Here is a 57,671-nt window from a genome sequence, read left to right as displayed (position 1 = left end):
ACACGAGCGGTTTTTTCATTATCTACACAAGTAATCTCGCAAACATCGCGGTCTTTCAAACTGCTCACCTTCTTCATTCAAACGTTCGTTTGACTATATCATATTCAAACAGCCGTTTGAATGTCAAACATTTTTGTGTTTTTTTAGAAAAAATAAAAAGACATCACCAGTTCCCTTTTACAGGGGGTAGTGATGTCTTTTTATTTTGGATTTACACTCTGTGCATCATTGGTAATGAGAATAAGTAAATGTTAGCCACAGCTAATGAAATCATCAGTACATAGTATGGCAACATTGCCTTAAAGGATGTTCTTTTCCCCATTCTGTACACTACATAAATGGTGCCGACTAACCCGATGAGAATGACAACATATTGAATCATTTGGACTGTCGGTGTTGAGGCAAGGCTTAAGCTTGCTGGATTAAAGTCGACACCAAATAATCTAATAGAGTTAAACCATACCGCCTTCCCTTCGGTAAAGATATGGAAAAGGTTATGTGCCAAGTGTCCGGCTAAGTCCAACGGAATAATCGCATAGCCAAAACGTGTAAAGTTCTTTTTTATTGTACCTTCCATTCCTAATAAGGATGCTGTCTTTGCTGTGCCTAATAATAGAAGAATCGGTAATGCCATTGCAATGATAAAAGCAATAGTAAAGTTCAAGTTATAGTTAGTTGTTCGAGTCATTGAGCCTATTACATCTAAAATTTTCTGCCATGGCTCAAGCATAGTAATATTCTGTACGAACACGATCCCCATAATAACGGCTGCTAAAGAAGCATGCTCAAGTTTCGGATTTTTCAAACCCCATAATTCTATTGTTGGAATTCTCGTTGTAATTTTAATCGAATTGTTAGGACAGTTTTTCACACAGTTTCCACAAATATTACATTCTGCACTAGACTCCATAGTTTTAGGAAATTGGAACATAGGGCATCCTTCCACACTTTCCGTTCCTTTATAACAGGATTGCGCCTTACATGTTTTACAAATATCCGGTGTTGCCTGAACTTTCAATGCACCTGAACGAGAATAATTTCCCGCAAGACCACCAAGGAAGCAAAGCGTTTTACAGAAGGTTCTTCTTTCGTAAAAAACAGACGTGGCTACCACCATGGTTACTAGCAAAAGCAATAAGTACCCAGAACCCCTTGGTGACTCTACGATTCCCCATACATGGTCACTATAAGTAATGGCAATAAAAAATAAATCAATGAGCCATATTCCATATTTTCTTAGGAACTTTGGCATTGGACGCTTGCGGCCAACGAACTGACGAACATTATCGCTTAATTTACCAAATGGACAAATGGCACACCAAAAACGACCGGCAACTAAAAATAGAACTGGGATAACTGGCCACCATAGCACCCATGTCATCGTTGTACCGAAGTTCTTACTAGGATCCACCGTTCCCATTACAAGTTCATAAACAATAATAGAAAATACGAAAATAACAATCCATTGAAAAATTCCTGGATACCACTTACTTTTCACAAAATTTTTCACAATTGGTATGGTCAGGAGATCAAAATCCTCCTTTTTAGGCAATTTCTTCTCAGGCATGGCCATTGTTGACATCCCCCTTCCTTTTAAACCACTTATTCCAAATACCTATTAAGATAAATAACAAATTAACTGCACCATAGGTTCCTAGCACTTTATAATTTGGAGGTGATTCAAAAACTCGTCCATGAAGATCCTGGTTTCCTCCATCCATGTCCATCCCTTCCATATCACTTCCACTACTATGCTCCATATCCATTCCTTTTTGATCCATTTTCATCTCATCATGGTTCATAGTTTCATGATCCATTTCTTCATCATGTGAATGACCTTTATCCGCAAACACCCTTAGGTCAAAAGAAAAAACAAATGCAACTGTAAATAAAAATAGAATAATCCTTTTCAAACTTTCCACCTCCATAAAGTTTAGTAACGATTAAATGTTTATAAGCTCAATATAGAGAGGGAATGTGCAGATTTAATGCAGAATTCTTGCATTTTCTATGAAGTGCACCCCTTTAAATCATTTGTTCATTTATTTGTAAAATATTCGCCTTTAAAAACCTTGATGGCCCTTTCCATCACCATTCCCGATATTTTTTGCTGAATTTTTTTAATATTTCTATTATTAATCAACCTATATACGACATTCCGATAATATGGTAGTGTAATAGCATGGTAACGCACTAAAGCAAAATAACAAAAATAATAAGGTGGTATTTTAATATGAAACGCTTAGCATCGATTGTTCTAGTGATAGCAGCCTTATTCTCTATCCTTACAGGCTGTTCTACTAAGTCCGCAGAGGGAAAAGAAGATAATACGCTACTGATCGGAATTGACGATAAATTTGCACCAATGGGCTTCAGAGATGAAAATAACAAAATTGTTGGTTTTGATATCGACCTCGCAACGGCAGCGGCTGATAAGATGGGAAAAAAAGTGAAGTTCCAACCTATCGATTGGAGCACAAAAGAAGCAGAGTTAAGCAGTGGACGCATTGACCTCATTTGGAACGGTTACACTATCACTGATGAACGTAAAAAGAAGGTTCTCTTCACAAAGCCATACTTAAAAAATGCGCAAGTAGTTGTTACACGAGCTGACTCAAACCTTACTAAATTAGGTGATCTAGAAGGCAAAGTGGTTGGTTTACAATCTCTTTCTTCTGCAGCAGATGCGTTAGACGCAGCTCCTATCAAGTCTAAAATTAAAACTGTTACTGAGTTTGCTGACAATGTACAAGCTCTAACTGATCTTAAGAGCGGCCGTTTAGACGCCGTCGTTATTGATGAAATTGTCATCGATTACTATATGACAAAAGAGCAAGAGGCATTTAAAGTATTAGATGAATCTCTCGCTCCAGAAGAATATGGTATTGGTGTTAAAAAAGGAAATGAAGCACTACTTAAAAAGCTACAAAAAGCACTTGATGATATGAATGCAGACGGCACTGCCGCTCAAATTTCTAAAAAATGGTTTGGCGAGGATAAAGTATTAAAATAATCTTTAACGAATAATGAACAGAACAGGATTTCCTATGGGAATCCCTGTTTTGTTTTTGGAGGAGCTTAACATGTCTTTGGATTATATCATTTCCATTCTTAAGCCGATGTTAGAAGGGGCACAGATGACCGTGCTTTTATTCTTCATCGCCATAGTGGTGTCCATTCCACTTGGATTTATCTTAACACTCGCTGTTGGCAGCCGGTTTAAGCCTCTATCCTTGATCGCAGAGGCCTATATCTATATCATGCGCGGTACTCCGCTCTTGCTTCAGCTCCTATTTATTTGCTTCGGGCTGCCTATGATTCCCGTGATCGGTGAATACCTAGTATTAGACCGTTTCGTCGCAGCATGCTTAGGATTTATATTAAACTATGCCGCCTATTTTGCTGAAATCTTCCGCGGTGGTCTTCTCGCTATTGAAAAAGGTCAATATGAGGCTTCCCAAGTCCTTGGACTAAATAAATGGCAGACATTGACGAGAGTGATCCTGCCACAAATGTTTCGTATTGCCCTACCCGCAGTAGCAAATGAATCTGTAACATTAGTAAAAGATACTGCGTTACTCTATGCTGTCGCCGTACCTGAATTACTTCATTTTGCTCAAACTGCGGTTAACCGTGATTTTACGATTGTTCCTTTCTTTGTAGCAGGTATCATTTATTTGATAATGACATTGATTTTAACGATATTTTTTAAATGGCTTGAGAAACGGTTCAAATTTGTATAGGAAGGAGTGGATACCATGGCAATCATTGAAATAACTAATCTTAAAAAATCATATGGCAACTTAGATGTGTTAAAACAGATTTCCTTTACCGTGGAAAAAAATAATGTAGTAGCGGTGATCGGTCCTTCCGGTTCTGGAAAAAGCACAATGCTCCGCAGTTTAGTCAATCTTGAACAAATTGATGGTGGGAGTATTGTGGTCGCTGGCAGTTATCTGGTCAAGGACGGTATCTATGCTAAACCAAATGAAGTGAAACAAATAAACACCAAGATGGGAATGGTCTTTCAACATTTTAACCTCTTTCCGCATCTAACGGTTAAGGAAAATTTAGAGCTAGCTCCAAGAATGTTGAAAAAGGAATCACCCTCAGCTATTCAGAAAAGAAGCCGTGAACTGCTTGAGAAAATTGGTCTTTCTGACCGAGCAACTGCTTATCCGGCGAATCTTTCTGGCGGACAAAAGCAACGAGTAGCTATCGCTAGAGCCTTGATGATGAATCCAGAAATCCTCCTATTTGATGAACCGACTTCCGCTTTAGACCCTGAGTTGACCGGAGAGGTGCTACAAGTCATGAAGGATTTAGCTCAAGAGCACATGACCATGATTGTGGTGACACACGAAATGGGATTCGCCAAAGAAGTGGCCAACCGAGTCATTTTTATGGATAACGGGGAGATTGTAGAATCTGGAGCTCCTGATGATTTGTTTACAAACCCACAAAATGAACGGACAAAAGCTTTTTTAAATCGAAGCTTAAAATAAAGAAAATGTAAAAAACGGCTGAGATTTCAGCCGTTTTTTTCTTTAATCTGCTTAACACAGGGTATTAGTTTCTATTGCAACTACAGGTTGAGCTCATTGATTTTTCTTATTCCAGTTGCGTGAGTCTATGAGTAAAAATAGTTTGGGTAACGTAGAAGTAGGCTACGGGCCCGAACTCTCTTGCAAATGATATTTGGGGTTCGTAGACGCTCTCTACGCGACCGAACTTCCGGGTAAATGATGATTTCGGGTTCATAGACGCTCCTACGCGACCGAACTCTATAAAAAATTTATAACAGAACCGCCCACCGCTCCTAAAATTACTACTACCCACGGAGGCAACTTCCAATAGACCAACATACTAAAAAGAATCGCTGCGAAGGCAAAGTCGATCGGAGTAAAAATGGAACTTGTCCAGATGGGCTGGTAAAAGGCGGCAATGAGTATTCCAACAACGGCTGCATTAACACCCATTAACATCCCTTTGATCTTCGGATTTTGACGGAGCATATTCCAAAATGGCAATGAACCTAACACTAGAAGGAAGGCGGGTAGAAAAATTGCTGCTGTTGCCAGGATTCCTCCCTGCCAGCCATTGATAACCGCACCTATGTAGGCAGCAAAGGTAAATAGTGGGCCTGGGACCGCTTGTGCTGCACCATAACCGCTTAGAAATTCTTCTTTCGATAGCCACCCAGTCGGTACAAACTCACGTTCAAGTAAAGGAAGGACGACATGCCCGCCACCAAACACGAGTGAACCCGAGCGATAAAAACTGTCAAACAACGCCACCCAGTGAAAAGAGGTTACTTGCCTTGCAATAGGTAATAGAATCAGCAGACCGAAAAACAACACTAGACACATGACTGCAAACCGCTTAGAAATAGGAAAATCCAACGTAGCATCCGCTTGCTCGATTTCGTGTTTCTTGTAAATCAGCAATCCTGCCACACCAGCTAAGATAATTACACCTACCTGTGTGTAGGCCGTTTGCCAGATTAACGTACCTACCAGGGCAAACAAAGCAATGGCTTTCCGATTAAGATCGGGTGTTAGCTTTTGAGCCATCCCTAAAACCGCATGGGCCACTACGGCCACGGCTACAATTTTTAACCCATGAATCCAGCCGCTATCATGTATTTGCAGTCCTTGAAGTATGATGGCAAAAAGAACTAAAGCAATGACTGATGGCGCAGTGAATCCAAGAAATGCTACTAGCCCTCCGAGAAAGCCGCCGCGTAGGACACCGATTCCAATCCCAACCTGACTGCTCGCTGGTCCAGGCAAGAATTGACACAGCGCCACTAAATCTGCATAGCTTTTTTCATCAATCCATTTCCTCTTTTGAACATATTCCTCATAAAAATATCCTAAGTGGGCAACCGGGCCTCCAAATGAGGTGAGACCCAGCCTTGTTGAGACTAACAGTATCTCAAGCAAAGAATTTCCCTTGTTATTTGACACAACGTACAACCTCCAATTTTCCATACGAACAACAGAAACGAACTATGTTTAGTATACATTTTTTCATACTAAAAAAAGAAGAACCGGTGGCCCTTCTTAACCAAAAATTAATAGAACAAAGTTCAGTTGGATTCTTATCCCGTGAAATATATTACTAGAAGCCTAAATGTTAGAAAAACCAACCGTTCCCTATTGAATGGGATTGGTTGGTTCTTCAGTTAGAAGTTCCTGCAGAGAGTGTTTTCGAATAGCTAAAACAAGGTCTGCCAGGAAATATAACCCAACTGCAGACCAGATCCAGCCCCAATAAAAAGCGATACTCTCATATAAAAAAACGATATGCGGGTGAACCCAATGTATACAAATGAACGCTAAGATTCCCCAACATATCGAAAAAGGTATACAAATATGTCCGTGAAGCTGTAGTGGAGTATCCGAGTAATCCCACCATTGCTTATGAAAAAGCTTTTGCAGTAATGCACCACTTACATATTCCACTAATGTTGGAATCGCAACACAGAGGAACAAAACAATTGACCAATGTGTTTTTGGTGAAACCAAATAAACCAAAAGGATTGGCGCGAAACCGTACATCGGTTTAAACGGTCCATATAAAAAATTCTCTTTGAAAAAAATTTTTTTCGTGAAGAAGCTGTAGCTATTTTCAAGCAGCCAGCCAATAAATGAATATGCCGTGAAATAAAACAAGATTCTCGCAGCTCCTTCTACACTAAACCACTCCAAATAGCTGAAATCAATACTAGTTAAAATGCTCGGGCTCATGGCTAAACCACCTTTCTTGCTGAAAAATTTCCACCTATAGGATTAACCCCTCCGTTTCCAAATATACACAAAAACACCCAAGTATTTACTCCAGCAGATCTACTGTAGAAAAATTAGCCAAACCATTGTTCCACAACAGATAATCAACACATTGTCGTTTATTGTTTATTGCTTCTATCTCTCCACGTTGTAAAATAAAGACATACACGGTCAACATCCGAGGAGGAATGATGGATGGAATCAACTATACAAGTAAATCAAGTCAGTAAAAGCTTTGGAAAAAAAACAGTATTGAGCAATGTAACCCTTACGATTGAAAAAGGACAATTGTTTGGATTTATCGGTCCTTCAGGAGCTGGCAAAACTACTCTCGTTAAAATGATTGTTGGGATGGAAAAAGCAGATACGGGGTCCATCCATGTGCTAGAGCAAAAGATGCCTAACCTCTCCCTGTTGCAAGACATCGGTTATATGGCACAATCTGATGCCTTATATGTGGATTTAACGGGGGAAGAAAATTTAAAGCTATTTGCTTCTCTTTATAAGCTAAAAAAGGCTGACCAGAAACAGAGGATTGCTTATGTGGCAGACTTAGTCAATTTAACAGACGACCTAAAGAAACGAGTAGCTGCCTATTCAGGGGGAATGAAACGGCGCTTGTCCCTTGCCATCGCCTTAATCCAGGACCCGAAAATCTTAATCTTGGATGAACCGACTGTAGGAATTGATCCTGAATTAAAACTGTCGATTTGGAAGGAGTTCTTACGATTAATAGAGGAAGAGCAAAAAACGATTATCGTGACCACACATGTCATGGATGAAGCGGAAAGGTGCGATTATGTCGCAATGGTTCGGGATGGTCGTATATTAACAAGCGGTTCTCCAATGGAATTAAAGGCGGCATATGGGACAGATAATTTTGATGAAGTCTTCTTAAGAGCGGGGGTAAAGCAATCATGAGAGTCGGAGCATTAATTAAAAGAATCTGTCAGCAAATGTTACGGGACAAACGAACGTTGGCTCTATTATTAGTTGCTCCCTTATTAATCTTAACCTTGATGTATTTTTTATTTAATGGGAGCACCGTTAAACCTAAATTAGGTGTAACTAATGTAGATCATCAGCTTGTCAACGTTCTAAAAGAGGCAAACATAACAGTTACATCTTATGATAATGTAACAGGAAAAACTGTCGTTACTGATGATCTTGATGGCTTACTGGAACAGAAAAATGGCCAGTATACATTAACCTTATTAAATGATGATCCTTCCGCAGCGAAGGGATTACAAATGAAGGTGAACCAGGCGATTGCTGGACAGTCACAGGCTAAATTAATACAGCAAAATCCAGCCGCAGCAAAAATGATGCAGACTGCTGTAAAAACAAAATTTGTGTATGGTGATAAAAATACGATTTTCTTTGATGTCCTAAGTCCTATTTTAGTTGGATTTTTCGTTTTCTTTTTTGTCTTTATTATTTCTGGTATTGGACTGTTGCGTGAACGAACCACCGGCACATTAGAAAGACTGATGTCCACTCCAATTCGTCGGTGGGAAATTGTCACCGCCTACTTAATCGGTTATGGTATATTCGCCGTCATTCAAACCATTATTGTTGTCTTTTATTCTATCAATATCTTAGACATTGTACTTGTCGGATCGGTATGGAATGTATTACTGACTAATTTATTGCTGGCATTGGTAGCTTTGTCGCTGGGCATCCTATTATCCACCTTCGCAGCATCGGAATTTCAAATGATGCAATTCATTCCGATCGCCGTTATTCCACAGGTGTTTTTTGCAGGGATTTTTCCTATTGAAGGGATGGCAAATTGGCTTCAAGTTGTAGCCAAAATTATGCCGATGTATTATGCCGGAGATGCCTTAAAAGGTGTGATGTATAGAGGAGCCAGTATAAGCGATATCGGTGGTGACCTGCTGGCATTGGTCATCTTTGCAGCTATTTTCGTTGTCTTAAATATCTTTTCCTTAAAGAAGTATCGAAAATTATAAGCTAACAAAAGCCAAAGGAGCACATCCTTTGGCTTTCGTTAGCTTATTTTCTTCGAGACCAAATCACAACTGGAATCAGCAGAAGCGAAAGGAAACCACCGGCCAATGAAAGGGTTCCAAAGCTCGTTTGTGCCATGACCATGCCGGATAGAGCGCCTCCTGATGCTCCAGATAATGCAATTAACACATCTACTGTTCCCTGTGTTTTTGCTCGTGTAGAATGTGTGGTTGCATCTATGACGATCGCTGTACCACTAATCAAGCCAAAGTTCCAACCAAGACCTAGTAGGGCAAGTGCGATGACTAATCCAACCATTGAATCAGCAGGTGCAACAGCACCCATAATACCTGCAGCAAGTAGAGTAGCCGCAGAAATAATAGCCATTAACGTACGGCCAATCTTATCTACAAGAATTCCAGTTAGAAGCGAAGGTAAATACATCGCGGCAACATGAATGCCAATAACCATTCCAACTTGCCCCAAGCCATGTCCATGATGTCTCATATGCACCGGTGTCATCGTCATAATGGCAATCATCACCATCTGTGTTAAGACCATAATCGTTGCACCAATCATTATTCCCCGATTATTGATACTTTTCGTATTCGGGTTGTTAACTACCGATGTTCCCGCTTCGTTTCTTTTTCCTTCTGCAATTGCCTGAGCCACTAGTAGTGGATCAGGTCGTAGGAAAAGGAGCAACACCAGCCCCGCGAGAATAAAGGCAGTAGCAGCTAGAATAAATGGCCCTGCTAAAGCTGGCACTCCAATGGCTAGTGCAAATCTTCCCATGACCTCCACCATGTTTGGTCCAGCAACGGCACCGAATGTGGTAGATACCATGGCGATACTCACAGCAGTTGCCCGTTGGGTTGAATTCGCTAAATCAGTCCCGGCATATCGTGCCTGAAGATTGGTTGCCGTACCTGCCCCATAGATAAATAGCGATACAAACAGCAGAAAAACATTGCTTGTCAACGCGGAAATGACAACTCCGATTGCACCCAGTCCCCCCGTCAAAAATCCTGCCGCTAAACCAAACCTGCGTCCATAGCGCTGTGAGAGTCTTCCTACAAGTAAGGCAGCAAGAGCAGAACCCAATGTAAATAAACCAGCAGGAAGACCTGCAAAACTATCTGTACCAAGCATATCCTGCGCAAGAAGTGCTCCAACAGTGATCCCTGCTGCAAGGCCAGCTCCACCAAAGATTTGTGAAAGGACAACAATCATTAATGTCCGTTTAAATAATTGTTGTTGTTTTTTGGGAGAATCAAGATATGTTTGTAACCAAGCATTTCTACCTTCTAATGCTTTTCCTAGACCCTGATTTTGCGACATTTTGTCAGCCGCCTTTCTTATTATAAATCAACGCTCATCTACCTTATAAAGTATATATATACAACATATACAATCTTATATTATTCTAATCTTTTAGCAAATCTGTGTATTATTTCTACAAATTGAATAGAAAGGCCAAAGGATTTCTTCCTTTGGCCTTTAAAAACTATTATTTTTCTTTATCCAATTTTCGCATCATACTTATGCTCGTCTGGTACAAAGAGGATGCCAAGTTCGTGATGGTCGCCTTCGAATAACGCACGTTGAACGAAGCGAACTTCACCATTTGTATCAAGAATATCCAGCTTACAATGGGCGCGATTCTTTTGCAATGCTTCATAGAAGGTGGTTTCATCTCGAACTTGAGATCCATTTACTCTTGAAATAATCTCGCCAACTTTTAGCCCCATTTTACTTGCAGGCGATTCTGGAATAATTCCGATAATCATCAAGCCATGATTCTTTTTTGAAAAGTAAAACGGAAGATTATCATCCTTCAGTACAGACATTAAGGTAATGAATTCCCGGCCAATCACAGCAATCGCGGCGATAACGATGGATGATAACGGGTACCAATAGCCCGCAACCGATAAAATGGAAATGAAAACGCCAAGAACCAAAACTCTTCGACCGTGAAGCTGTATCGCTTCTCTTGGGAGCATTCCCTTAATCTGTTGGTGAAAGCCAATGGCAAACGGTACAAGGATAAATGTGTATTCTTTTGCACCCAGGTGAAATACTGGCCACCATTCAAAAGGAAACTGTAGAGCATCACCAGGAATAAGCAGGAACACAGGCAGCATCCAAAGCCGCTTTACTTCATGAACGCCTACACTTTGGCCGCGTTTGCTGATGGCTAACTTAGGAGATGTTCCCTTACTACCATTTTTTAAGATTAGAATTCCTTCAGCTATTAGCAATAGTCCCATTAGAATCACAACAGATGGATATATCCTGTCACTAATAGAATGAAAAGCCTTCGAAAAAAGCGGGATTGACCAATTATTTTCAGCCATTAAGATAATGGTGAAAAATGCTGCTCCAACCGTATAAACGGGCGACATCAGTCGAACATTGGTTGTTAGTGACCAAATGAACGTAAAACCAGCAATAAGAAGGATAGCTGCGAATGGTACTGTGATCCCTGCTGCTATAACGAGCACGGATAGGATAAGACCGACAAAGATTCCAGGCGGAAATAGCTGCCGCAGTTCATAATAGGCATCATGCGCCCGAATATGGAAGTTTTTCCGCTCACGTTTCACCCTCATTACGCCTAGTATTCCTGATAGGAAAATGAGATAGTATAAAACAGGATGAAGAAATAACTTGCCTGTTCCTTTGAGTAATTCCACAAGCCATATTTGCACCAATTCCTGTCACCTGCCTCTATTAAAGTTTCTAGTAAATAAAAATCTCTTAACGATTATTTTACCAAATTACACTCATAAAACATATTGCTAGTTTATTAAAAAAGTAAAAATGTCGTAACATTCTAGATTTTCGTAAATATGGGCAGGACTATTGACGGATTCCGCCAATTTGTGATGAAATTCCGCGTCATTTTGGCATATTTCCGCGCATCAAACGACTATTTCCGCAGTAATCCTCCTTTATTCCGCCAACTTTGTCATTTTTTCCGCCAGTAGAAAGGCACCAACAAAAAAAACAGAGGCTATACGCCCCTGTCCCCATTATTTGGTAATCAATCGCAATGCCATTTGCAGCTGTAGATCATTTTTCTCTTTTTTCATGGCTTTAACTGCTGCCTCTTCCAGCTTGGCTGCTGTTTTTTCATCAATCTTACCGGTTGCCGGTAAGTCATTTTGCTTCTGGAAGCCCTTGATTGCTACTACCGTTTCATCACTAAAGTAGCCATCCTTTCGACCCGGAGCAAAACCTAATCCAGCTAAAATTTCTTGTGCATTCTTAACCTGCTCATTGTTCATATCCTCTTCTAACGGCTTAGCCACCTGAATAGGATGAGTTTCAAAAATCGCTGGCTGCTTGATTTCCACATCCGGCTTAATTCCTTTTTTATGAATCCAATTTCCATCAGGAGTCAGCCACTTAAATAATGTTAATTTAATGTTGCTGCCGTCTCCCATTGGTACTGCCTGCTGAACGGTTCCCTTTCCAAAGGTGGTTTCTCCAACTAGCTTATACCCAGCAGCCTCTTGTAAGGAACCTGCTAAAATTTCAGATGCGGAGGCACTTCCCTTGTTCACAAGGACAATGACAGGGTAATCCTTTTTCTTAGACGTATTGGAGAAGTAGCGTTTTTTCTCTCCGTTACGCTGCTGAATTTGAACATATGGCTGATCCTTTGGAACAAATTCCTGAAGAATTTCACCCACACTATCGAGCAGTCCGCCAGGATTTCCTCGTACATCTATAATTAACCCTTTGATATGATCATTCTCTAATGCTTTTAATTCCTTTTTAAAATCCTGTGCGGTATTTTCAGAGAAGGACGTGACTTGGATATAACCAACTTTCTTCCCATCCTGCTTCTTAACGGAGGAATGGACCGTTTCCAGTGGAATCTCATCACGTTTGACATCAATGGATAACGGTTCCTTTAAACCTTTTCTAGCAATCTCTAACGTTACTTTGGTCCCTTTTTTTCCACGAATCTTTAATGTTGCCTTATTCAGATCCAGCCCTTCTACACTCTTTCCATCTACCTTTAAAATTTGATCATTCGGTTTGATTCCAGCTTTCTCCGCTGGTGAATCTTTGAATGGCGAAACGATCACAATCTTCCCATCTACCATCCCCACTTCCGCACCAATGCCTTCAAAGGAGGATTCTAGCGTTTGGGTGAATTGCTTTGCCGTTTCTTTATCCATATAAACGGAATATGGATCCTTTAGGACGGATAGCATTCCTTGAATAGCACCTTCCACTAGCTTTTCCTGGTCTACTTTTTCAACGTAGCGGCTTAAAATCAAATCATAGGCCTGTTGTACTTTTTCAAGATCCTCTTTATTTACAGTAGGATTTTGTTCTGTATTTTTGCTAGGTACCGCTTGATCGTGTACAGGTATTTCATTCTTTTTTTCTATAAGCTGCATTCCCGCGTACGTACCGCCTGCTCCTGTTAACAGCGAGCCTGTCATCAATAAGGCAATCCATTTACGATTCATTCCAATCCTCCTCAAGTAAGTATGCCTGTCCTTTCTATTTGTCTATGTAGGCACAAAAATCCTGCCCGATAATTAACATATATGTTTGAGGTGGACAGGATATGTGTAATAAAAAAGGAGAAGCTAATTAAGCTTCTCCAAGATTTATTATGGTAGTGGCACGATACCGACTGGATTAATTGCATAACGCTTGTCCTGTGTCCACGGTCCTTTATGAAGTTCGAAATGTAAGTGTTGTCCCCTTGACGCACCCGTATTCCCCATCACACCGATTTGTTGGCCTTTCTTTACAACAGCACCATTTCCAGCAATCCTTTGTGACATATGTGCGTACACAGTTGTATATACTTGTCCATTAATCGAGTGAGAAACGAAAATACAGTTACCATAACTGCTAGAATAGTAGGATTTAATTACTACACCATCTGCCGCAGCTAAAATCGGTACCTTAGTTCTGTTGGCGATGTCTACACCAAAATGCGTCTCTGAACCACGACCACCAAATCCAGAGCTTAATACACCAACTGCAGGCTGTGTCCAGTAGCCACTAGATACACCAGGTGTTGCTCCTGAACTAGCTCCGCCCCCGCTGTTGCTTGAGCCTGCCGATGAGCTACTACCTGTACTTGCAGCCTTTTTCCTTGCTTCTTCTGCTGCTTTAGCTTGAGCCTCCTGCTCCATCTTGATGGCTTTTTGGATGGCAGCCTCTTGTGCTGCTAGAATTTGCTCTTGCTCCTTCAGATCCATCATGTGCTCTTGTTCTTCTTGCTCTTGTGTTACAAGAGAGGCTAATAGTTTATCTTTTTCTGCTTTCTGAGCAGCCAGTTGTTTATTCAATGTTTGTAGTTCTGCCAGCATTGTTTGTAAACTAGCAAGATCATTTTTAACTTGAGTTTGCTTCTCCTCAAGCTCCTTCTTGTCTGCCTCTTGTTTTCTAATAATTTCTTGGTCAGCTTGCATGATCGTTGCAACCGCATTGGCACGATCAATAAAATCACTGAAACTTGAAGCACCCATGATGACATCAAGATAATTGACTAACCCGCCTGTTTCTTGGTAGCTGCGAGCACGTTCCTTCAATATTTCATTACGGGCTTTAATCCGTTCCTTTAGCACTTCTACTTCTTCTTGAAGCTTTGCGATTTCAGCTTTAGTTTCCTCAATTTTTGCCGTTTTTTCATTAATTTTATTCGTCGCGTCTTCAATCGCGTAATCAATGCGTTTCATTTCACTTTTGACGTCTGCCTGCTGGTCTTTTATCGTATTAATTTTATCGTTCACTGAATTCAAATTTGACTTTACATCAGAACGTTGGTTTTGAATTTTACTTTGTTCACCTTTCAATTTGGAGATTGATTCTGCTTCTGTTTTTGCAGCGTAGCCTCCAAAGGTTGTTCCAAATCCAACCAGCCCTGCAACAGTCAGTGTCATTATTGACTTCTTCATGTCCGCTTTCTCTCCTCCATCTCTCTTATCAGGTAATAATTTCCATATAAAAACTCTATTAAATAGGAAGGACCAAGCGTGCGGCCCTTCCTGATAAAAACTACACTTTTAAAAACTTTCTTACGGACATAACACTGCCCCATACGCCAATTAAAGCACCCATTAAAATTAAAATACCTGAAACCTGGTAGACGAACGGATCAAACGGCAGGATTTTAATAAAGGTTCCTTGCAGCTTAGGCCCAATGTAATCATAGGCACGGTAGTACGCAATCGAAATCAAGATGATCGGCAAAATAGAGCCAAGAATACCGAGCCATAAACCTTCTAAGAAGAACGGCCAGCGAATAAAGGAGTTCGTTGCTCCAACCAATCTCATAATCTTAATTTCTCTTCTTCTTGCAATAATAGTAATTTTGATAGTGTTAGAGATTAAGAAAATCGCCGTAAAGAACAAACCAACAATTAATACAATCCCTACATTACGGCTCGCCTTGATAAACTTAAATAACTTTTCAACCTTACCTTGACCGTATTTTACCTTTGCCACAAAATTGTCTTTCTCAATTTTCTTTGCGACTTTCATTGTATCTGTCGGTTTTTTCGTTTTTACGATAAATACATCGTTTAGTGGATTATCCTGTTCAAAAAGTTTAAAAGCTTTACCGTCTTCACCTAAACTTTTCACTAAGTTATCAAGTTCCTTCTTTTTAGGTGAGAATGTAACACTTTTTACTTCTGGTATTCTTTCAATCTCACTTTTTAATGCTTGCTGATCTTTTTCATTTGCAGCAAAATCGATGTGAACGCGAATTTCCACGTCCTCTTCAATGGTTTGTGCCACTCTATTTAGATTCATCATAATAACGAAAAAGACACCGACTAAAATTAAGGTAACCGTAACGGCACTAACAGATGCAAATGTCATCCAGCCGTTTCTGCTAATACTCTTTAAACTCTCACGGGCATGACGGCCAACTGTTCTAATTTTCATAACCGTACTCACCTCTTTGCTCATCACGTACAATTTTTCCGCCTTCAATGGCAATAACGCGATGCTTTATTGTATTGACGATTTCTCTATTATGAGTTGCCATGACAATCGTTGTTCCTCTGGCATTAATCTCCTCAAAAATGTTCATGATTTCCCATGATGTTTCAGGGTCGAGGTTCCCTGTAGGCTCGTCCGCTATCACTATTTTTGGTGAGTTAACGATCGATCGAGCAATAGAAACACGTTGCTGCTCTCCACCAGAAAGTTCACTTGGAAGCATCTTAATTTTGTGTTTTAGACCTACAAGATCAAGAACTTCCATTACACGTTTTTTAATAACCTTTGGTTGCGCCTCAATAACCTCAAGTGCAAAGGCCACATTCTCATAGACTGTTAGATTCTGGAGAAGTTTAAAGTCTTGGAAAACAACTCCAAGATTTCTTCTGAATAAAGGAACCTTTTTCATCTTCAGCTTGGCGAGATTAACTCCATTTATCATAATCGCACCAGTAGTTGGCACTTCTTCTCGATACATCATTTTAATAAAAGTGGATTTTCCTGCACCACTTGGTCCAACAACATAAACAAATTCGCCCTGGTTAATCCGGACGTCTATCCCGTTGATGGCAGTAACACCATTCGGGTACTTCTTATATACATCTTGTAATTCAATCATTGTTATCACCTATAGTTAAAGTTCTTATCATATAAAATATTCGACAAGAATCTTTATTTATTTGCAAAACAAACCAAAATCCCCAACAATATGTGCATAATTTCGCATAGACTTATTATAACATCATAAATAGCTAAAAAAAGCGGTAAAAATATTACAGTTTCTTTTCAAAGAATACAAAACCTGACAAATTTAGACAAGGTTTGAGTTTTGCTCTTTATTTTAACATAAATAAAAAACGTTCTGCTTGATAAGCAGAACGTTTTTTGACTTTTACTTTTTAGCAGCTAACCATTCAGCCACTTGATTGGCTTCATCACCTGACACTAAACCTGCAGGCATTCCTCCAGATTTACCGTTTTTCAGGATATCTAAAATTTCATCTTTAGAATACTTCGATCCCACTTTTGTTAAGTTAGGACCCATTCCACCCTTCATGTCTCCGCCATGACAGCTGGAGCATTTTTGATCGAAAATCTTTTGTGCATCTCCTGCTTGAGCGGTATCAGTAGTGCCATTTCCAGTGTCTTTCGTTTTGTCATTGCCGCCCCCGCAAGCAGCAAGACCCATGACAAGGGAAGTTCCCAACAGCAATGTAAGTAGCTTTTTCTTCATCACAATACCCCCTTAAGAAATTAATACCATCAATGTGTTATTATACCAATGACTATTCGCGTTTGAAACCCTCTCCAAGTACCTCTGCAGCATCCATTACAACGACAAATGCAGATGGGTCAAGGGTTTTAACCAATTGTTTCAATTTTGTGAACTCACTTTGGTCAACAACACACATAAGAACAGGCCGTTCATGGTCGGTAAAACCACCATATGCTGATAGTTTTGTCACCCCACGGTCAATTTTATTCAAAATTCCTTCTCGAACTTCTTCCTGCTTGTTCGTAATGATCATAGCCATTTTAGAACGTCCGAAACCGACTTGAATTAAATCAATGGTTTTGCTGGTAACATATAAGGCAATTAAGGCATACAATCCCTTTTCAATGTCAAATACAATGGCTGCTGTAAGGACGATTAGGCCATCGATCATTACGACACATCTTCCAAGCGTGAATCCTGTGTATTTATTGATTATTTGAGCTGCAAGGTCTGTCCCTCCTGTGGAGGCATTCCCTCTAAATACAATGCCAAGTCCCAAACCTACACCGATACCCCCAAATAACGCAGCAAGAAGTGCATTGTTTGTCCAAGGGTCTAAATTTTTTGTCAAAAAAACGACAAACGGTAGAACAATGGTGCCTACCAGTGTTTTTACTCCAAACTGCTTCCCTAATAGAATCACACCTGCAATAAAAAGTGGAATATTAAAGGCCCACTGAACGTATGCAGGTTCCAGTCCAAGGACAGTTTTTAGGATCGTACTAATTCCGCTTACTCCACCTGAAGCTACCTGGTTGGGTAGTAAAAACACGTTAAATGCTAAAGCAATGATAGCTGAACCAATCAGTACTAAAATATAATCTACTGCTGCACGTGTTCTAGGATACGATTGTGTCAAATTGCTTAATATATTCATAATAATTTTCCCCTCTAGCTTTCCTTCTACGTTGTTAGTTCAAGTAACCGAAAGTGAGTATAGCACGGGTAAATTATGGTGTAAATGCCAATAAAGTGACGTGTTAAAGGGTTAAAATTACTATTAGGATGTACTGTCTAGATAGTTTTATTAGTTATTAAGATAATTCCTAATAAAGAAGCCTTTGCCGAACAGTCGACAAAGGCTTTATTTCTCTTATGAAATTCTTGAGCGCAAATACGCATTAATAAATTGATCTAAATCTCCATCCATGACCGCCTGAACATTTCCACTCTCTGTGCTCGTTCTATGGTCTTTTACCATAGAATAAGGATGGAAGACGTAAGAACGAATTTGACTTCCCCAGCCGATTTCCTTCTGCTCGCCGCGGATTTCTAAAAGTTCTTGTTCCTGGCGTTCTATTTCCCGTTGGTATAACTTAGCTTTTAGCATTTTCATGGCAGCTTCACGGTTTTTAATCTGTGATCGTTCGGATTGGCAAGTTACGACAACCCCTGTCGGAATGTGCGTGATTCGGACAGCCGAATCAGTCGTGTTAATATGCTGACCACCCGCACCGGTAGCACGGTACGTATCAATTTTTAAATCCTCTGTTCGTACTTCAACTTGGATTTCTTCATTAAATTCCGGCATAACCTCACAGGAAACAAATGATGTATGTCGACGACCTGAGGCATCAAATGGTGAAATCCGTACTAATCGATGTACACCCTTTTCTGCCTTTAGGTATCCGTAAGCATTATGACCTTTAATAGCCAACGTCACACTCTTAATCCCCGCTTCATCTCCAGGAAGATAATCGAGTGTTTCTACTTTAAAGCCTTTCTTTTCTGCCCAACGTGTATACATTCGTAGAAGCATGGAGCCCCAATCCTGTGATTCCGTTCCACCTGCACCAGGATGAAGCTCTAAAATAGCGTTATTTTTATCATACTCTTCACTTAAGAGAAGCTGCAGTTCAAACTGACCCAAACGTCCGCTTAACTGTTGAAGCTCTTCTTCCAATTCAGCCCTTAGCTCTTGATCATCTTCCTCTTTCACGAGCTCATAACTTATTTCCAAGTTTTCATATGACTCATTTAGCTCATTAAACTCATTCACTTGGTCCTTTAAGGCATTTGCTTCACTAATGACAGTCTGCGCCTTCTCTTGGTCATTCCAAAAGTCAGGCTGAAGCATTTCATCATCTAATTCTGCAATTCTTGCTTCCTTATTTTCTAGGTCAAAGAGACCCCCTAAAGTCCGCTAATTTTTTAGCTGTTTTCTCAAGTTCATTTCGGATTTCTGCTAATTCCATTTTCGTCACCTCTATAAAAAATAATTGCGTTATTATCCATTAGTTTATTCCTACTATGCTGGTAAGTTCTCATTCATTATAGCGTGATACCCATAAAAAATTCAAAGTTTGATCATAATTATTAAATTAAAGGTGAAAAACGGGAAGTTTTCATAAAGTATTTTTATATTCCAATCTGTCAAAAATGGTACTATTAAATAAGATAGAATGGTTTAAACCAAGGTAATAGGAGTGGAGTGAGATGGAGAGAATAAACAGAAATGAGCCTTGCCCGTGCGGAAGCGGCAAAAAGTATAAACGATGCTGCGGGGCAGGGGATGCTGTTCCCATCACTACAATCATCGAAGAGGAAATTGATGATCTGCAAAAACAAATACTACATTTTGCATATAATCACTTTGGCCACTATATTCAAGATGATTTTGAGAGCTTTGAAGAGATGGTTGATTTAACGGATGAGCAGGAACGTGAATTTTTTGAGTTGATTCATACCATTTGGTTCTCTCTCTTTGAAGCGCTAGATAACGGAGAAACAATTATTGAAAAGTTTATCCATACCCAAGCAGCAAAAATTAAACGTCATAAGGTTAAGCAAATTCTACAAACCTGGGCATTTGCAAGAACCATTGTGGGGAAAGTGCTAAGTTTAAATGATCATAAACTTCTGGTTGAAGATGGACTTAATGCCGAACAACTTGATACCCTCGTTACAAGTATTTCACCGACCGTTAAAGAGGGGTCCTTCATAATTGGCATTTTGGTTCCATTCGATGAGGGTTATGTCTTTTTTCCTTCGGCCTTTGATTTACCAGAGCTTAGTCCTGAACTGGCCGTTTCCTATATCAAGAACTCTAGCGTGAGTGCTGAATATGACTCTCCTCAAGAATATTTAACTGACTTCTTTTTAGAAGTGTTAAGTGAGCTCCCGATGCTTGGTGGGATATTTGAAATTGATAATTTGGAATGGCCAGCACCCGTTTATAAAGAAGTAGTTGACATCTTTAGGGCAAGAGTGGAAAGCCTAGTCCCCCCACCTATTGTAGACATGGGCGCGATTCTTTGGATGAATTACGTTCAAAGAAAGCAAAAGCGAATTCAAAATCCAAACCTATATGCCGCTGCCATGCATTATTTACTATCGATGATTACTCCAATGAATGTCATGTACACACAGAAAGAACTGGCAGAACAGTATGGAGTAAATGCACGCAGTATTTCTTCAATCGTTTCAGAATTGGATCAAGTTTTAGCGGATGATATCGAAAAACTAATGGGTATTATGGATATTACAGAGGATGTGCCATCACCTCCCCTTTTATCAAAAGATGAACGGTCATCAGTGGTTACATTCCCTAAAAACGGCGACTTAGAAGAGAGTCATCCCGGATTTTCTCGATCGATGAACTCAAGTGACAAACCTGCTAAACAAAAGACCAAAGGACCTGTTCGGAAAGTTTCTAAACGGGATGAAGAAAGAGCAAGAAACTTGATCTACGATGCTCTCCAGTTGGAGGGAAAAAACCGATATAAATTGGCTGAAGAAGCACTCGCATTGAATCCCAATTGTGTCGATGCCTACGTCATTCTTGCGGAAAAAACAAGTAGTCTTGAAGATGCTATTCTTATGTACGAAAAAGGAATTATTGCTGGTGAACGAGAACTCGGCAAGGCGTTTTTCAGCGAAAACAAAGGGTACTTTTGGGGATTAATCGAGACAAGACCTTACATGCGGGCAAAGTTGCATTATGCTGAGGCCCTTTCTCTTCTAGGAAAAAGGAACGAGGCTGTCAGTCAATATGAGGAACTTCTTGAATTAAATCCTATGGACAACCAAGGCGTACGCTATTCCTTATTTGTGGCTTATATCGATGCAGGTGAATATAAAAAAGCGGCAAATCTGCTCCAGCAATTTGATGAAACTACTGCACAAGGGTCATACAACAAGCTCTTACTCGAACTCTGTGAAAAGGGCTTTACAAAGAAAGCTCATTTACTGCTAAAAGCCGCTAAAAAGGAAAATAAATTCGTTATTCCTTATTTAATCGGTAAAAAACGTCTTCCAGCCTACCCGCCCGACTACTATGGTTTTGGTGATGAAAACGAAGCGATTGTTTATGCGGATATGCATTTACACCTTTGGAAGAAAATTGATGGATTAAACGAATGGTTGAAAAAATAGATACCAAAAACGAGAGGACCATTCCTCTCGTTTTTTATGGGTTGATGATTTTCTTAGGCGCATGTGCGGCTTCAATAAACGAATTGTTGCTACTATGGCATCCAGCACAAGCTTGAATACTATCCTTATTATGACCGGCTTTTGCCTGATCATTTGTACTATTAATCGCCGTTCCTGTTTCATCATAAATGGCTTTACCCGTTACCCCATAAATCACCGTTTTACCATTGTGACAGGATAGACAGAATTGACGCTCAGCAGGCGAATCCCAATTTCCACTTGTTTTACTAAACGGATTAGACTCTTGAACATTCCCAAGGTTTGTTCGTAACATCTTCATGTTTTTTGAACCGTGTGTTTCATGACATTCTGCGCAAGGAAGCTGGCCATTTAAGAAACTGCCGCTATCAACTGTTGCAACTAATTTATGGCCAGATTGACCAATCAGCGTATCATTCTTGTAGTACTGCTCGATGTTTGCTGCCTTGCCACCGTTATGGCAGCTTAAGCATAGTGAAAAGTCTTCAGCAGCACCAGTGGACTCACTTGCTTTTTTATAGGTTAGTATTTGAGATAACCCATTGTAAACGGCTTTATATAAGCTATTTGGATTTGTTTTTGTTCCTGGATTATGCGGATCATGGCAAGTTGAGCATGCTGCACCAGAATCTTTATGATGCTTATTATTAGCGTAATTTGACTCTAAACTTGGCGAACCGTTTGTTCCATCATGACAAGCCATACATAATTCATCACCATCTGTTCCGTTTTTACCACTCTCTAGAAACTCATTATTTCCGTTATGAGTACTGTGGCAAAATGAACAAGTATTAGTGACAATTGAGAATGGACCATGTATATAATCGTGGTCTCTAATTGGGTTACCTTTATCAGCTTCGAATTGATAACTTTCATAAGTCGAATTAGTTGTAAATTTAAGGAACCTAGGAACAAGTTTCTCTCCTACGCTATTTTTAAAGTTTGGATTTAAATATACATAATAAGTGGTTCCGGCTTCCAACTGCTTATCAGGAGTAAAGGTATACGTATATGCGTTGATTTCATTATTTAACTTAGTTGTTTTGATCAACTTCTCTGTCCCTGTAATATCTCCAAAAAACGTTATTAATGGTTGAGTATCCGTCAATGGATCCGTACTTCTAATATCAATCAATAGTTTATAATCAATTGGCACTCGAGTCATATCTTCAGCAGGTAAAAAGCTGCTTGGAGCCGCTTCTCCAGGTTGATAATCATCTACAGCATCTTTAGGCACTAAAAACATCTTAGACATGTATGGTCTATTTCCACTTTCTTCAACTGTTGCCTGGCTCACATCTGCAAAATCCGTGTTGTTTTGGATTGGAGCGGCCTTGACTGCATCGGGTATCTTTACTGTAAAAGGAAAATCCAGCTTGTTACTTACACCGTCTTCATCAGTAACAACAAAGGTTATGGTGTGTTGCCCCTGACTAAATTCCTTTGAATAAGTAAAATCTGCATATGTATCTTGTCGTGTTAAAGTTAGCTTACCCTCACCAGTAATATCGACAGGCTGCTGTGTCTCACTAACCTGTTCAAATACTTTTAATTGTAATTTGTCAGATGTAGTCAGATCATCGGAAACTCTTCCTATAAATTCAACCGTTGAAACATCAAATACCGTTCCTGTAACCGGGGTAGTTATTTCTAGCACTGGTACACCGGATGCTGAAAAGGCAATGTTATTAGGAGAATATAAAAGGAGGGAACTAATAAAAACGCTCCATGTCAGAATATATGAAATTAGTTTTCTATTGTAGTTCATCCTTTTCATGATATTCATCCTTTTCTTTTTAAGTAATAAAGGTTCTTTTATTTTGGCTTTGTTAAAGTTGCCTGTTGATTTCCGCTCCAGGCACGAGCGGTTCGTGGGTGTTTCGGCGAGCCTCCTCGGCGAACCGCGCCTGCGGGGTCTCCCCTGAACCATACTCCCACAGGACATTGAATAAGCTCCATTGAATTATCACCGCACGAAGGAAATGCGGTAGCATTTTCAAGGATCTTCGTGCCTTCCGCTCCAATCAACAGGGTTTAAATAATAAGCAGTGTTCATTAACAGAGTCTTTATTTAAAGTATATCAAATGAATTTACATTAATTATCGTTGGTAAGTTAAGGTTTTTTGACAATTTTCAGAGCGGATGCAATAATAAAAAACAAGGTAACAATAGTGAAATTGTCACCTTGTTCAACGTTAATTTCTTGGGCTAACAAATAGTGGGGCTATTTGTTAGCTTTTTTATTTGATGATGTTTTTTCCAGAGTAATCTCCACCAGGTACTAGGTAGTTTTTATAGTCTGTCGTATTTGGATAGTTGGTTGTTCCAGGTGTATTAGCAATTTGGTGTGTAGATTGGTGACATGCCCAACATACAGCCATGTTTGTGAATCTCTTTAATGCAGAGCCTTTTTTACTTACATCTTTCATGTACGCTTTTGCTTGGTCTTCAGACCAACCTTTTTTCGTCTGTAAATCAGCAATCGTGTTTCCAGCTGTATCTCTTAATGTAGTAATATCCGTACCGTGTGCATAGTGACATGCTGTACAGCTTCTTCCCTGCTTCGTACTGTTTGTTGTATGAGTATAGTGTACGCCGTCCGCTCTTGGTCCATTTTCTCTGTTCTTTAAGTAATCGTCATGGCAGCTTGCACAGAATTCAGAGTAATTCAATTTGTAATCATAAACCTGTGCCTGTGTTAATCCATCAGCAGGTTTATTATAGATACCATTTGATTTATAAATTTTTAATCCTGACATTGTTGTGCTGTTGTTGATGTCTGCATATGCAGGATCTTCTACTAAGTTAAGTTTAATGGCTTTTTGTCCTAGTGGAACTTGATTTAATTTAGTAATAGTTTCTGTATATCCAACGATTGTAACGTTATAGTTATTTCCGTATTGTTTACCAGCTACTTTTTCATTCAATAAGCGGTCGTTAGCTGATCCATGTGGGTTGTGACAGCTTGAACATTCAAATGTTGCTGTTGATTTATTTACTAACGAACCAGGAGCTGCTTGTTCCGCTAATTCCGAATCCACATTGTGCATAGATGCACTCATTTCGTGAGAACCAATTACACCAGCCTCACTAGCCTTTGATACATCATAGAAGCCCATTGTTCCATCATGACAAGACATACAAAGCTCATATTCGCCACTCTTCATTAACAACATTTCATTTTCCCCATTGTGGGTACTATGACAGTTGGCACAAGAGTTTGTGTTGTTTTGGAAATTACCATGTGTTCTATGTGTATTGGTATTTCCAAAGTTATCCACGTCTCCAACATGTGTGCCTGGAACAGGAACGGTTGGAGTGGTTCCTTCTGCAGAGGCAAGAGCGCCAAACATGCTTAGTAAAAGAAGCATCAATAGTGCAGATAAGCTAATTTTTAACTTACTCATTTCTAGAAAACCTCCCAATTCTCTTTCTGTTATTTCTCTCTCTTTTTATATGGTGAAGCCTATGTTATCTTTCCTTATCCACCACCTCCTTATAATCTTGATAAAAACAAGGTAACAATAGTAAATTGCTACCTTGTTTTAATTGAAATTTTTCCAGTTTAGATATTATTTAATTTTTGATCTGCCTTTTAGACGTCCATCTGCTCCTAAGTATTGCGGATCAATTGTTGTAGAAATGCTTGTTCCATGACATGCAAAACATACTGCCGTGTTAGTAAATTTCTTTAGAGAAGATCCTCTAGCACTTACATCTTTCATATAAGCCTCAGCTTTTTCTTGAGTCCAGCCTTTTCCGCCATCTGCAACAGACTTGGTATAGTCAGCTACTGTGTTTCCAACAGCATCCATCATGATGGTAGCATCTGTACCGTGTGCATAGTGACAAGCAGCACAACTTCTACCTTGGCTAGAACTATTAGTAGTATGTGTGTAAGTATCATGTGTATGAGCTGGTGTAATAGCTGTTCCTGTACTTGGCTTACCAGGAACAGGGTTTGTAGTTGTACCTGCATTTCTCTTAGCAAAGTAATCATCATGACAAGCACCGCAGAATTGAGAATAGTAGATTTTATCGTTTTGTCCGCCATACGTTGTGGACCCTTTTGGACCATTAGATTTAGTGATTTTTAAACCGCCAGTACCAGTTAAAGCATTAATCGCTGCATATGCAGGGTCATCTTGTAGATCTAGAGAGATCGTTTTATTGCCTACAGGAACAGGAGTCGTTACCCCGTTTACCAATGTAGATGCAAAATTGGTTGAGCCTACAACCACTTCTTTTAATAATCTGTCATTTGGGGAACCATGTGGGTTGTGACAGCTAGAACATTCTAAAAGTGCAGTTGAGGTGTTTTTAAATGCACCCGGTGCTGTTTTTACTAGTAAATCTGAATCTACATTGTGCATGGATGAACTTAAGTGCGAATCATCAAAAGTACCTGCACCGCTAGACTTTGTGACATCATAGAAGCCCATTGTTCCATCATGGCATGACATACAAAGTTCGTATTCGCCACTCTTCATTAATAACATTTCATTTTCCCCGTTGTGCGTACTGTGACAGTTGGCACATGAGTTCGTGTTGTTTTGGAAATTCCCGTGTGTTCTGTGGGTACTTTGGTTACCAAAGTTATCAACATCCCCTACATTAATACCAGGTGCAGGATTAGTTGATGTAGGTACGTGATCTTCGGCAAAAGCAACTGCACTGAATATGCTTAATAAAATAAGCATAAACAAGGTTGATACACCCAATCTGATCTTACTCATTTCTAAAACCTCCCATTAATTCTCTCTCTTTATAAAAGATTGTGGCACGAAGTAGTGATCTTTTGGGCATCACCTCCTTAGTAGAACAGGATTTTAATAGAAAATAGATACCCGTTGATTGATGGTATCCGTGACGAACAATGTGTCCCGATCGTCAATAAATAACCCATTTGGAAGATAAAGCTTATCATTTTCCGTTCCCATGCCACCTAATTCATATAACTCCTTCCCATCTTTATCAAAGGGCATAAATATTATGAGCAAGATTGTTTACCACAAAAATATTACCCTTTGAATCGACAGCCACCCCTCTTGGGTTAAGGAAGGTTGGATCGCCCTTACCATCTTTTGAGCCATTAATAATTTTGATGAATTTTCCATTCTTATCAAAAATTTGAACTCTATTATTTCCTGAATCTGTTACATAGATTTGATTATCATGATCTACCGTTACAGCATTCGGAGCGATGAATTTTCCTTCCTCAACACCTGCACCGCCAATTTCCATCACTTTTTTTCCATCCAGCTCAAAAACAAATAGCTTATTTGCTTTAATGTCAGTTACATATAGCTTTTTACCGAAAATCCGAAGTCCGCCCGGAGATTTTAGGACTTTTTCTTTGTCTGCAAAGTACTTAATAAACTTCCCTTTTGAATCAAAAATAGAAATGTTTCCATTATATAAGTCAGCCACATACACATTTCCATCTTTATCTCCAGCAATACCATATGGAAATTTGAATTCTCCCTCTTTGGATCCTTCTTTACCAAATTTAAAAACGGCCGTACCAGATTGATCAAATACTTGAACTTGTTTGTTACTTGTATCACTTACATAAATCATTTCCCCTATTTTTGTTACATCCATCGGTTTGGAAAGAGGTTGGTTAAAGTCTCCGTACAGTGCATTTGTAAATACCGGTGGTCCACTTGGATCCACTTTTGCAACAATCGGCTTAATTTTCGATTCTAAATTTAAGAAAAAGACTGCTGCAAAAAAGGCAACAGAAAGTGCCACAATACTACTCATCAATATATAAACGGTTCTCTTCTTCACTGGTGGTCAACTCCTTCTATTTGTTGTCCTTGTTTTTTGCAGCAATTCTCTCTAAGCCTTCAGATGCAGGTTTATAGAGCGGATCATAGGTTAATGCTTCTTTGAAAAATTTCTCTGCCTCTTTAAAACTGCCCTGATCTTCTGCCACTCGTCCAATTTCCGTAATAGTGTCTGTGTTTGTTGGCATTAACTTAAGTGCCTCTTTGAGCGATTTATTGGCTTCATCATACATTTTCAAATTACGATAGACCATTCCAGCTAATAAGTGTGCTTTAAAGTTTCGAGGTCCCAACTCTACTGCTTTTTGCGCCTGCTTTAAGGCATCGTTGTATCTTTCTTCATCAATGTAAACAAGACCAAGATTAAAATAAGCACCAAAGTATTTGCTATCTAGATCAGTAGCTACCTTCAATTCCTTTATTGCACTATTGTTATTACCTTTTAAAAAGTAGGAGTATCCTAGATTCACTCGGTTTTCTGGATTATTGGGTTCGTTATCGACTAGCTGCCTATAATAATTGATTTGCTCATCGATTCTCCCCTTGTCTGCATTTGACCATAAATATTTATCGCTTATATAGTAGCCGCCGCCTACACACACGATTAAGGTAGCTACGATTATCAATAAAGCTTGCAATTTAGTAAAATACTTATTTCTTTCCTTCTTTAACTGAGTTCTTTCATTTATTTCTATTTCTGGATTGATTGGCAGCTCTTTAGCTTCCATAATATCCACCTCGAATTTCATTAGTTTTTTCTAAGGCTCTGTTAAATTTGCCTGTTGATTTCCGGTCCAGACGCTTCGCTTTCCGTGGGTGTTTCGGCGAGCCTCCTCGACGCTAGCGTCTGCGGGGTCTCCCCTGAACCATATTCCCACAGGAGTCTTCGCGTCTTCCGCTCCAATCAACAGGGTGTATAGATCAACATTGTTCTTTAACACAGCCTTTTCTAAAATTACTTTATAAAGCCTCCAATCAAAGATTCGTCAACTTTATGACTTATGACATTTTGTACAGCTTGGTTTAGAGTGACAGGTGTAGCATTTCTCTGAAGGTTTCTGAACACCTTTTAAAGAGATTGGGTGCTGTGCCTTCCAATTGGCTTGTTTTTGGCTATGGCTACTTGGGTGACAGGATGAACAATTCACTTGATTTCCACTCTCTGAACTAGACTTTTTCACATCATGACAAGCTGCACAGGTTTCCTGATTTTTGCTAGCAATCGATCCATGGTTATCGTAAAAATGGCTGTCATGGCTGGCAGGACGTTTTTGGTGGCAATCAGCACAAAACGTATTTTCCTTCGCATAGTTATAGGCATTCTTTTGTTTTCTAAGGGCATTATCGGAATGGAGGAAGCTTTCAACTACAGACTGCTCTTCATACCCTTCTAGCGGTTCTTTTGACATTTCGTTATGACATTGGTTACACTTCATTAAACCCTTAGAGGCTTGCTTTCCATGTGTTTTTGATTTAAAGTCAGCTTCTTTATGACTTTTTGGGATCATCCCCGTTGTATGACACGTAGAACACTCATTTGATACTTTTCGAGCCTTGTGACACTCTACACAGGTTTCCATGTCTGGCCGGATAAATTTCAAGTCAGCCATAGCTGTTTTTCCGGTTTTGCTATCCCATTTTTCGTAATCCGTTTGGAATGTCATTTTTCTATCGGCTATCTTGCCGTGGGCCACACCGCTATGACATTGGATACATTCAATCTCTTTGTTTTTATGCTTATCATGCGGGATAATAATGTCCCCTGATGCTGTTACATCTCGTTTGGAAACGTCATGACAGCTTTCACACGCACTATCAGGTATTTCTTTAGGCATCCTTATAGGAGCGGTGTATGTTTGCGTTGCTTTTTTGTATATCTGCATGAGTCCGTTTGCCTTTGCCTTTGCATATTCCTCTGTACCTGAACCTATATGACACTTAACACAATCCACCTCACTATGGGTGGAGGCCTTCCACGTATAAAACTCCGGCTTCATCTCATGGCACGAGGAGCAAAAACTGGAACTCGAAGTCGTTTCTACTCCTATGAGTCCCAATGAGAAAAAGACGACGATAAATAGCAGTGCTACGGTTAAATACTTATATAATTTGTAGCGAGTCCGTGGAGGGGAGGTCTGGTCTTTGTGTTCTTCTTCCATTGTTTTCCCTCCTTTTAAGCCTTAATTTTTATCATCTTTAAAGCCCGTTCTATGGCAATATTGGCAATACACATCTGTCGGAGCTATGGCATCTGTTGAATCCGCTTTTGGTTTCTCACGATCATGACAGACAAAGCATTCAGCTTTCATTTCAGCCGTTTTCGCTTTCGAAGCGTGAGAGGTTAACCATTGATTACTTTCACCATGACTATCTGGTCGGTCTGCATGACAGGCACTACAGAATTTGTTCGTTCTAGCTTGTTCCTTCACCAATGTCATGTTAGGAACATACTTTTCTTTTTGATTGCCCATTTTCAACAGTGAAAGAATATCTTCTTTTGGAATCTCTCTAACCCACTTAGAATCCTGGTGACAGTTCACACATTTATCTAGCTGTTTAACTGCTGTTGTGCCATGATTATTGCTCCAATCAACATTTTTATGTGTTTTAGGAATATCTGTCTGTTTATGGCAGGTTTTACACTCCATCGAAATTTTTACATCTTTCTTTTGTTTACCGATTGCTTGTAGAATAATTTCTTGCGTTTTTTGATCATGCTCAACTGTTGCTGCTGCATCTATTGTTTCGTCATCCTTAGTGGCTTGAACAGTTCCTTCTTTTTCTTTCTCTTCGAGTTTCTTCTCCATCTCTTCTGGATTTGGAGGAACGTTGTAGGCCACATCTTTCCATGGTTCTTCACCGTTATTCACTTTGTCATGGCAATCAATACATGAACCCATATTAGGTCTCAAGTATTTCTTTTCCATCAATTTTTGGGCACTTTCTTTTGTCCAGTGGCCACGAGCGTCTTCCACGTTAATTCCACGAGTTGCCATCTTCGCATGAACAACACCTGCGTGACAGGTAATACATGGTATATCTTTTTCTATATGGCCTTTATGGTTCACCTTCAAGTCACCTGAAGCAGTAACCAGGCGATTTTTTGAGTGACATTGTAAACAGTTTTCATTGGAGACAGCTTCTTCTTCTGTTTGAACGATTTGTTTTGGGACACCAGTAACGTGGTAGTATACTTCTTTCATCGACTTCATTTTGTGTGTCAGCATGTTGATTGTTCCAGGCTTAATATGGCACTGAACGCATGTGATTTGATTGTGAGCACTCGCTGTATAGGAGGAGTACTCTGGTGCCATTTCGTGGCAGCTTGCGCAAAATGTCGGGGAGTTGGTTAACGACAGGACACCATAACCGCCTCCAAAAACAACAATACAACCAACAAGTGAAACAAATAGCAATTTCCACCTGTTCACTGGATTCTTCCAATCTATACTTCGGAACTTTTGCCAAAGTCTTCGTATTGGGCCTTTTTTTCTATCTTCTCTTGTTTCCGGTTCTTCATTTTTATTTTTCTTTCTCCCCCAAATGGCCACTATACTCACCCTTCCCATCTTGGATTGATTCTCTAATTTTTTTCCAGATTAACCTCTCTAAAGGTAGTATCTAACATTGTAAGAGTATATTCCAATGTACAATTTGTGAATATTTCTACACACCTGTGACAAAATTATAAACTCTAAAAACAACATAAAAACATTGTTATACCAACAGTTAACTTATCACTACCCAGACAGTAGAAACCTATCTAAAAACTAATAAATATACAATAGAAAATATATTTATTCATTTTTATATAGATTAAGTGCCATTCTTTTTACTAAGCAAAAAGCTTCTAAGTTTCCTCGCCATAAGATTGTCAAATATGGCAAAAAACCGAACCCTTCGAAATAGAAGTTTCGATTGGAAAGCGATATAATAATAGAATGACAAAATTTGATTCCACGCTAACAATGTTGTCACTCTATAGTGGAAATGGTAAGATAAAAAAGGAAATTATCGAATATTTTTGACAGAATGATTTTTGAAAAAGACGATTTAGTCTCGATAAAAAGGAGCGTTCATCAGATATGGGGATTTTAAATAAAGTGTTTGATCTGAACAAGCGTGAATTAAAGCGCTTAGACAAGCTCGCAGTGAAAATTGAAGCACTTGCAGCAGAAACGGAAAGGCTTTCCGACGATCAGCTTCGTGAGAAAACTGAAGAGTTCAAAGCTCGTTATCAAAAGGGAGAATCCCTTGATGATTTACTAGTAGAAGCATTTGCGGTTGTCCGTGAAGGTGCACGCCGTGTTCTTGGCTTATATCCGTACCACGTCCAGTTAATGGGGGGTATTTCACTCCATGAAGGAAACATTTCGGAGATGAAAACAGGTGAAGGTAAAACTTTAACAGCGACCATGCCTGTTTACTTGAATGCTCTTTCTGGTAAAGGAGTTCATGTAGTAACTGTCAACGAATACTTAGCAAGCCGTGACGCGGCTGAGATGGGTCAGCTGTATGAATTCTTAGGCCTTACTGTTGGTTTAAACTTAAACAGCATGGATAAGGATGAAAAACAGGCTGCCTATGCTGCCGACATTACCTATGGTACAAACAATGAGTTCGGCTTCGACTACCTTCGTGACAATATGGTCCTTTATAAAGAGCAAAAAGTACAACGTCCGCTTTATTATGCGGTTATTGACGAAACAGACTCTATTTTAATTGACGAAGCACGTACACCATTGATTATTTCAGGCTCAGCCCAAAAATCTGCAGCCCTTTATATTCAAGCAAATGCATTTGTTCGTATGTTAACTAAGGATGTTGACTATACGTACGACGAAAAAACAAAGGGCGTTATGTTGACAGAAGAAGGAATCAGCAAAGCTGAAAAAGCTTTCGGAATTGAAAACCTTTTTGATATGGCAAACGTTACGTTGAACCATCATATTAATCAGGCATTAAAAGCAAATGTCAGCATGCACCTTGACATTGATTATGTGGTGCAGGAAGGCGAAATTGTAATCGTTGACCAGTTTACCGGTCGTTTGATGAAAGGCCGCCGCTACAGCGAGGGCTTGCATCAGGCAATTGAGGCAAAAGAAGGCCTCGAAGTTCAAAACGAAAGCATGACCATGGCTACAATTACATTCCAGAACTACTTCCGTATGTATGAAAAATTGGCTGGTATGACAGGTACGGCTAAAACGGAAGAAGAAGAATTCCGTAACATTTATAATATGAATGTTATTGTGATCCCTACAAATAGACCAATTGCTCGTGATGACCGCCCTGATTTAATATACAAATCAATGGATGGCAAATTCCGTGCTGTGGTTGAGGATATTGCTGAGCGCAACAGATTAGGACAACCCGTCCTAGTCGGTACGGTGGCAATTGAAACATCTGAATTAATCTCTAAATACCTATTGAAAAAGGGTATCCGTCACAATGTGTTGAACGCGAAGAACCATGAAAGAGAAGCCGAAATTATCGCTGAAGCAGGCCATAAAGGTGCAGTTACTATCGCTACAAACATGGCGGGACGTGGTACGGACATTAAGCTTGGTGAAGGCGTCATTGAGCTTGGCGGTCTTGCCGTTATTGGTACAGAGCGTCATGAAAGTAGACGTATAGATAACCAGCTTCGCGGTCGTTCTGGACGTCAAGGAGATCCTGGTATCACACAGTTCTATTTATCAATGGAAGACGAACTGATGCGCCGCTTCGGTTCTGATAATATGAAAGCGATGATGGAGCGTCTTGGTATGGATGATACCCAGCCAATTCAAAGTAAAATGGTTTCCCGTGCCGTTGAGTCTGCACAAAAACGAGTAGAGGGCAACAACTTTGACGCTCGTAAACAGCTCTTACAATATGACGATGTTCTACGCCAACAGCGTGAAATCATCTATAGCCAGCGTGATGAAGTATTAGAATCTGAAGATCTCCGTGAAATCGTTCAAAAAATGATTCTAAATTCCATTCAACGAAATGTAGAGGTTCATGCTTCCCGCCATGAGGATGAGGAAGATTGGGATCTACAAGCCATTGTTGAGTACGTCCAAGCAACTCTTCTGCATGAAGGTGACATCACCATTGAAGATCTGAAAGGAAAAGATCCAGAAGAAATGGTCGACGTCATTTTTGCCAAAGTGAAGGAGCGCTACGACGAAAAAGAGCAAATCCTTTCATCAGAGCAAATGCGTGAATTTGAAAAAGTTATTACATTGCGTGCGGTTGATTCCAAGTGGATCGATCATATCGATGCAATGGATCAGCTTCGCCAAGGTATTCACTTACGTGCGTACGGCCAAATCGATCCGCTTCGTGAATACCAGCACGAAGGGTTTGCGATGTTTGAATCAATGATTCAATCAATTGAAGATGAAGCGGCTATGTACATCATGAAAGCAGAAATCCGCAATAACCTTGAGCGTCAAGAGGTAGCGAAAGGTCAAGCAGTCAATCCAAAGGAAGACGGAGAGCCGGTTAAGAAAAAACCAAAAGTAAATCAAATGGATATCGGTCGCAACGATCCATGTATCTGTGGAAGCGGCAAAAAATATAAAAACTGCTGTGGAGCAGTCAAGTAATAATAATGGGAGGGACCGGCGAATAGATCGTCGGTTCTTTCTTTATATCTGAATTGTCCGGAGGTAAAAATGAATAATCTAATCAAAGTCACTCATTCCCTTCTCTCCACTCAATCAGTAAGAGATCTTTTAGATAATTATGATTTGAAAATTGTTTCCTGTGAGTTTCTCACTCGAGGTCTAAACGATACATACTTCATCACAACACAAGACGAAAAATACATCTTTCGAGTCTATCGGCACAATTGGCGAAATGAATCAGATATCTTGTTCGAATTGGAAGCGATTAATTGGCTAAAGGGAGAAGGACTCCTTGTTTCGGCTCCTGTGAAAACTGCAGAAGGAAATTGGTCAGTTGACATTGAGGCACCTGAAGGAAAAAGATACGGGGTCTTATTTTCCTACTCCCCTGGCGACAGACCCGAAATTAACGAGGATAACTGCCGCATTCTCGGAAGGTCATTAGCCGAACTGCACAATAAGAGTCATACATTTGTTTCCTCTCATGAAAGAAGTTTTGAATTGGATCTTAATCATTTGTTATCAGAACCTGTATCCATTCTTTTGCCTTCATTGAAAAATCATTTACATCCTGAACAAGTAAATACTTTTTGTGAGATCGTTGCTAACCTAGAAAAAATGATACGAGAAAGAACGCTAGAATACGGGTTTTGCCATGGAGATTACCACAACTTTAATATGCATTTACAGGGGCAACACCTTGAGATATTTGATTTTGATTGTAGCAGCTTTGGCTATCGTGCTTATGATATAGCGGTCTTTTGGTGGAATTTAAAAAATAATTACCGTAACCTTGAAAAAGCTTGTTGGGATGCTTTTTTGAATGGATATTTAAGCCGGCGTAACTTATCTGATGAAGATAGACGAAGCTTACCTATTTTTATTTCGGTAAGGAGGATTTGGCTGCTAGGGACTATGCTAAAAAATGAGGACGTTTGGGGAAGGAACTGGATTAACGCAACTAATTTCAATCATTTCATTAAGGACCTTACGGAGGAAAGGGAATTATACAAAAGTTAAGTCATCTGCAAAAACAAAAAGGTGCGCCAAGGAGGCTGCACCTTTTTTATACTATTAATGGTTACCTTTGCCATGATGTTCGTTGTCGTCACTTTTTTCATGGTGATCTTCTTCATGCTTTTTTTCTTTAGACTTTTTAGCTTCTTCCCTTTGTTTCTCTTGAGCTTTTTTAGCCTCTTCTCTTTGCTTTTCTTGAGCCTTTTTAGCCTCTTCTCTTTGCTTTTCTTGAGCCTTTTTAGCTTCTTCTCTTTGCTTTTCTTGAGCTTTTTTAACCTCTTCTCTTTGCTTTTCTTGAGCTTTTTTAGCTTCTTCTCTTTGCTTTTCTTCTACTTTTTTAACTGCTTCTTGCTGCTTTTCTATATTTTTGCTAGCCGCTTCTGTGTTTTCAGTCTCTTGCTCAGTTGTAGCTTTTTCTGTTTCAGTTGTTTCTTGTTCCACTTCAGTTGATGTTTCTTCAGTAGTAGACTCATCAGTTGCCACTTCATCATCTGAAGATTCATCGCCACTCACTTGATCTTTAAGCTTCTTCATCTTCTTAGCAAACTTAGCATCTTTATTTTCAAGCTTAGCTGCCTTTTTCTCTAACTTAGCAAAAGTTTTTTGAATGTTTTTCATAAGTGATTTTTGGGCCGTTTCATTTTTAACATGACTAAGTGCAGCCAATAGTGAGTCAATGTTATGAGCAAGCTTGCTTTCTACTTTAACTTCTGTTTCATCAGTAGCTTTTGTTTCATCAGTAGTAGCTTTTGTTTCATCAGAAACTTCGCCATCAACAGTAGTTTCTTCTTCAGTAGTATCTTTTGAATCAGTTAATTTTGCGCCAGCTTGTTCTTGTGTAGCAATCGCTTCTTTTAATAGCTCTGCCGCCTCATCAGTTTTTCCTTCTTTAAATAGTGCGTTTGCTTCTGCAATACGTTCAGAGGCAAAATCAGCTAGAAGCTGTGCTTCTTTATAATCGTCAAACGTGAATGCAAGGCGAACTTTTTCTGCCATTAATTTTACAAAGTAAAAGAAATCTCCAGGAATTAATGAAGGCGCTTCTGCCTTTTCTACATCTGCCTCTTTTTTATCTTCTGTTACATCATCCGCTTGTTCAGTCGATTCTTGTTCAGCTGTTGCCCCAGTATCCACTGTTGTATCTTCAACTGGTTCCGTTACTGTACCTGTTTCCGAAGTGACGGCTGAATCATTTGTTTCAGTACCATCGCCATTTGCAAATGCTGAGCCTGTACCAAATGAGAAAATAATTGTTGAAGCAAGCATACCACTTGTAACTAAATGTGCCACCTTTTTTGATTTCATGTCGAAAGTTTCCCCCTATTTATTTATACTAGAATGTTCGTCTATGACTTCCATTTTTATGGTGGTCTACTAATAAAATTTTACAATTTTTTTAATTTTTTTACAGAATTATTTTTTAAACGTTTCATAGGGAATTTTAAAGTTCCATTCATCGAAATAATATGCGAAAGCAAAAACGCTGCCCCCACAAATTGGAGACAGCGTCCTTATTAATAATTAATGCGCTTCAATTAAACCATAGCGACCGTCTTTACGCTTGTAAACAACGTTTGTACGGTTCGTATCTGAGTTTGTGAATACGTAGAAACTATGACCAAGCATATTCATTTGCAGGATCGCTTCTTCACTATCCATTGGTTTTAAATCAAAACGCTTGGTTCGAACTAATTCTAGCTCATCTTCATCCAAGTCATTTACTTCTGTGTTTTCAGCAGTAGCAAATGTAATTGGGAAGTCACCCTTTTCACGAAATTTACGATTTACCTTTGTTTTATGTTTACGGATTTGACGCTCGAGCTTATCAGTGATTAAGTCAATGGCTGCATACATATCAACGTTAGTTTCTTCTGCTCGTAAAACTAACTGTTGTAGTGGAATGGTTACCTCTACTTTAGAAGTTTTATCTTGATTGAATCTTAGATTCACGTTAACCTTTGCATCTGGGGCTTCGGTAAAATAACGCTCCAATTTAGCAATTTTCTTTTCTACATACTCTCTAATTGCTGGAGTTACCTCAATGTTTTCGCCACGTACGTTATAGTTCATGTGGACTCCTCCTTTAGTTAAGGCTATGTATTAACATTTCTATTTTACCCTATGATAATCCTGCTAAATCAGAACAATAATTTTGTCGAATTATTGACAAAAACAATAAGTAAATAATGACAATGTTTTAATTATTATCTTGCAAGAGTAAGTGCCTGAATACTTTCAGCTCCTGCTGCTTTCAGAAGCTTGGCTGCATGACGGAGAGTAGAGCCTGTTGTATAAATATCGTCGATTAAAATCACTCTTTTTCCTGTTAAATCTCTCTCTGGTTCCATTCGAAAGACTTGGGGTACATGAATCCGTTCTGATCTTGATTTTTTGGATTGTTTCTCTGAATGAACCCTTTTGAGTAGTTCACGTGGGATAAAACCAGCTTCTACAATGACTGCTGCCGCTTGGTTAAAGCCGCGTTCCTGGAGCCTCTCTTCACTTAATGGAATAGGAACTAGGATATCAACATCCAGTTGTGAGAGTTTTTCTTTGAATGCCTCTACAAAGATTTTTGCCAATACATAATCTCCGCGAAATTTATACTGGGCAATCACTTCTCTTAAAAAATGATTATAGAGAAAAAGCGAATGATTCTTATCGAGAAGATTTTTCCACTCGGGATCCTCCTCCCACCGGTAACAATCATAGCAATAATTATGGAAACGATATTTTTCCTCTAACAGATGAAAAGGACGACTACAGATTTGGCACGTATCACCCTCCAATTTTTCAAGCTTTCTTTCACAGGTGGAGCACAAGTACTTTTCTTTTTCCACAGAAAAAATGGATCTCCACCCTATATTTGGCATGATTACAGTCTGACAGAGCAAACAAAAATCTTGTTGGAATGGAATCATTCCTTACACCCTTTCTGTATATATACCCCTTTATGAATTAAGTAAACCTCTTTTTAATCCCTCCCGATTCATCGTAACGATTTGCCTTCTTGCCTTTAGCATCTCATCTGTTTTTCCAAAATGAAAAAATGTGACACTTCCCTTTGGATAATCTTTGCTCCTTCCTGCTCTTCCTGCAATTTGCACGAGGGCACTCTCTGTAAAGATTGAATCTTCTGCCCCAATTACAGCCACATCTATATTAGGAAAGGTAACTCCTCTCTCTAATATAGTAGTCGTTAAGAGAATGTCGGTTTGCTTATTTCGCATCCGCTGGACCTTTATCTTTCGGTCGGGGTCCTCGGCATGTACTGCCTCGATTGTTGGAAAAAAGTGTTGGAGGATTTTAAGTGCTTTTTCCATTAAAGGAATGTGGGGGAAAAAGAGTAATACTTGTTTGTTCTTGTTCGCGCGGTGTTGCACCCAACGAAGCACATTTGAGGGCAGCTTGCCTTTTTCGAGCCGCTTTTGCCAGTTGCCACACCATGAAAACTCGGGAACTGGAAGGGGATGACGATGAAATCTTGCCGGGATGGTGGTGAAGGATCTTTTTCCAGTGCGACATTCCTTTTGCCATTTTTCACTAGGTGTCGCCGTTAGATAGATCATGGCCGAAATAGGCTTCCTTGCCTGATGGGCAGCAAATTGTAGGGACTCTTCTACTGTATAAGGAAACGCATCGACTTCGTCTAATATAATGGCATCAAAAGCATGGTAAAACCGAAGTAATTGGTGGGTAGTAGCAATTGTAAGGGGAGCGTACAGGTGACGGTCTTCACTTCCCCCATAAAGCGATGCAATCGTAATCTCTGGAAAAGCCGCCTTCAACCGGGGGGTAAGTTCTAGTACGACGTCCGTTCTTGGGGTCGCAATACAAATTCTTTTTTTCGCCTGAAGAGCTGCCTCTATTCCTGCAAACAATACTTCCGTTTTTCCAGCCCCGCACACCGCCCAAATTAGGTGTTCACGGTTCTGTAGAATTGCCTCCGCCACATGAAGTGATGCGACGGATTGCCCTTCTGAAAGAGCTCCCTTCCATGCCAAGATTTTTTCAGGTAGCTGGTAATCAGGTGGAGGTCCAGTCCAACTGATAAGCGGCGTACATTCACTAATCCTCCCCATCATGAGACAATGGCGGCAATAATGGCAACGTTCCCCACAACGTGAGCAGGGAAACGAGCCGAACTCCTGAGAGTCTTTATTTCCACACCGGTTGCAGACAAGCTTATTTCCACGTCTTTCAATACCTTTTCGATAGGATATATAGCCATTTTGATAGTGGATTTGGATTTCTTTGGGTGGAAATGGGATATCCTCAAGAAGGAGCTGTTTCCCACTGAGGATCATTTGTAGCTTCGGATTACTGGGAAATAGCGGATTTAGTTGTGGCAGCGGGATCATAGGAATTTGTGTAATGGGGAGAGAATCACTGTGTGTACGGTCTGGGAATAACTGACCGTCCTTCACTATAAATCGCATAGGGTAACCTCTTTTGGGCGGAGATGGTAGACTCGGTCTTTGGTTTTTCCCGTAATATGCAGATGTAATTTTTTGAGCATTTTTTGAGCAATATCTTCTGTCGGAAGGTGAAGGAATGTACGAAATTCTGAGTTAGTAATCGTTGGCTTAATTATGTAAAAGTAATCATTTAGAGCATCTAAAAAGGCTGCCTTGGAGGATGTTTCACATTTAGTACAGACCCATTTTCCTTTTTTATATTCCAATGGGATAGAAAGACATTCTTCATTTGGGCAACACACACCACTTAGAATCTCATTTGTAGTAAGCTTGTACTCTTCTAAGATATTAATATCCTTGGGACAGTGTTGTTGTAAGAGTAAATTCCCTAATTGATTAAGTATTTGATCGCTTATTAGTTCTTTTTGAAATCGTTTCTCTATTGCTCTTATTTTATTGAATATGTCCCTAGCCTTGCATACTTTGCTTAGATCAGTTTTATCACTAGGATCGCATCTTAAAATAGTTTTAGACGAACTTTTGAAAAAAACAAGATAGTCGATGGGCAACCACTCGCAGCCATTTTCCCTCATCCAGCCTTGTAAGAGATATTGAAGTCTTTGAGCTTGAACACGAGGATCTTCAAATGCCTCTTCACTGCCATCATTATTCATTCGTATAAATTGTTTAAAAACATTATCAAACTGTAAAACACCGATGATATTTTTAGCTTCAATGATTAAAATGTGAGTTTTGGAGATAAGTAATGCATCAATTTGGAAGTGAACACCTTTGTGTTTTAATTGGAGGTCATAAAAAATGAAGTAGTTTTCTTGAGGGAGTTCTTTAAGGTAATTAGATAGGGCAACCTCGCCCCAGTATCCTGCCCATCTTTTGGCCAGATCTTTTTCTAAAATTGGATGCATACTATGACCTCTTATTAACCGTTTTTTTACTATCTTTGTTAATAAAAGTCTCATAGGCAAAGGGAGTTCCTTTAAAACCATTGATTGATCACTCCTTGTTATTTTTTTGATAAAATTCTACAAATGTTGGGAGAAATCCTTCAAAATTTTGTCGAATATATATATTTTCTTTAACAAGTTTAGGTTGAACAGTGTGGATTCCGCGTATTTTAACTGGAATTCCGCCAACTATTTGGTTTATTCCGCCAGTTTTCAGAGTTATTCCGCCAACTTTGGACGTATTTCCGCCAACTTTCACAATAATTCCGCCAAACACCTTTTTTGATAACCTTCTTAATAAAAAATAAAAACCATTCCAGCTTTTATGCTGGAATGGCAACTTACTAAAGTTCTTTATTTTTTCATCCAGCCCATTCCCATAGAGCCTTCGCCTAGGTGGGTGCCGATGACTGCACCAAAGTAGCCAATGGTAAAGTCTACGTTTGGATACATGACAGAGAGTTCTTCACGCCACTCCTTGGCCTCTTCTTCACGATTGGCGTGGATAATCACTGCTTGATAATTCCCGCCCTGTAAGGCATCCTCCCCTAAAAGGTCGACCATTCGCTTCATTGCTTTCTTACGGGTACGGATTTTTTCAAATGGTACAATCACTTTGTTTTCAAAATGGAGTAATGGCTTTACTTGCAATAAACTTCCGATGAAGGCCTGGGCACTGGAAAGGCGTCCCCCTCGTTGCAGGTGTGAAAGGTCATCGACCATAAAATAGGCTCGTGCCGATTTTTTCATTTCTTCTAACCTTTTCATAATGGCTGCTGCATCTCTACCACGTGCAGCCCATTCTGCCGCTTCAATAGCGTAGAAGCCTTGGACCATACAGCTTATTTCCGAATCAAATGGGAATACTTTAATGCCCTCTACCATGGTGCTCGCCGTAACGGCTCCTTGATATGTACCGCTGATTCCACTCGAGAGGTGAATGCTAATCACCGCATCGTACTCTTTAGCTAGTCGCTCAAACAGTTCAACAAACTGGCCAATCGGCGGTTGGGAAGTGGTAGGAAGCTCCTTCATCTTCACCTCTTCGTAAAACTCACCAGAGTGAATGTCAATTTCTTCTCGATAAACTTCATTTCCAAATATGATATGTAACGGGATCATATGTATATTATACTTTTCTCGTAATTCCTTCGGTATGTAGGCGGTGCTATCCGTGACGACTGCCGTTTTCATATGTTCTTACCATCCTTTTTTAACATTATGTATATTTTATCTGAAAGTACAGGAAAATGCATTACTTAAAGGAGATCACAACAAAAAATAGGGCATGCCTCCAAGCATGCCCTACTTCGCTCTACTCTATATTCTTATTATCTTACTTCCACCCAGCCGTTTTTAATCGCAACAACAACCGCTTGAGTACGATCGTTTACATTCATTTTTTGCAGGATGTTACTCACATGGTTTTTAACTGTTTTTTCACTAATAAATAAAGCTTCACCGATTCCACGGTTACTTTTTCCATCCGCTAACATTTGCAGTACTTCGCATTCTCTGCGAGTTAACAGATGTAATGGACGGCGGATTTCATGTGTCGGTGCATATCCACCGCTATTGCCTCCAACTCCTGCTGCCAATCTGCGATACTCATTGACTAAATTATGTGTAACCTTTGGATGTAAGTACGAACCGCCATCTGCCACCACTCGAACAGCTTCAATCAAGGCATCTGCGTCCATTTCTTTTAATAGATAGCCACATGCTCCTGTTTTAAGAGCATGGGTGACATAATTCTCGTCATCATGAATGGATAAAATAATAACTTTCGTGTTTGGATATTTTTCAACCAATTCACGAGTTGCCTCGACACCATTCATTTGCGGCATATTGATATCCATAATGACAACGTCGGGCTGGTGCTCCTGCACAAGACCTAAAGCCTCGCTTCCATCATCGCCCTCTGCTACAACTTGGAATGACTTTTCAAATTCAAGTATTCTTTTAACGCCTTCTCTGAATAGTTGGTGATCATCAATAATGACAATTTTAGTAGACATTCTTTTATCCCCCTAATCTTTCACAGTTTCATATTTTGTTTTAGTTAAAGTAGATTTCATTGTTAAATGGTTAATGGTACTCGAATCCACACAGCGGTTCCTTTGCCTATTTTTGAATCAAAAGTAATATCCCCATCAAGCAGGTCTACTCGCTCCCGCATCCCAATCATTCCAAAAGACTCAGGCTTCTTAATGGACGTATCAAATCCAATACCATTGTCCTTAATCAGAACAGTAATATCATTATTGGTTATTTCTAATTTCACCTTAATTTCACTGGCATTCGCGTGCTTGAGTGCATTTTGCACGGATTCTTGAATCATTCGGAACAACGCGACTTCATACTTAGTTGGAAGCCGGCGCTCTAGGCCCAAATTCACAAATGAAATTGTGGAGTTGTTATGATATTCTTCGATGGTCTTCAGATATTTTCTGAGGGTCGGAACCAAACCTAAATCATCCAGTGCCATTGGACGTAGGTCATAAATAATCCTCCGTACCTCATAAAGTGCGGAACGTACCATTTTCTTAAAGCTATTGACTTCAGAAAAAGCTTCATCTGGGCCTTTATCACGGAATACACGTTCAATTAAATCCGAGCGCATAATGACATTTGCAAGCATTTGTGCTGGACCATCATGTATTTCCCTTGACAAGCGCTTTCGCTCTTCTTCTTGTGCTTCAATAATTTTCAATCCAAAGTCTTGCTTGGCTTTCGCGTCTTCTAATACTTCGCCGACTTGCTTTAAATCACTCGTTAAATAGTTCATAACAACAGAAATTTGTGAAATGAGTTGATCAGCACGATCAATCGTATCAATCAGGCCGATTAGCCTTCGTTCTAAGTCATCTCTTTTATCAAGCAGTTGTTTTTTATACTGCCAGTTAATCGATAAGTCCATTTGTAACTGATGTGCTTTTTCATAAGCTTCGCGGACCTCTTCCTCAGTATAATTTTTAAAATTCATACTGACCTCTGAAAGAGTCATACGCGCCTCTTTGACCTGTTCTTCAAGCTGGTCACCCTCTTCTATGAGCTTGACCATCATTTGCTTTATATTAGACAATTCATTTGTCATGCTCTCATAGTCATGGCGACATTTTTCCCCAATACGGAAAATATCACTTTTACTACAGGTGACTGTTTCAATCATTTCTTCACGAATTTCATCGATCGATTTCATATCAATTTGCTTAATCTTCATCACATTCCTCCGGGGACTTTTTTCCCTTCAGGCCTTACATTTTAATTAGTACTGCAGAATAAACCAAGAAACTCTTTAGAAACCTCATTAATTAACGTAAAGTAGTATAATAATATTGGAATTATTTCTACTGCTTTATTCCTATTAAACTATACTTTTTAGAAATAGAAAAGTTTTACCACCACTAGGCCTATTATAACATTCGAACTTTACTACCATATTAAAGGTATATTACAGCAATATTTTATATTTTTTTCTACTAAAGAAAGGAGCTTATGATGCTACCTCGATATTATACTGTTAAAACATTTGGAGAGCATGAAATCAACATTCAAAAGTCCCGATTTATCGCCCATATCAAACGGGCAGAGACAGAAATGGATGCACAAGAATTTATCCAAGCGATTAAGAAGGAACATTGGAATGCTACGCATAACTGTTCTGCCTATCTCATTGGTGAGCATGATCAAATTCAAAAAGCAAATGATGATGGAGAGCCAAGTGGGACAGCTGGTGTACCTATTCTTGAGGTGCTAAAAAAAAGAAAGTTGAAAGACACTGTTGTTGTCATAACCCGCTATTTTGGTGGAATTAAATTAGGAGCAGGCGGGCTAATTCGCGCTTATGGAAAGGCTACCTCTGAAGGCTTAGATGCAGTAGGTATCGTTGAAAGAAAACTTTCCCAAATCATACATGTGAAAATTGACTACACCTGGCTTGGAAAAATCGAAAAAGAATTACGTGCCTCGGAATACAAAATTAAAGAAATTCACTATTTAGATGTTGTAGAGGTTGAAACTTTCGTAGATGAAAGTAATGTTCAATCATTCATGGATTGGATGGTCGAACTTACTAACGGTCAATGCACACTTGCTAAGGGTGATACCATTTATCTAGAAGAAGATTTCGTAAGATAAAATAAGTATGTCTTATTGAGGATTATAATAGGTCTTTTGAAAGAATACAATTGGGAAAAAAAAAGAAAAGCGAAGCGCCTTGGTCAGCCCCGACAGGCAAATGTTCTTCGGCAAGAAAAGTCCGCATTTTGACTTTTCTTGCCGAAGGTTTTTTGACCCGAGGGGCTAGGCGCTGGAGCTAGACAATTAAAGGGGCTCAACATTGAGTCCCTTTTTCATATCAGCGGTTCTTTGCAGTGCTCATTTTTAACGTGCGTACGATGTTTAGTAATGGTCGGTGATCTTTTCCCATTAAGCCAATTTTCTCAGCAATAATTTCTATTATCAAAATGACCATTCCTATCAAGAAAAGTGCCCCACCAATTCTCGCCTGTGAATAAATGACCGCAACCAATCCGAAAAATGCTGACAAAGCGTAAATGATTAAAACGGTTTGACGATGGGAATACCCCATTCTCAGCATACAATGATGGAGATGTGACTTATCAGGAGCAGACAATGGCTGTTTATTGATGATTCTTCTGATTATCGCAAAAAACGTATCAGAGATAGGTACACCGAGAATAATAACTGGAATAACAAAGGAAATAAAGGTTACATTTTTAAAGCCTAACAATGCCAAGACAGAAATAATGAACCCTAGAAAAAGAGCGCCCGTATCTCCCATAAAAATACTTGCCGGATGAAAGTTGTAGAACAGAAATCCAAGCGTACTTGCCAAGACAATTGAGCCCACTGCCACGACGTATAAATTCCCTTGAATAACGGCCATGCCGGTAATGGTAATTAAGGCAATGGATGAAACTCCAGCAGCTAGACCGTCTAGTCCATCTATCAGATTAATGGCGTTGGTTATACCGACAATCCAAAGAATCGTAAAAGGAATACTCAAAAAACCAAATTGCAGCTGTCCTCCAAACGGGAGGTTAATAAATACCATTTGCAAGTCCCCTAAAAACACGACCGAGCAGGCTGCTGCCAATTGCCCCAGTAGTTTATACTTTGCAGGTAACTCAAACATGTCATCACAAAATCCAGTAATAACAATAATGAGGCAACCAATAAAAATCCCCAAAGAATAGGGGCTACTTGGCTGTAATAAAAAAATCCCTACCAAAAAACTAATAAATATGGCTAAGCCTCCGAGCCTTGGCATAATCGACTGATGAACTTTCCGATGATTTGGCCGATCGGTTGCGCCAATACGAAAGGCAAATTTTTTAATTAGTGGAGTAATAAGGATGGAAACAAAAAAACATACTATCAAGGTAAGATACAGCATTAAACTTCCTCCTTGTGTTTCAGTTTGTCCATTATTAGCAAAACGAAAACAAAGAAGGCTTAGTAAAAACCGGAAAAAACTACAGATTTTTTCATAAGAAAGGCGCAAGCGCCTTGGGCAGCCCCGACAGGCAAATGTTCTTCGGCAAGAAAAGTCGCTCTTTGACTTTACTTGCCGAAGGTTATTTGACCCGAGCTGTAACAATCATCGCTTTATCAAGCCATGAAAACTGGCTAGGCGCTGGAGCTGGGACAATTCTCGAAGTCGAATTTTATACTTTCTTAATTCATAAAAAAAGAGGCAACTCCCGAAGGAATTACCTCTTTTAGGTGCATAAATTACTTAATCCATGCTCCGTCTTTACCTACTTTGTATCCACCAACTGTAGTGTTAACAGCCATGCTGCCATCTTTGTATAGGTAGTACCACTTTCCACCAGTTAAAACCCAGCCAGTTTGCATCGCACCGCTAGAAGCAAGGAAATACCACTTCTTGCCAGTGTATACCCAGCCAGTTTTCATAACACCAGTACCTTCAAAGAAGTACCATTTGCCGTTTACCAGATACCAGTTAACTTTCATGTCGCCGTTAACTTTGTCTAAGTAATACCACTTGCCATCTTCTTTGTACCAGCCAGTTAGCATTTCACCGTCTTCGTTTAGGAAGTACCATTTGTTGTTTACTTTTACCCAGCCAGTTTCCATGAAACCGTCTTTATTAAAGTGATACCAAATTCCATCTTCCTTAAGCCATTTGTTAGCTAATGCTACTTCTGTTTTTGGATCTACATAAATCCAGTGGCCATCTTCATCTCCAACCCAGATCCAGCCAGTTGCAGCATCAACAGTGATATCAAATGGAGCTAAGTTGCCTGTTCTGTCTGTTATATCCAGACGGATGACAGTACCTTTGGCTAATGGAGCATCTAACTCGATTTCAAAGTATCCTTCTTCATCTGCAGTTGCTTGACCAATTACTTTTCCACCAACGTTTGCTACCACTTTTGCAAACGGCTCAGTGTAACCAGAAACATATTGATCGTAATTTGTTACATATACATCTGGTTGTTCAACGAAATTATCGATTTGAATACGTCCTTCAATTTCTGCAGAAACTGGTTGTTCTAATGATTTGAAGTATTGAACAAAACCGTCTAAGTCAACCATATCAGTTACACGGTTCTTACCAGACTTAAGGACAGTGAAACCGTCTCCGCCATCTGCCATAAAGTTGTTAACTGTGATTGAGTACTCAGCTTTAGGATCGATTAATGAACCATCTTCAAGGTAAATATCAAGAACCTTGCTTCCGTAAGGCTGTGAATCAGTCCAAGTATAGTGAAGACCAGAAATTGACATGATCTTATTATAGCTTGGTGGTGCTTGGAATTGTTGATTTAACAATGTTCTAATTTGATCGCCAGTAACAGTCATAGTTACAAGATCATTACCAAATGGTTGAACCTTGAATAGATCTCCCCAAGTAATTGTTCCAGCTGGAAGTGGGTTACGGATACCACCAGCGTTCATGAATCCAAAATCAGTGCCTGTTACTGTACGCATACCATCAGCAATTAAGTTACCAAGTGCAGATTCACCTGCAGCATTTTGTACATTAGTGATTGCAGCTTTTGTAGAACCAACTACTTGGCTAACAATTGGCTTAATGTCTTCTTGGTAGCCATCAAGTTCTGCTTTAATTTTTGCATCAGCAGTGATTTTGCTGTGAAGTGTATCCACAACTTCTGCTTTTGTTTGATCTTTAATAACGTCACCTGTAGCAGGATCAATTGTTAAATCGATATCAGAGAATGCAGTTCCATATGACCAAGATTGTACTAATACTTTGTCGTCAACTTTAGCATTAAGATACTTATGGTCATGCGCCCCATAGATAACGTCAACTGCAGGGTCAATTGTTTTCGCCATGTCAACAACTTGTCCAGTTGCATTTGAACCATTAGTAGCTGATGAACCTGGGTTATGAGCAAGTACAACAATTGTTTTAACGCCTTTATCTGTTAATTCTTTCGCATACTTATTAATTGCAGTTACTTCATCAGTGAATTTAACACCTGCAACGCCTGCTGGAGTTACGATTAATGGTGTATCTTTCGTTACAACACCGATAAAGCCGATTTTAACGCCATCTACTTCTTTAATTGCATATGGAGGTAAAATAGTTGCACCTGTTTTTTCATCCACTACGTTTGCAACCACGTAATCCATAGTTGAGCCAGTGAATTTGCCATATTTTGCTTCATATTGAGCAGTTTTGGGATTATCTCCACCATAGATAAGTCGCTTCATTTCTTTTACGCCTTCATCGAATTCATGGTTTCCGATTGTACCTACGTCAAAACCTAGTTCATTCATAAAACGAATAGTTGGCTCGTCCTGTAATAATGCAGAAACTGGAGGACTTGCTCCAACAAGGTCACCGGCTTGTAGCATTAAAGTATTTGCAGGGTTTGCAGCTTCTCTGTCTTTTAAGTAAGCGGCTAACCATTCAATACCACCAGAGTAATCTACTACTTTACCAGTTGAATCTTTAATTGCTCTCCAAGTATCAAGTTGACCGTGGAAATCATTAATTCCTAATAATTGAACGTGTACGTTTTGGTCTAATTTGAATTGTCCCCAAGTTACACCGTTTACATCTTCTGTTCCGACTGACTTTACATTTGGTGTTTTTGCAGCAAATGGAACAGCATCAGGTGATGAACGGAATACTAGGTTCTTCGCTACTCCGCCTACAGGTGCAATTTTCCAGTTGTTATCTGCAGTAGGATTTACGACTTTCTTTTCAGAAATGTAATCCATTAATACTTGGCGGTTTTCATATGGTGAGTCAACAACGATTTTCGCTTTGCCTCCCTTTGTTCCTGGGAAGTTACCGCCACCGCTTGCACGGTAGTTATTTGTTACAACAATAAATTTTTGGTTAGGATCAATTGCTTTACCATTCATATCAGTAAAGTTAATGATACGGTGAGCGTCAGCATTGATTACATCACCAGTTGTATAGTTATAACGAGCAGGTTGTGTCACATCGATTTGATATTTAAGACCATCGATTACATCAAAGTTAAATGGTTGGAAACCATAATCGATTAGTTCTTGAGCATTTGGATTTGTTGGATCAATTTGCTTAAATTGTGCAGCAGACATTTCTAACCATTCTTTAACATCTGCACCAGTTAATTCAACAGCCTTTAATGTATTGTTATACAAGTAAAGATCGTTAGCACTCTTAATTGAAAGATTACCCTTAGCGATGTTTGTATAATCGCTAGTACCTTGACGACCTGCTTTAAATGGCGCACCAGCAGAGATAATTGGCATATTTGCTAATTCTGGTTTATTTGTTTTAATCCAATTTTTAACATAATCTGTTTGAGCATTATTTACGATTTGGATTGTAGGATCATCCATTACACGTGAGAAGTAGCTGTACATTGGAGCTTCTGTTTCACCGATTTTCCCGTTAACGTAAGCTACAGTTCCTTCGTGAGCTTCTTTAACAGCATCTACAATACGTTGATCTGGTCCATCAACAAGAGCAGTCTTGGTTTTATCCGCATTTGTTTTGAAAATAGGTCTTAGCGCAGCTTTAGAATTCGTAACCTGCCACTTACCATCTACTTTTTGAAGATCAAGGTCCATAACCCCAAGGTTGTTACCCCAGAAGCCTGCCTCCATTGCTGGTACATCGTTAATATGTCCATTCGTATTATCAATTCCTGTCTTGCCATTAAATGCAGCATCGCCAGGGAAGTTTACGTGTGCATGGCCAAAAAGAAGTGCATCAATACCTTTAACCGTGCTCAGAGAGTAAACAGCATTTTCAGCATCCGCTTGGTTCGGAGCAGCAACGTCACAGCCAGAGTGTGCGATTGCAACAATAACATCTGCGCCTTCAGCTTTCATTTTAGGAATGAATTCTTCTGCCGTTTCAACGATACCCTTTACGGTAACTTTACCTTCTAAGTTATCTTTATCCCATTGCAAAATTTGTGGTGGTGCAAAACCGATAACACCAACTTTAATCGTTTGTTCTACACCTGCTTCATCTACCACTTTTTTCTCAATAATTTTGTATGGATTGAAGTAGTTTTTACCAGTTTTCGCATCATAAATGTTTGCGTTTACAAAATTATATGGAACTTCTTCCAAAGCATTGTTTAAGAAGTCTAAACCATAATTAAATTCATGGTTTCCAGCGATACCAGCATCATATTTTAGGATTTCCATAGCTTTGAAGACTGGGTGCTGTTCAGTTGCTCCAAGCTTCTTAACCTTTGCTACATAGTCTGCAAATGGATTTCCTTGTAGTAAGTCACCAGCGTCAAATAACATAGAGTTTGTTGCTTTTACCTCACCACGTGCTTGTTCAATTAACTTGGCTGTTCTGTCAAGACCGAATTCAATTGTCGGCTTATCTTGATAGTAATCATAGTCCATCACATTGGAGTGAAGGTCTGTTGTTTCTAAGAATCGTAGTTTTACTGTGCTCTCAGCTGTTCCAGCCGCTTTTGCAGCATGTGGGAAAACATTTAATGGAACAATAGATAGAGCAAGTGCAGCAGCTAGAGAACCATTAAGCATACGTTTTTTCATGCTTCGTTTGATCTGTCTCTTCACACTTTTTCCGCCCTTCGACAAAAATATTTGTATTGCAAGACTATTCTACTAATTTTTCCAAGAGATTGATAGTCTTTTTTGTAAAAAATTTGTTGGTATTTTGTTGATAGTATGTAAATTTACTATATATATAATTTTTAGAATATTGATATTTTTATAGGTACATTTACTCATTTATTTTACAAATATAATTTGTAACACAAGCGTTGAATCTCTCGTCTATAAGTTATAGTTGTTTGCAAAACTTGTCTTATTTTAGAAGAATCGTATTTTTCAATATTCGACATAAAGTTTCAATTTACGAGATGGGTAAAAAACGGTAAAATGGAATCTGGTCTAAACTAAATTTATCTACTATGAAAATGACATATAATAAAGGAGAAATCATATGCCGGAATTTCAACGTACTCAGCGAATGAGTCAAAAGAAGAAAAAAAGCAGAAAAAAGCGCATATTTTTGTGGATCATTGTCCCACTTTTAATTGTTGCACTTGGTGGAGCAGGATATGCGACATTTTTATTGAAAAAAGCGGAATCAGTAGTTAATAAATCCTACAAACCAGTTAACACTGTTTCAAAAAGGAAAGTGACTGTTGATCCCAATAAGGACAACATCTCCATTTTGCTTATCGGAGTGGATGAAAGTAAAAGTCGACAAAAACAATACGGAGATGCTATACGTTCCGATGCTCTTTTGGTAGCAACCCTAAACAAAAAAGAGAAATCTGTAAAACTGTTGAGTATTCCTCGTGATTCATATGTGTATATACCTGGTAAAGATAAATTTGATAAAATCACACATGCCCACGCATTTGGTGGACCAAAAATGACGATAGAAACCGTCCAAGAAATGCTTGATATTCCGATTGATTATTATGTTAAGGTAAACTTTTATGCATTCATTGACGTAGTTAATGCTTTAGATGGAATCGATGTTGAAGTACCATATGCTATTTCAGAACAAGATTCCGAAGACCATCATAACGCGATTCGATTAAAACCAGGTTTCCAAACGCTAAATGGTGAGCAGGCACTTGCTCTCGCAAGAACCCGTCATAAGGATACCGATATTATGCGAGGGATGAGACAGCAGGAGATTATCAAAGCGATTGTTAAAAAAGCATTATCGATTAAATCCTTCTCAAAACACACCGATATAATCCAAGCAGTAGGCGATAATATGCAAACCAACATGTCCTTTAACGATATGAAATCATTAATTGACTATGGTTTAGCGGGTAGTGGATTAACGATTGATACGTTAAATTTAAAAGGTGAAGATACGTATATCAAAAGAGTTTATTATTACAAACTTGATGAAGAGAACTTAGAGGAAACAAAGTCTATTTTAAAAGCACATCTTGGTACAGATTCAACGATTATTGATAAAGATACAAATAGTGAGAGTACTGATTCAGAGACAGACAGCACCGCGGATAGCTCTTCAGATAATAACTAAACTAGTAAGCCGTATCATAGAATGATACGGCTTTTTTATGTTATTTTTTGGTGACAGACAGAATCTATTTAAAGGTCAAAAAAGCCTGACCAAAGGGCCAGACTTAACAAGTCTATTACCTATTTCTTACGGTTGTAACTAATAGAACGCGCATCATTTTGATCAATGGACGATAGTTTTTACCCATCAGCCCTATCATTTCTGCGAAGAGTTCAATGATAATTAAAAGAATGAGGATGAAGAAAAAACCACCCAATAGTTTTGCTTGTGAAAAGATGATTGCAGCTAAACCAAAGAATGCAGCCATAGCATAGATCATCAATACCGTCTGTCTGTGAGTAAAACCTGCTCGAAGTAGACAGTGGTGTAAATGTGATTTATCTGGTGCCGATAATGGCTTCTTATTTACAATTCGGCGAATAATCGCAAAAAATGTATCAGAAATCGGAACTCCTAGAATAATAATCGGAACGATAAAGGAAATTAGTGTAACGTTCTTAAAGCCTAATAATGATAATACGCTAATCATATAGCCTAAGAATAAGGCACCTGTATCACCCATAAAGATTTTCGCTGGGTGGAAATTGTAAAGTAAAAATCCTAATGTACTTGCAAGGACGATTGAAGCAACAGCTGTTACATATCCATCTCCCATTATAATGGCCATTCCAGAAATGGTAATGAGTGCAATGGAAGAAACACCTGCAGCAAGGCCATCCAAACCATCAATCAAATTAATTGCATTAGTGATACCTACGATCCAAATAATAGTCAAAGGGATACTTAAGTATCCAAATTCAACTTGTCCTCCGAAAGGCAAGTTGATAAATTGAACATGGACACCGCCCCAAATAACAACGATTCCGGCAGCAGCAATTTGCGCGATAAACTTAACTTTCGCTGAAAGCTCCATAATATCATCCAGTATACCAGTAACAACTATGATGATACTTCCGATAATAATCGGAGTAGCATATTGTCCTCCTGGGTGAATGACTAACATACCAATAATGAAGCTTAAATAAATGGCTAATCCGCCAAGGCGCGGCATAATTTTCTGATGAACTTTTCTATGATTTGGGCGGTCAGTTGCCCCTATTTTAAATGCAAGTTTCTTAACTAAAGGAGTAAGAAGTATAGAACTTATAAAGCAAACTATTAAGGTGATGTATATCATCATAATCCTCCCGATTTTTTTCTTGCCTATTTTGTTAGTTTTATAGGAATTGTGTATAGGCAAAATGGGGATATAAAAGTGATTCTTCCTATTAACTATTATAATAGAGTTAAAAACTCCTGTTGCCCATATGGATTATAACATAAGTCATTTTTAAAGAAAATAGAAATCATTGGTTTATAGCCTTTGTATCAACAATGTTATGAAATTGTTAAAATATTAACAGACTGTCACAAGAAAAGCGCAAGCGCCTTGGTCAGCCCCGACAGGCAAATGTTCTTCGGCAAGAAAAGTCCGCCCTTTGACTTTTATTGCCGAAGGTTATTTGACCCGAGGGGCTAGGCGCTGGAGCTAGACAATTCTCGAAGTTGAATATTATACATTCTAATTTTATAAAAAAATACACGAATGACCTTCTCCAACAAAGGAGAAGGTCATTAAATTTATTCATTCCTTAAGTAAATGGAAGATAATCTTTCTTACTTAATTCCTTTAAATAACCAACTAATGAGTCTCGTAAATCGTCTCTCTGGAGAGCAAATTCGATTGTTGCTTGTAGGAAACCAAATTTATCACCAACATCATATCGAATTCCATCGAAAGCATATGCAAGGACTTTTTCATTTTCTGCCATTTTTCTAAGAGCATCGGTTAACTGAATCTCCCCACCATAGCCAACCTCAACATCTTGCAAGTAATTAAATATTTCTGGTGTTAAAATATATCTACCCATGACCGCAAAATTAGAAGGGGCATTTTCTCTCGGCTTCTCAACCATATCCTTTACCTCAACAATTTTACTGGATATATCTTTATTGTTTGGTTTAATAACTCCATATTTATGTAGTTCTTCATCTGGCATTATTTTTGTACCAATGACACTGCAGCCGTATTGTTCGTGAATATCAATTAATTGTTTTAAGCAAGGTGTATCGCTTTTCACTATGTCATCACCCAATAAGACAGCAAATGGCTCATTTCCAATAAACCTGCTTGCACATTGCACTGCGTGCCCAAGTCCTAATGGTTTCTTCTGCCTTATATAGTGAATGTTAACCATATTAGAAATTTCTTTCACCATTTTCAACATTTCTTGTTTATCTTTTTCCTCTAACTCCATTTCTAACTCAATCGAAAAATCAAAATGATCCTCAATCGCCCGCTTATTTCTGCCGGTCACAATAATGATATCTTCCACACCTGAGGCGACCGCCTCTTCCACAATATATTGGATCGTCGGTTTATCGACAATCGGGAGCATCTCTTTCGGTTGCGCCTTTGTGGCCGGAAGAAACCTTGTCCCCAAGCCTGCTGCGGGAATTACCGCTTTTTTAATCGACATTGTTCACACCTCTTTTATGCATGAAATTACCTTTTGAAAAGATTATTTTTACCATCCTCAGAGTTTAGGATCTTTTTTATACATCTATTAACGATTCGGCATTTTTAGCTTCTACCTAAAACCACAGATGTATCAATTAATATACCATGAAAATTGGATAAGTAAACAATACAAAAGTTACAGAATCATTGAAATTGCCACGGACCGATTTGCGTTTTTCAGTATTCATTTCGACAATATGTGCACGACCTTGCTCCTATGTTATAATATCCCCTATATATCATCATTAGGGGGTTCAGAAGTGCTATTTAATTCCTACATATTTATTCTCGGGTTCTTCCCCGTCGTATTCGCGGGATATTACCTGCTTTTGAATTTGAAAAATAAAAATATCGCGAAAATATTCTTTATCATCGCTAATCTTTATTTTTACAGCTATTGGAATGTCAAGTATTTGCCGATTATCCTTTCATCGATTGCCGTCAATTTCACTCTGGCAACAATTCTGAATAAACTTCAGAGCGTTGCTGTTAGAAGACTGATTCTGACCCTTGGCATCCTGTTCAACATCTGCCTCTTGGGCTATTACAAGTATTATGATTTCTTTATGACCAATATCAATGCCGTTTTCAGAACAGATATTTCCCTCCTGAACCTTGCATTGCCTTTGGCAATCAGCTTCTTTACGTTTCAGCAAATTGCTTATTTGGTCGATACCTTCCGGGAAGGGACGAAGGAATACACCTTGCTCGATTATGCCTTTTTCGTAACGTTTTTCCCGCACCTGATTGCTGGTCCAATAGTCCACCACAGGGAAATCATTGACCAGCTTCATGATGGAACTAATTATAAGATTAAATTAAACAATATTGCTGCGGGCCTGTATATTTTTTCAATCGGCCTGTTTAAAAAGGTAATCATTGCCGATACATTCGCCGGTTGGGCAAATTCCGGCTATGGCAATATTGGCCACCTGACGCTTTATGATAGCTGGGTTACCACCTTGGCCTACACCATACAGTTGTATTTTGATTTTAGCGGTTATTGCGACATGGCCATAGGTTTAGGATTATTCTTCAATATCAAGTTACCGGTTAACTTCGATTCACCTTATCGGTCGCTGGACATTCAGGAATTCTGGCGCAGATGGCATATGACTTTGGGTCGGTTCTTCACCCATTATCTATATATTCCGCTTGGCGGTAGCAGAAAAGGGAATTTAAGGACTTATGTGAATCTGTTTATTATTTTCTTTGTCAGCGGTATCTGGCACGGGGCCGGATGGACCTTTGTTATTTGGGGGATTATGCATGGGGTTGCCAGTGTTATTTATCGTTTTTGGAAATCCTTTAATTTAAGACTTCCCAAATTTGTTGCCTGGTTTGTCACGTTTTTCTTTGTCCATATCGCCTGGGTTTTCTTCCGTTCACCCGATTTGGCAACTGCAAAGTTGATGCTCACTAAGATGTTCACCATTCAGGGGTTCCATTTCCCTCCGGGATTGACTGCCATATTTAACGAGCGGCTCGGCACCCATTTCATACCTGAAATGTATTATTTTGATCTGAAATTAGTGGTGCTCTTTGCATTCATTCTGGGAATCGTTTTATTTGCGAAAAATTCCATAGAACGCTTAAATACGTTCAAGCCAAACCTACGCCTCGCTGTGTTTATCAGCTTGATTGCCGTGATTTCCCTGCTGTATCTAAACAGGGTCAGCGAATTTTTATACTTTAAATTTTAAGGAGCTAACAAAATGTCACATAAAAAATTTCTTTCAATAGTGGCAATCTTGTCTGCTGCGATTTTTTTGGGAATTGCGGTGATTATGTACATCCTTGACCCGTTATTTTATTTCCGCAAAGCAGAACTATATCGGCCGCAATATGCGGCGACTGAACGCTATCAAATGCCTGGTCTTTTGAAAAATCAGGATTACGATACGCTTTTTACTGCTACTTCGATGGGGAGGAATTTCCGCGAAAGCTATGCTGATGAAAAGCTTGGTGCCAAAACGTTCAACGCTTCCCTGCCGGCCTCCACCGCCAAAGAGCAGTCAATGGTGGCAGAAGCAGCACTACGCGACAAGCCTGGCTTGAAACGGGTGATTTGGGAGTTGAATTATTACTCCTTTGCAGGTGAGCCTGATTGGGTTATGCCTCCCCCAAGCGATTTTCCAACCTATATGTACGACCGGACTAAAATCAATGATATTAGATACTTGTTTAATTCTTACTCAGTGGATGTTTTTTATAAAAACATGATGGCGAATCGTGAGGGGAGTAAACTATGGCGTGAAGTTGAAACGCTGTATAAATTCGGTCAAGTCGCTCCCATTGAATCGTTTGACCATATCCAAGCGTATTTAAATGGAGTGCAGCCTGTTCCCGATTTTCCAGAATATGAGCATTCGTCTGTTCAGCTAAAGTCCTTTAAGGAGAATGTACTACCGCTCGTCAAGGCGCATCCGAATACAAAATTCACCTTATTTTATGCGCCATATCCAATTTATAACCATGTTTCTTACTATAAAAAAAATCCTAAGTACCTGACAGAAAGGTTGAAATTCAAAAAAGCGGTTTTTGAGCTGACGAAAAAATATCCTAACATAGAGGTCTACGATTTTCAGGATATGAAGGAAATAACGTATAATATCGAAAATTATCAAGGGGATACGGTTCATTATTATCAATTTATCAATAACTGGATTATTGATTACTTGGCTATAAATAAACCCATCCAATCAGAAAAGGAATACGCAGCAAAACTGCAAAATTTTGAAAAGCAAATCACCAGCTTCGATATCAAGCAATTAAAAAAAGTGAGTACGATTAAAGAGAGATATGTTCTAGAAGATTAACAATAAAAAAGAAAGGGGCTGTCGAACTTTATGTTGGACAGTCCCTTTTTTCTGTATATGAATTGGTCTCCACATTTGTTGTTTTGACCTGTCCTATGTCTATGGGTTGCTGGTATCTTCCTTTGCATTAGCGCCCGATAGATCAACGCTGGCGGGATTGGGATCTGCATTTGCGCCTATTCCGTCGCTCCCTCTTGCACCTGGGTCGTTCTCTGCCTCCGTTGTTCCATCGCTATTACCGACATCGGGGTCCGTCTTTTCGTCCGTTTCGTCGCTGCTACCGGCATCAGAATTGGGATTCTCCTCTGATGGCGGCGAATCCTCTCCTTTAAGTAGGGCACCGTCGGCCCCGAAGGTATATTCCTTGCCAGCGATGGTTTGGGTCCCAATCATCATTGCTCCGTCGGGATTTAGGTAATATGTCTTGCCCTTGTCCTGAATCCAGCCGGTCGCCATTTCCCCGTTTTCCTTCAGAAAATACCATTTGGAGTTATACTTCACCCAGCCGGTCTTCATGGCA

Annotated in this window: 48 protein-coding genes (2 of these 48 only partly in view); 12 read left to right on the top strand and 36 right to left on the bottom strand. The window is 39.3% G+C overall.

Going from position 1 to position 57,671, the window contains the following annotated elements:
* The 3 genes from QE429_RS06230 to QE429_RS06220 form a co-directional block, all read right to left on the bottom strand.
* On the bottom strand, positions 1–59 hold the beginning of the coding sequence (locus tag QE429_RS06230) for an ArsR/SmtB family transcription factor (protein ID WP_307285279.1). The gene continues 313 nt to the left of window position 1, outside the view; 59 of the gene's 372 nt are visible here — the first part of the coding sequence; the start codon lies at positions 57–59; its stop codon lies beyond the left edge, outside the window.
* A 152-nt stretch (positions 60–211) separates the two neighbouring features.
* On the bottom strand, positions 212–1,573 hold the full coding sequence (locus QE429_RS06225) for a 4Fe-4S binding protein (RefSeq protein ID WP_307285277.1): 1,362 nt from the start codon (positions 1,571–1,573) through the stop codon (positions 212–214).
* On the bottom strand, positions 1,560–1,913 hold the full coding sequence (locus QE429_RS06220) for a hypothetical protein (RefSeq protein WP_307285274.1): 354 nt from the start codon (positions 1,911–1,913) through the stop codon (positions 1,560–1,562). The genes QE429_RS06225 and QE429_RS06220 overlap by 14 nt, the downstream gene beginning before the upstream one ends.
* Before the next feature lie 320 nt (positions 1,914–2,233).
* Here QE429_RS06220 and QE429_RS06215 point away from each other — a divergent pair, with 320 nt between their 5' ends.
* From QE429_RS06215 to QE429_RS06205, 3 genes are all read left to right on the top strand, one after another.
* Complete coding sequence (locus QE429_RS06215; RefSeq protein WP_307285271.1) at positions 2,234–3,013, top strand: amino acid ABC transporter substrate-binding protein; 780 nt, start codon at positions 2,234–2,236, stop codon at positions 3,011–3,013.
* A 70-nt stretch (positions 3,014–3,083) separates the two neighbouring features.
* The gene (locus tag QE429_RS06210) at positions 3,084–3,743 is read left to right on the top strand and encodes an amino acid ABC transporter permease (RefSeq protein WP_307285268.1); all 660 of its coding nucleotides are present in this window, start codon (positions 3,084–3,086) and stop codon (positions 3,741–3,743) included.
* Positions 3,744–3,758: 15 nt separating this feature from the next.
* Positions 3,759–4,505 (top strand): amino acid ABC transporter ATP-binding protein, encoded by a 747-nt coding sequence (locus tag QE429_RS06205; RefSeq protein WP_307285265.1) that lies wholly within the window; start codon positions 3,759–3,761, stop codon positions 4,503–4,505.
* A 279-nt stretch (positions 4,506–4,784) separates the two neighbouring features.
* On the opposite strand, the gene QE429_RS06200 is transcribed toward QE429_RS06205, so the two are convergent.
* On the bottom strand, positions 4,785–5,969 hold the full coding sequence (locus QE429_RS06200) for a chromate transporter (RefSeq protein ID WP_373463179.1): 1,185 nt from the start codon (positions 5,967–5,969) through the stop codon (positions 4,785–4,787).
* A gap of 189 nt (positions 5,970–6,158) precedes the next feature.
* A complete protein-coding gene (locus QE429_RS06195; RefSeq protein WP_307285259.1) occupies positions 6,159–6,752 on the bottom strand; it encodes a putative ABC transporter permease in 594 nt (197 codons plus the stop codon).
* A gap of 234 nt (positions 6,753–6,986) precedes the next feature.
* Here QE429_RS06195 and QE429_RS06190 point away from each other — a divergent pair, with 234 nt between their 5' ends.
* On the top strand, positions 6,987–7,712 hold the full coding sequence (locus QE429_RS06190; RefSeq protein WP_307285256.1) for an ABC transporter ATP-binding protein: 726 nt from the start codon (positions 6,987–6,989) through the stop codon (positions 7,710–7,712).
* On the top strand, positions 7,709–8,764 hold the full coding sequence (locus QE429_RS06185; protein WP_307285254.1) for an ABC transporter permease: 1,056 nt from the start codon (positions 7,709–7,711) through the stop codon (positions 8,762–8,764). The genes QE429_RS06190 and QE429_RS06185 overlap by 4 nt, the downstream gene beginning before the upstream one ends.
* A 43-nt stretch (positions 8,765–8,807) precedes the next feature.
* Here the strand turns inward: QE429_RS06185 and QE429_RS06180 are convergent, their stop codons facing one another.
* The 9 genes from QE429_RS06180 to prfB all read right to left on the bottom strand — a co-directional run bounded on the left by QE429_RS06180 (position 8,808) and on the right by prfB (position 19,220).
* Complete coding sequence (locus QE429_RS06180; protein ID WP_307285252.1) at positions 8,808–10,103, bottom strand: MFS transporter; 1,296 nt, start codon at positions 10,101–10,103, stop codon at positions 8,808–8,810.
* Between the two features lie 179 nt (positions 10,104–10,282).
* Positions 10,283–11,476 (bottom strand): PDZ domain-containing protein, encoded by a 1,194-nt coding sequence (locus QE429_RS06175; RefSeq protein ID WP_307285247.1) that lies wholly within the window; start codon positions 11,474–11,476, stop codon positions 10,283–10,285.
* 321 nt (positions 11,477–11,797) lie between these two features.
* Entirely contained in the window at positions 11,798–13,252 is a 1,455-nt protein-coding gene (locus QE429_RS06170; RefSeq protein WP_307285244.1) for a S41 family peptidase, read from the bottom strand.
* A gap of 147 nt (positions 13,253–13,399) precedes the next feature.
* Positions 13,400–14,698, bottom strand: coding sequence for a murein hydrolase activator EnvC family protein (locus QE429_RS06165; protein WP_307285242.1), 1,299 nt, complete (start codon positions 14,696–14,698; stop codon positions 13,400–13,402).
* A 100-nt stretch (positions 14,699–14,798) separates the two neighbouring features.
* A complete protein-coding gene (gene ftsX, locus QE429_RS06160) occupies positions 14,799–15,692 on the bottom strand; it encodes a permease-like cell division protein FtsX (protein ID WP_307285239.1) in 894 nt (297 codons plus the stop codon).
* A complete protein-coding gene (gene ftsE, locus QE429_RS06155) occupies positions 15,682–16,368 on the bottom strand; it encodes a cell division ATP-binding protein FtsE (protein WP_307285236.1) in 687 nt (228 codons plus the stop codon). The genes ftsX and ftsE overlap by 11 nt, the downstream gene beginning before the upstream one ends.
* A 273-nt stretch (positions 16,369–16,641) precedes the next feature.
* A complete protein-coding gene (gene cccB / locus QE429_RS06150; RefSeq protein ID WP_307285234.1) occupies positions 16,642–16,983 on the bottom strand; it encodes a cytochrome c551 in 342 nt (113 codons plus the stop codon).
* A 52-nt stretch (positions 16,984–17,035) separates the two neighbouring features.
* Positions 17,036–17,902, bottom strand: coding sequence for a YitT family protein (locus QE429_RS06145; RefSeq protein WP_307285232.1), 867 nt, complete (start codon positions 17,900–17,902; stop codon positions 17,036–17,038).
* Between the two features lie 216 nt (positions 17,903–18,118).
* A protein-coding gene (prfB, locus tag QE429_RS06140) for a peptide chain release factor 2 (RefSeq protein WP_307285229.1) occupies positions 18,119–19,220 on the bottom strand; the annotation gives its coding sequence in 2 pieces (ribosomal slippage) (positions 18,119–19,147 and positions 19,149–19,220; 1,101 coding nt in all).
* Positions 19,221–19,461: 241 nt separating this feature from the next.
* On the opposite strand from prfB, the gene QE429_RS06135 reads away from it, so the two are divergent.
* The gene (locus QE429_RS06135; protein ID WP_307285227.1) at positions 19,462–21,399 is read left to right on the top strand and encodes a YecA family protein; all 1,938 of its coding nucleotides are present in this window, start codon (positions 19,462–19,464) and stop codon (positions 21,397–21,399) included.
* Between the two features lie 34 nt (positions 21,400–21,433).
* Here the strand turns inward: QE429_RS06135 and QE429_RS06130 are convergent, their stop codons facing one another.
* From QE429_RS06130 to QE429_RS06095, 8 genes are all read right to left on the bottom strand, one after another.
* Positions 21,434–23,215, bottom strand: coding sequence for a cytochrome c3 family protein (locus QE429_RS06130; protein ID WP_307285226.1), 1,782 nt, complete (start codon positions 23,213–23,215; stop codon positions 21,434–21,436).
* A gap of 464 nt (positions 23,216–23,679) precedes the next feature.
* A complete protein-coding gene (locus QE429_RS06125; protein ID WP_307285222.1) occupies positions 23,680–24,846 on the bottom strand; it encodes a cytochrome c3 family protein in 1,167 nt (388 codons plus the stop codon).
* Positions 24,847–25,011: 165 nt separating this feature from the next.
* A complete protein-coding gene (locus QE429_RS06120) occupies positions 25,012–26,175 on the bottom strand; it encodes a cytochrome c3 family protein (RefSeq protein WP_307285219.1) in 1,164 nt (387 codons plus the stop codon).
* A 93-nt stretch (positions 26,176–26,268) separates the two neighbouring features.
* Entirely contained in the window at positions 26,269–26,439 is a 171-nt protein-coding gene (locus QE429_RS06115; protein WP_307285217.1) for a hypothetical protein, read from the bottom strand.
* Positions 26,414–27,232, bottom strand: a complete 819-nt coding sequence (locus QE429_RS06110; protein ID WP_307285215.1) for a 6-bladed beta-propeller — start codon at positions 27,230–27,232, stop codon at positions 26,414–26,416. The genes QE429_RS06115 and QE429_RS06110 overlap by 26 nt, the downstream gene beginning before the upstream one ends.
* A gap of 16 nt (positions 27,233–27,248) precedes the next feature.
* Positions 27,249–27,959, bottom strand: coding sequence for a tetratricopeptide repeat protein (locus QE429_RS06105; protein WP_307285213.1), 711 nt, complete (start codon positions 27,957–27,959; stop codon positions 27,249–27,251).
* 264 nt (positions 27,960–28,223) lie between these two features.
* The gene (locus QE429_RS06100) at positions 28,224–29,390 is read right to left on the bottom strand and encodes a NapC/NirT family cytochrome c (protein WP_307285211.1); all 1,167 of its coding nucleotides are present in this window, start codon (positions 29,388–29,390) and stop codon (positions 28,224–28,226) included.
* 21 nt (positions 29,391–29,411) lie between these two features.
* On the bottom strand, positions 29,412–30,782 hold the full coding sequence (locus QE429_RS06095) for a cytochrome c3 family protein (RefSeq protein ID WP_307285208.1): 1,371 nt from the start codon (positions 30,780–30,782) through the stop codon (positions 29,412–29,414).
* A gap of 534 nt (positions 30,783–31,316) precedes the next feature.
* Here QE429_RS06095 and secA point away from each other — a divergent pair.
* Positions 31,317–33,827, top strand: a complete 2,511-nt coding sequence (gene secA, locus QE429_RS06090) for a preprotein translocase subunit SecA (RefSeq protein ID WP_307285206.1) — start codon at positions 31,317–31,319, stop codon at positions 33,825–33,827.
* Between the two features lie 69 nt (positions 33,828–33,896).
* Entirely contained in the window at positions 33,897–34,868 is a 972-nt protein-coding gene (locus QE429_RS06085; RefSeq protein WP_307285205.1) for a phosphotransferase, read from the top strand.
* A 54-nt stretch (positions 34,869–34,922) separates the two neighbouring features.
* On the opposite strand, the gene QE429_RS06080 is transcribed toward QE429_RS06085, so the two are convergent.
* From QE429_RS06080 to QE429_RS06040, 9 genes are all read right to left on the bottom strand, one after another.
* Complete coding sequence (locus QE429_RS06080; protein ID WP_307285202.1) at positions 34,923–36,170, bottom strand: DUF5667 domain-containing protein; 1,248 nt, start codon at positions 36,168–36,170, stop codon at positions 34,923–34,925.
* Between the two features lie 216 nt (positions 36,171–36,386).
* On the bottom strand, positions 36,387–36,935 hold the full coding sequence (gene hpf / locus QE429_RS06075; protein ID WP_307285200.1) for a ribosome hibernation-promoting factor, HPF/YfiA family: 549 nt from the start codon (positions 36,933–36,935) through the stop codon (positions 36,387–36,389).
* A 134-nt stretch (positions 36,936–37,069) separates the two neighbouring features.
* Complete coding sequence (locus QE429_RS06070; protein ID WP_307285197.1) at positions 37,070–37,786, bottom strand: ComFC family protein; 717 nt, start codon at positions 37,784–37,786, stop codon at positions 37,070–37,072.
* A gap of 30 nt (positions 37,787–37,816) precedes the next feature.
* Positions 37,817–39,304, bottom strand: coding sequence for an ATP-dependent helicase ComFA (locus QE429_RS06065; protein ID WP_307285195.1), 1,488 nt, complete (start codon positions 39,302–39,304; stop codon positions 37,817–37,819).
* Positions 39,292–40,290, bottom strand: coding sequence for a nuclease-related domain-containing protein (locus QE429_RS06060; RefSeq protein ID WP_307285193.1), 999 nt, complete (start codon positions 40,288–40,290; stop codon positions 39,292–39,294). Before QE429_RS06060 ends, QE429_RS06065 begins: the two co-directional genes overlap by 13 nt.
* 7 nt (positions 40,291–40,297) lie before the next feature.
* Complete coding sequence (locus QE429_RS06055; RefSeq protein WP_307285191.1) at positions 40,298–40,525, bottom strand: hypothetical protein; 228 nt, start codon at positions 40,523–40,525, stop codon at positions 40,298–40,300.
* A gap of 77 nt (positions 40,526–40,602) precedes the next feature.
* Positions 40,603–41,442: a DegV family protein gene (locus QE429_RS06050; protein ID WP_307285189.1), complete on the bottom strand. Its 840-nt coding sequence runs from the start codon at positions 41,440–41,442 to the stop codon at positions 40,603–40,605.
* A 137-nt stretch (positions 41,443–41,579) separates the two neighbouring features.
* Positions 41,580–42,266, bottom strand: coding sequence for a response regulator (locus QE429_RS06045; RefSeq protein ID WP_307285187.1), 687 nt, complete (start codon positions 42,264–42,266; stop codon positions 41,580–41,582).
* A 62-nt stretch (positions 42,267–42,328) separates the two neighbouring features.
* A complete protein-coding gene (locus tag QE429_RS06040; RefSeq protein WP_307285184.1) occupies positions 42,329–43,471 on the bottom strand; it encodes a sensor histidine kinase in 1,143 nt (380 codons plus the stop codon).
* Positions 43,472–43,749: 278 nt separating this feature from the next.
* Between QE429_RS06040 and QE429_RS06035 the strand changes: the two genes are divergently transcribed.
* Positions 43,750–44,388: a YigZ family protein gene (locus QE429_RS06035; RefSeq protein ID WP_307290735.1), complete on the top strand. Its 639-nt coding sequence runs from the start codon at positions 43,750–43,752 to the stop codon at positions 44,386–44,388.
* A 220-nt stretch (positions 44,389–44,608) separates the two neighbouring features.
* On the opposite strand, the gene QE429_RS06030 is transcribed toward QE429_RS06035, so the two are convergent.
* Both QE429_RS06030 and QE429_RS06025 read right to left on the bottom strand, forming a co-directional pair.
* A complete protein-coding gene (locus QE429_RS06030) occupies positions 44,609–45,670 on the bottom strand; it encodes a glycosyltransferase family 4 protein (RefSeq protein WP_307285181.1) in 1,062 nt (353 codons plus the stop codon).
* Between the two features lie 338 nt (positions 45,671–46,008).
* Entirely contained in the window at positions 46,009–50,289 is a 4,281-nt protein-coding gene (locus QE429_RS06025; RefSeq protein ID WP_483862236.1) for a bifunctional 2',3'-cyclic-nucleotide 2'-phosphodiesterase/3'-nucleotidase, read from the bottom strand.
* Positions 50,290–50,701: 412 nt separating this feature from the next.
* Between QE429_RS06025 and QE429_RS06020 the strand changes: the two genes are divergently transcribed.
* A complete protein-coding gene (locus tag QE429_RS06020) occupies positions 50,702–51,772 on the top strand; it encodes an LCP family protein (protein WP_307285174.1) in 1,071 nt (356 codons plus the stop codon).
* Positions 51,773–51,887: 115 nt separating this feature from the next.
* Here QE429_RS06020 and QE429_RS06015 read toward each other — a convergent pair whose 3' ends face one another.
* Positions 51,888–52,949: a glycosyltransferase family 4 protein gene (locus tag QE429_RS06015; protein ID WP_307285171.1), complete on the bottom strand. Its 1,062-nt coding sequence runs from the start codon at positions 52,947–52,949 to the stop codon at positions 51,888–51,890.
* A 454-nt stretch (positions 52,950–53,403) separates the two neighbouring features.
* A complete protein-coding gene (gene galU / locus QE429_RS06010; RefSeq protein ID WP_307285168.1) occupies positions 53,404–54,291 on the bottom strand; it encodes a UTP--glucose-1-phosphate uridylyltransferase GalU in 888 nt (295 codons plus the stop codon).
* A gap of 301 nt (positions 54,292–54,592) precedes the next feature.
* On the opposite strand from galU, the gene QE429_RS06005 reads away from it, so the two are divergent.
* Positions 54,593–56,035, top strand: coding sequence for an MBOAT family O-acyltransferase (locus tag QE429_RS06005; RefSeq protein ID WP_307285166.1), 1,443 nt, complete (start codon positions 54,593–54,595; stop codon positions 56,033–56,035).
* Between the two features lie 12 nt (positions 56,036–56,047).
* Positions 56,048–57,151, top strand: a complete 1,104-nt coding sequence (locus QE429_RS06000) for a hypothetical protein (RefSeq protein ID WP_307285163.1) — start codon at positions 56,048–56,050, stop codon at positions 57,149–57,151.
* Positions 57,152–57,250: 99 nt separating this feature from the next.
* Here the strand turns inward: QE429_RS06000 and QE429_RS05995 are convergent, their stop codons facing one another.
* Positions 57,251–57,671, bottom strand: partial view of an N-acetylmuramoyl-L-alanine amidase gene (locus tag QE429_RS05995; protein ID WP_307285160.1) — the 3' end only. The gene runs 827 nt beyond the window's last position; the window shows 421 of its 1,248 coding nt (coding positions 828–1,248); its start codon lies beyond the right edge, outside the window; it ends in the stop codon at positions 57,251–57,253.

The organism is Bacillus sp. SORGH_AS_0510, from assembly GCF_030818775.1.
GTDB lineage: Bacteria > Bacillota > Bacilli > Bacillales > Cytobacillaceae > Neobacillus.
The sequence above is the reverse complement of the archived record's forward strand: the minus strand, read 5'-3'. Positions and strand labels throughout refer to the sequence as shown.

Bases quoted from the DNA above. Each gene is read 5' to 3' on its own strand.
- QE429_RS06225 (WP_307285277.1), bottom strand. From the start codon at position 1,573: ATGGCCATGCCTGAGAAGAAATTGCCTAAAAAGGAGGATTTTGATCTC.
- QE429_RS06215 (WP_307285271.1), top strand. From the start codon at position 2,234: ATGAAACGCTTAGCATCGATTGTTCTAGTGATAGCAGCCTTATTCTCT.
- QE429_RS06210 (WP_307285268.1), top strand. From the start codon at position 3,084: ATGTCTTTGGATTATATCATTTCCATTCTTAAGCCGATGTTAGAAGGG.
- QE429_RS06205 (WP_307285265.1), top strand. From the start codon at position 3,759: ATGGCAATCATTGAAATAACTAATCTTAAAAAATCATATGGCAACTTA.
- QE429_RS06195 (WP_307285259.1), bottom strand. From the start codon at position 6,752: ATGAGCCCGAGCATTTTAACTAGTATTGATTTCAGCTATTTGGAGTGG.
- QE429_RS06190 (WP_307285256.1), top strand. From the start codon at position 6,987: ATGGAATCAACTATACAAGTAAATCAAGTCAGTAAAAGCTTTGGAAAA.
- QE429_RS06185 (WP_307285254.1), top strand. From the start codon at position 7,709: ATGAGAGTCGGAGCATTAATTAAAAGAATCTGTCAGCAAATGTTACGG.
- QE429_RS06180 (WP_307285252.1), bottom strand. From the start codon at position 10,103: ATGTCGCAAAATCAGGGTCTAGGAAAAGCATTAGAAGGTAGAAATGCT.
- QE429_RS06170 (WP_307285244.1), bottom strand. From the start codon at position 13,252: ATGAATCGTAAATGGATTGCCTTATTGATGACAGGCTCGCTGTTAACA.
- QE429_RS06165 (WP_307285242.1), bottom strand. From the start codon at position 14,698: ATGAAGAAGTCAATAATGACACTGACTGTTGCAGGGCTGGTTGGATTT.
- ftsX (WP_307285239.1), bottom strand. From the start codon at position 15,692: ATGAAAATTAGAACAGTTGGCCGTCATGCCCGTGAGAGTTTAAAGAGT.
- ftsE (WP_307285236.1), bottom strand. From the start codon at position 16,368: ATGATTGAATTACAAGATGTATATAAGAAGTACCCGAATGGTGTTACT.
- cccB (WP_307285234.1), bottom strand. From the start codon at position 16,983: ATGAAGAAAAAGCTACTTACATTGCTGTTGGGAACTTCCCTTGTCATG.
- QE429_RS06145 (WP_307285232.1), bottom strand. From the start codon at position 17,902: ATGAATATATTAAGCAATTTGACACAATCGTATCCTAGAACACGTGCA.
- QE429_RS06135 (WP_307285227.1), top strand. From the start codon at position 19,462: ATGGAGAGAATAAACAGAAATGAGCCTTGCCCGTGCGGAAGCGGCAAA.
- QE429_RS06130 (WP_307285226.1), bottom strand. From the start codon at position 23,215: ATGAAAAGGATGAACTACAATAGAAAACTAATTTCATATATTCTGACA.
- QE429_RS06125 (WP_307285222.1), bottom strand. From the start codon at position 24,846: ATGAGTAAGTTAAAAATTAGCTTATCTGCACTATTGATGCTTCTTTTA.
- QE429_RS06120 (WP_307285219.1), bottom strand. From the start codon at position 26,175: ATGAGTAAGATCAGATTGGGTGTATCAACCTTGTTTATGCTTATTTTA.
- QE429_RS06105 (WP_307285213.1), bottom strand. From the start codon at position 27,959: ATGGAAGCTAAAGAGCTGCCAATCAATCCAGAAATAGAAATAAATGAA.
- QE429_RS06100 (WP_307285211.1), bottom strand. From the start codon at position 29,390: ATGGAAGAAGAACACAAAGACCAGACCTCCCCTCCACGGACTCGCTAC.
- secA (WP_307285206.1), top strand. From the start codon at position 31,317: ATGGGGATTTTAAATAAAGTGTTTGATCTGAACAAGCGTGAATTAAAG.
- QE429_RS06085 (WP_307285205.1), top strand. From the start codon at position 33,897: ATGAATAATCTAATCAAAGTCACTCATTCCCTTCTCTCCACTCAATCA.
- QE429_RS06080 (WP_307285202.1), bottom strand. From the start codon at position 36,170: ATGAAATCAAAAAAGGTGGCACATTTAGTTACAAGTGGTATGCTTGCT.
- hpf (WP_307285200.1), bottom strand. From the start codon at position 36,935: ATGAACTATAACGTACGTGGCGAAAACATTGAGGTAACTCCAGCAATT.
- QE429_RS06070 (WP_307285197.1), bottom strand. From the start codon at position 37,786: ATGATTCCATTCCAACAAGATTTTTGTTTGCTCTGTCAGACTGTAATC.
- QE429_RS06065 (WP_307285195.1), bottom strand. From the start codon at position 39,304: ATGCGATTTATAGTGAAGGACGGTCAGTTATTCCCAGACCGTACACAC.
- QE429_RS06060 (WP_307285193.1), bottom strand. From the start codon at position 40,290: ATGGTTTTAAAGGAACTCCCTTTGCCTATGAGACTTTTATTAACAAAG.
- QE429_RS06050 (WP_307285189.1), bottom strand. From the start codon at position 41,442: ATGAAAACGGCAGTCGTCACGGATAGCACCGCCTACATACCGAAGGAA.
- QE429_RS06045 (WP_307285187.1), bottom strand. From the start codon at position 42,266: ATGTCTACTAAAATTGTCATTATTGATGATCACCAACTATTCAGAGAA.
- QE429_RS06040 (WP_307285184.1), bottom strand. From the start codon at position 43,471: ATGAAGATTAAGCAAATTGATATGAAATCGATCGATGAAATTCGTGAA.
- QE429_RS06035 (WP_307290735.1), top strand. From the start codon at position 43,750: ATGCTACCTCGATATTATACTGTTAAAACATTTGGAGAGCATGAAATC.
- QE429_RS06030 (WP_307285181.1), bottom strand. From the start codon at position 45,670: ATGCTGTATCTTACCTTGATAGTATGTTTTTTTGTTTCCATCCTTATT.
- QE429_RS06025 (WP_483862236.1), bottom strand. From the start codon at position 50,289: ATGAAAAAACGTATGCTTAATGGTTCTCTAGCTGCTGCACTTGCTCTA.
- QE429_RS06020 (WP_307285174.1), top strand. From the start codon at position 50,702: ATGCCGGAATTTCAACGTACTCAGCGAATGAGTCAAAAGAAGAAAAAA.
- QE429_RS06015 (WP_307285171.1), bottom strand. From the start codon at position 52,949: ATGATATACATCACCTTAATAGTTTGCTTTATAAGTTCTATACTTCTT.
- galU (WP_307285168.1), bottom strand. From the start codon at position 54,291: ATGTCGATTAAAAAAGCGGTAATTCCCGCAGCAGGCTTGGGGACAAGG.
- QE429_RS06000 (WP_307285163.1), top strand. From the start codon at position 56,048: ATGTCACATAAAAAATTTCTTTCAATAGTGGCAATCTTGTCTGCTGCG.